Below are 54775 nucleotides of genomic sequence, written 5' to 3'. Positions count from 1 at the left end.
GTGCGACGGGCAGGTGGCCACGTCCGCGGGCGTGACGGCGGGCATCGACCTCTCGCTGGCGATGGTCGAGCAGGACCACGGGCCGGAGGTCGCCCGCCGGATCGCGCAGTACCTCGTCGTGTTCCTGCAACGGTCGGGCGGCCAGTCGCAGTTCAGCGTGCACACGCGGGCCAAGCCCGTGCGGGACGGCTCGCTGCGCGCGCTGCTGCACGACATCCACGCCGACCCGGCCCGTGAGTGGACGGTGCCGGCGATGGCGCGCAAGGCCATGATGAGCGTGCGGCACTTCGCCCGTGTCTTCTCCAGCACGGTGGGCGTCTCGCCCGCTCAGTACGTCGAACGAGCCCGTGTCGAGGCCGCCGCGGACCTGCTGGCGAGCACCGGCGACTCGCTCGACACCGTCGCCCGGCAGGCGGGGTTCGGCTCGGCCGAGACCCTGCGCCGGGCTTTCCTGCGCGTGCTCGGCGTACCGCCGGGCAGCTACCGCGCCCGTTTCCGGACTACTGGAGTCGCATAGATGGAAGTCACGTTCGTTCTCTACCCGAACATGACGTCGCTCGACCTGATCGGGCCGTTCGAGGTGCTCGCGTCCGTTCCGGTGGTGACGCCGAAGTTCGCCGCCGCGACGCTCGACCCGGTCAGGTCGGACAACGGCCTGGTCGTCCAGCCCACGCACACGTTCGCCGACGTCGAGTCGACCGGCATCGTCGTCGTGCCGGGGTCGGGGCGGTGGAAGAAGGTGCTGACGGAGTCCGGCGAGCTGGTCGAGTGGCTGCGGGCGGTGCACCCGACGACGAAGTGGACGACGTCGGTCTGCACCGGGTCGACGCTGCTCGCGGAGGCGGGGCTGGTGTCGAGGGCGACGACGCACTGGGCCGCGCGCGAGGACCTGGAGGTGCGCGGCGTCGAGGTGGCGCGGGAGCGCGTCGTGTTCGACGGCAAGGTCGTGACCGGCGCGGGCGTGTCGGCGGGCATCGACATGGCGCTGCGGCTGGTCGAGGCCGAGTTCGGGGAGGAGGTGGCGCAGGCCGTGCAGGTCGGCATCGAGTACGACCCGCAGCCGCCGCGCGCCTTCGACTCGATCCCGCCGGAGATCGCGCAGGGCCTGAAGACGGCGTTCGACACTTCCTCCCGCTGACCCCCGTCACCACACTCGGGTGGCGGAGCCGTGCCCGGGAACACTCCGCTGTCGTCCACGTCGAGCAGGGCCAGGTGGTCGCGGGGATCGGCCTGCGCGTCAGGTGAGTCCCGACTGGACGGCGAACACCACGAGCTGGGCGCGGTCGCGCGCGCCCAGCTTCACCATCGCCCGCGACACGTGCGTGCGGACGGTCGCGGGCGAGATCACCAGCCGTTCCGCGATCTCGTCGTTGGACGCGCCGGACGCGACGTGCCGCATGATCTCGCGTTCGCGTTCGGTCAGCTTGTCCAGGTGCGGCACGGGCCGTGCCGAGGCGCCGGACGCGAAGCGGTCGATCACCCGGCGGGTGACGGACGGGGAGAGCAGCGACCCGCCGTCGGCCACCACGTGCACGGCGCGCAGCAGGTCGGCCGGGTCGGAGTCCTTCACCAGGAACCCGGACGCGCCGGTGCGCAGGGCCTCGAACACGTACTCGTCGAGGTCGAACGTCGTGAGCACGACGATCCGCACGGCCGCGCACGCGGGGTCGGCGGACACCCGGCGCAGCACCTCCAGGCCGTCCATGAGCGGCATCCGGATGTCGAGGAACACCACGTCCGGCTTCACCGACTGGATCAGCGACAACGCCTCGCGGCCGTCGGCGGCCTCCCCGGCGAGCTGGACGCCGTCCTCGGTCTCGATCAGCGTCCGCAGCCCCATGCGGACCAGCGGCTGGTCGTCGGCCACCACCACGCGAATCATGACGGCAACGGTATCCGGGCGATCACCGCGAAGCCGTGGGACGCGTCCACCTCCAGCGTGCCGCCCAGCGCCTCCGCCCGCGAGCGCATGCCGGTGATGCCGTGGCCCTCGGTGAACGCGCCGGGCGTGCCGGTGTCGGTCACGTGCACGACCAGCTCGCCGCGCACGGTGTAGACGCGCACGGACGCGGTGACGCCGGGGGAGGAGTGCCGCAGGACGTTGGTCAGCGACTCCTGCACGATCCGGTAGACGGCCAGCTGGTGGTTCTCCGGCAGTCCGGCGTCCTCGACCTCCGTCGAGACCTCCAGACCGGCCTCGCGCATCCGCGCCGCGAGCGCGGGCAGGTCGGCCAGGCCGATCGCGGGGGTGAGCGGAGCGGAGCCGCGCAGGGTGTCCAGCTCGGACCGCAGGCCCTCCAGCGACTCCTTCGCCGTGTCGCGGATGGCCTCCAGCGAGACGCGGGCCTTGGCCGGGTCCCTGTCGAGCACGTACAACGCCACCCCGGCCTGCATCGCGATCACCGACAGGCCGTGGCCCACGACGTCGTGCACCTCCTGGGCGAGCCGCAGCCGTTCGGAGATCACGGCCTTCTCGCGGCTGTCCACAACGGACTTGCGGCGCACCTTCATCAGCACGCCCGCCACGCCGGGCAGCAGGATCCAGCCCGCGGACCAGGTGAACCACGAGACGATCCCGCCGTCCCACGACACCAGGACGGCGAGCGAGTAGACCAGCGCGGCCACGGCGGCCAGCTCGACGGCGGCGTACGTGGCCACCGCGTACACGGCGGCGGCACCACTCAGCAGGACCGGCCCGTACGGGTAGCCCAGCCCGAGGTACAGGGCGATGGCCGCGGTCGTGACCGCGACCGTCCACACCGGACGCACCGAGCGCAGCAGCAACCCGGCCGCCGCCAGCGTCACGAGCAGGTAGGCGGGGGCGTCGAGGGGGTCTGCGCCCTGCAACCGCGCGGCGACCGTCGTCCCGCCGAGGCCGGCGAACAACAGGGCTGTGGTCAGGGCGAAGTCCTGCCAGGGGATCCGCATGGTGCCGACCATACGACCGGGGACGTACGCAGATGTGCGTATCTTCATGACGCTCCGGTGCGGACGCCTCCGCGTCCTCGCACGGCCACAGTTGAGCCATGATCGTGACGACGGAGAAGCTGACGAAGCGCTACGGCGACCGCGCCGTGGTGGACGGGGTCAGTCTGTCCGTGCGGCGGGGCGAGGTCTACGGGTTCCTCGGTCCCAACGGCGCGGGCAAGACGACCACGATCCGCATGCTGCTGGGGCTCGTGAAGCCGACCAGCGGCACGGCCCGCGTGCTGGGGGAGGCGCCGGGCACCCCGAAGGCGTTGCTCCGGGTCGGGTCGCTCATCGAGGGCCCCGGTTTCTACCCCTACCTGTCCGGGCGGGACAACCTGCGCGTGCACGCCGCCCGCCGGGGCGTGAGGGCCGAGCAGGTCGAGACCGCGCTGGAGCAGGTCGACCTGCTGGGCGCGGCGGGCGAGAAGTTCCGCCGGTACTCCCTCGGCATGAAGCAACGGCTCGGCGTGGCGGCGGCGCTGCTCGGACGGCCGGAGCTGCTGGTCCTGGACGAGCCGACGAACGGCCTCGACCCGGCGGGCATGGCCGACATGCGCGAGCTGGTCAGGGCGCTCGCCGCGCAGGGCCAGACGGTGCTGCTGTCGAGCCACCTGCTCGGCGAGGTCGAGGAGATCTGCGACCGGGTCGGCGTGATCGCGAACGGGAAGCTCGTCGCGGAGAGCACCGTCGACCAGCTGCGCGGCGACACCGTGCTGCTGGTCAGGGCGGACCCGATCGAGAAGGCGCACGTGCTCGTGGAGGGCAGCGAGCTGCACGGCGACGTGCTGCACGTGCGGGAGGCGGACACGGGCGCGCTGGTGCGGACGCTCGTGCACGCCGATGTGGACGTGCTGGAGGTCCGGCCGCTGCGCCGGACGCTGGAAGAGGTCTTCTTCGAGATGACGGGAGCGGCGTGATGGGCAGCGTGAAGGCGGAGCTGCTGAGGCTCTGGAAGTGGCCGGCGACGTGGGTGCTGATCGGCGTCTGGCTGGTCATGACGCTGTCGTTCGGCTACGTGTTCAACTACATCGCCCTCGACGGCGGCGGGAACGCGCGCGGCATGTCCCAGCAGCAGCTGGTGAGCGCGATGCAGCCGGAGAACGTCGGCGCGGCCGTCGTGCGCGGCCTGCCGATGTTCGGCGGCGCCATCATCCTCGTGCTCGCGGCGCTGGCGGTGGGCAGCGGCTACGGCTGGGGCACCTGGAAGACCACGCTGACCGCCGGACCGAGCCGGGTCTCGGCGATGGCGGGCACGCTCGGGGCGCTGGCGGTCGTCGTGGTCGTCCTGGTGGCGCTGACGTTCGCGGCCGACCTGGCCGCGGCGGTCACCGTGGCGTCGCTGGAGGGCTGGGACTGGAGCCTGCCCGGCTGGGCCGCCGTCGAGGCGCTCGGCGCGTCACTGCTGATCGCCGCGATGTGGACGGCGTTCGGCGTGTTCCTCGGCGTCGTCACGAAGGGGCCCGCGCTGGCCGTCGGTCTCGGCCTGATGTGGGCCGTCGTCACCGAGAACCTGCTGCGCGGCGTGGGGTCGCTGCTCGGGCCGGTCGAGTCGCTGACCGAGGTCCTGCCAGGAGGGACGGCGGGCAACCTCGCCGGTGCGGTCGGCGGCTCCGGGGCGCCCGGCGTGCTCACGAACCTCAGCGGCACCACCGCCGCCCTGCTCCTCCTCGGCTACGTCGTGGTGTTCACGGGCGCGGCGACGCTGCTGAAGGTGCGCCGCGACCTCGTATAGGGCCACTCCGGCCCACACCACGCCGAGCACGGCCGCGACCGACACGGGGTAGTCGCGGTCGTGCAGACCGGGGTTGACCGGTCCGCTGAACTCCCGCCACAGCAACGGGAACGCGATCAGCAGCACGATCCCGGACGTCGTGAGCCCCACGCCGACCGACGGCCGCCGCACGACGAACCCGGCGGCGCCGACCAGTGGCGCGACCACGAAGTCGTGCAGCACGACCCCGCCGCCGAGCCACAGCAGCAGTTCGAGGGTGACCTGGGGGAGCAGCAGCCACGCACCCCACGCGCCCAGCGCCACGCCCAGAGCACCCAGTGCGTACCTCACAGCACCTCCCCTCACAGGATCTCCAGCGACGTGACCCACTTCGTCTGCAACACGCCGGGCCGGTTCGGGGCGATCAGGCGGCACGGGTAGCCGTGGTCCGGGCTGAGCTCCTCGCCGTCGAGCCGCAACGCGAGCAGCGTCAACGGGTCCCGCGCGAACACCTCCGGCAGCGTGGACGCCCGGTACAGCCCGTCCTTCTCCAGCGACTCGACCCGGACGTCGCCACCGCTGACGAGGTCGGCGACCCGCACGCCGGTCCAGGTGGCGTTCTGGCTCCACCCCTCGACGCACGCGATGGGCAGCTCGACGGTCGTCTGCGGCATCGCCCGCAGCTCCGCCAGCGAGTAGGTCTTCCCGCCCGCCTTCAGCCGCCAGTCCGGTGGCACGACGACGTTCGCGGCTTTCGCGGTCCGGTTCACCGGCAGGGCGCCGTCCGACCGCCAGGCCAGCACCGAGACCTTGCGCAGCCACGGCACCGTGACACCGGCCGTCGTCACGACCGCGACCCCGGCGGTGAGGGCGGTCGTGCGCAGGAAAGCCCTGCGGGACAGGATGGTCCGCTCGTCGGACGCGGGTTCGAGACTTCTCCTGATCACAGGGATCTTCACGGCGATGTGCACGAGCAGCGCACCGGTCACGATCCACGCCACGGCGTAGTGCGCGGTGGGGAAGTAGAACGGCCACGGGTAGTTCTGGGCCGCGTTGAACAGGCCGGTCACCAGCTCGAAGAACGCCGCCGCGACGAGCACGAGGATCGAGCCGCGCTCCAGCGCGTGCGGCACGTTCCTGACCGGCGGCCGTTCGAACAGCTTCGGGTAGACGGACCACAGCTTGGCCAGCAGCAACGGGATCGACGCGACACCGGACAGCACGTGCACGCCCTGGGTGACGCGGTAGAGACCGGCCGGACGGGCCGGCCACGGCCAGTCGTGCTGCACGCCGTGGCTGATCAGGCCGGTGAGGAAGCACAACCCGAACGCGATGCCCAGCCAGGTCCCGATCCGGCTGGTCACCCCGGCGTGGTGCGCGGGTGCCCGGAACCTCACAGCCTCTCCCAGCACGCGAACCAGCGACCGCCGAGCTCTTCGTGCCACAGCGGGAAGAAGCCGTCGGCGGCGAGCGACCCGGCGTCCGTCCACGCCCACGGGAACCAGCCGCTGTGGCGGCCGTCGCTGCGCACGCGGGCTTCCCCGACGGTCAGTCCCGAGCCGGGCTGCTCGACCTCGGCGACGACCGTGCCGCCGGGCCGGAGCAGGGCCCGCACGCGCTGCAGCAGCGTCTCGGGGTCGCCGCCGATGCCGATGTTGCCGTCGGCGAGCAGGACGTGCTGCCAGCGCCCTTCGCCCGGCAGCGGCTCGAACACGTCCCGGCACAGCGCGAGGCCGCCCCGCGCGGTGGTGCGGCGGACGGCCTCGGGGGACACGTCGACGCCGAGCGCCTGCACACCCCTGGTCAGCAGCGCGGTGACGAGCCGGCCGGGTCCGCACCCGACGTCGACGGTGGGGCCCGTGCAGGCGTCGAGCAGGACCGCGTCACCTCCGGCGGCGTCGGCCTGCCAGCGGGCGACGGAGAGCTCGCGCGGGCTGGTGCCGGGCAGGTCGAGCCAGCTGGGGCGACCCTTCAGGGCCTGGTCGAACATCATCGGGGGACCGCCGCGATCTCGGTCAGCGCGGCGGCGAACCGGCCGTGCGGGACCAGGGCCGCGACCGCGCGGGCGTCGGCCATCGTGTCCACATCGGACAGCACCGGCAGGGTCCGCACCCGCAGTCCCGCCAACGCCTCCAGCGTCCGTGCGCCGGTGTCCGCGCGTGACATCGGCACGTCCCGCAACACCGCGGCCCGCAGCGGGTCCTGGAGCCCGAGCGCCCACCAGCCGCCGTCCTCCGCGAACCCCAGCGCCGCCTCGCCGAACGTCGCCGCCGACGCCAGCAGCTCGGGTGTCACCTGCGGCGTGTCCATCCCGATCTGCAGCACCGGCATCCCGTACGCCGCCACGTCGGCGTGCGCGTTCACCAGCCGTTCGGCGAAGGTCTCACCCCGCTGCGGGATCAGCACGCACTCGGACAGCGCGTCCCGCACGTCCTCCCGCAGCACCACCCCGGCCAGCGCCACGACGGGCACGGCGTCCGGCGTGTTCACGACGGCGGTCAGCGTGTCCAGCAACGCCGCCGCCGCGACGTCGGCGGCCTCCTCGGGCGTCAGCGGCGGGCACAGCCGCGTCTTCACCTGGCCGGGGACCGGTGACTTGGCCATGACCAGCAGGCAGAACCTCATCGCAGCACTCCCGCCATGTCCCGCGCCGCCCGCAGCGTGCCGCGCACCGAACCGGAGACCTTCGACCGCGTGCCGGCGGCCCGCGGCCGGTACGCCACGTCGACCTCCCGCACCCGCCAGCCCGCCGCCGCGGCCCGCACCAGCAGTTCCAACGGGTAGCCGAACGCGCGGTCGCGCACGTCCAGCTCCAGCAACGCTTCCCGGCGGCACACCCGCAGCGGCGCGATGTCGTGCACGTCGAGGCCGCGGCGCCGCAGCAGCGACGAGATCACGGCGTTGCCTGCTCGCGCGTGCCACGGCCACACGCCCGCGCGCACCGGCTTCCGCCTCCCCACGACGAGATCGGCGCCGTCGAGCAGCGCGGCCATCCCGGGCAGCTCGCCCAGGTCCAGCGACCCGTCGGCGTCGGCGAACCCGACGACGTCCGACGTGGCGGCGAGCAGGCCGGCGTGCACGGCGGAGCCGTAGCCGCGGGCCGGTTCGCGCACGACCAGCGCGCCGCAGGAGGCGGCCACCTCGGGTGAGCCGTCGGTGGAGCCGTTGTCGACGACGATCGCGCGGTGGCCGGGAGGCAGGGAAGCGAGGACCGCGGGCAGTGCGGCGGCCTCGTCCAAGCAGGGCAACACGACATCCATGCGTCCACCCTGGACCACCGGAAAGCCTTGTGGTGCTTACGGAATTGTGACGCGCGAAAGAGTTCTTACGGTTGTCTTGCGAGCCCTGCGGCCGCGGCTCCGACCCCCTAGGTTGGGCGCGGTGCGTCTAGTCATCGCCGGTTCGCTCCTCGCCGAGGCAGTCGTCGTCGGGTTCCTCGTCAACGCCTCCGACCCGCACGTCCTCTACGCCGCGGCGGCACCGCTGTTCGGGAACTGGCAGCCGCACGTCGGCCCCGGCACGCCCGCCGCGGTCCTGATCGCGTTCCTGGTGGTGGCGAAGGGACCGGAGCTCGCACGGCACCGGTTCGCATTGCCGATCGCCTACGCCGCGGCGACGGCGTTCACCCTGTCGCTCGCGCTGGTCGACGGCTGGGACCGGTTCGTCACCAGGCTCACGACCGACGACGAGTACCTGCACGAGGTTCCCGGCGTCACCGACGTCCCGGCGATGCTGCGCGGGTTCGCCGCCCGCATCCCGGACTTCCAGCCGGACTCGTGGACCACCCACGTCTCGGGGCACCCGCCGGGCGCGCTGCTCACGTTCGTCGGGCTCGACCGGATCGGGCTGGGCGGGGGAGCGGCGGCGTCGCTGTTCTGCGTCCTGGCCGGGTCGCTCGTCGTCGTGGCGATCCCGAAAGCCATCGGCGACAACGCGGTGCTGCCGTTCCTCGTGCTGTTCCCCGGCGCGGTGTGGGTCGGGGCGTCGGCGGACGGCATGTTCATGGGCATCGCGGCGGTGGGCATCTACCTGCTCACCCGGTGGCCGTTGCTCGGCGGGATCGTGCTGGGCTGGTGCCTGTTCCTGTCCTACGGCCTGGTGCTGCTCGCCCCGCTCGCGTTGGTGGCGGTGTGGCGCAAGGAGGATCTGGTCCGCCGGATCGGGCTCGCCGCCGTGGGCGTCCTCGCGGTCGTCGTGGCGTTCGCGGTGGCCGGGTTCTGGTGGTTCGAGGGGTACGAGCTCGTGCAGGTCCGCTACTACCAGGGCATCGCCGACACCCGCCCGTACTGGTACTGGGTGTGGGCGAACCTCGCGGCGCTGGTGCTGGTCATCGGCCCGGCCGGGATCAAGGGGCTGGGCAGGGACAAGTGGGTGCTCGCGGCGGCCGTCGCGATCCTGGCCGCGGACCTGTCCGGGCTCAGCAAGGCCGAGACCGAACGGATCTGGCTGCCGTTCGCGGTCTGGCTGCTGGTGGGCACCGCGAAGCTCGACCGGAGGTGGCTCACCGCCCAGGCGCTGACCGCCCTGGCGGTGAACCACCTGGTCCTCACGAACTGGTGACGGACTCCCGCTGAGCGGCGTTGGCGAAGGACCGCACGCCCTCCTCGAAACCGACCCGCGCCTCGAAACCCAGCACGTCCAACGCTTTCGCGGGCGAAGCGACGACGTGCCGCGCGTCGCCGGGACGAGCGCCGCCGACGATCTCCGGCGCCGGGCCGTCGCACGCCTCCGCCAGCGCGAACGCGAGGTCGCCGATCGTGTGCGGGGAGCCGGAGCAGACGTTCACCGCCTCGAAACCGGGCCGCGGCGACTCCAGCGCGAGCACGTTGGCCCGCGCCACGTCGGTGACGTGCACGAAGTCGCGCCGCTGGCGGCCGTCCTCCATCACGCGCGGCGCCACGCCGTTCTGCAGTGCGGACCGGAAGATCGACGCCACGCCCGCGTACGGGGTGTCGCGCGGCATCCGCGGCCCGTAGACGTTGTGGTACCGCAACGCCCACACGCTCCCGCCGGTCTGCCGCGCCCAGGCCACGGCGAGGTGTTCCTGCGCCAGCTTCGTGGCGGCGTAGGTGCTGCGCGGCTCCAGCGGCGCGTCCTCGGGCACCAGCTCCGACACCACGAAGTCGCCGCAGAAGCACCTCGGCTCGTACACGCCGCGGGCCAGGTCCGCGGCGGACCGCTCGGCGCGGACGATCCCGTGCGACAGGCAGCGGTACCGCCCCTCGCCGTAGACGACCATCGACGACGCCAGCACCAGCCGGGACACGCCCTCCCGGTGCATCTCGGCCAGCAGCACCGCCGTGCCGAGGTCGTTGTGCCGCGCGTAGGAGGGCGCGTCGAACGGGTCGACGCCGTGCCCGACCATCGCCGCCTGGTGACAGACGGCGTCCACTGTGGACAGGAGGGGCCGCAGCACGTCCGGGTCGGTGACGTCGCCGGTCACCAGTTCGTGGTCCAGCACGGGGACGGAGCCGTGAGCCTCGGGCAGCAACGCGTCCAGCAGCACGCAGTCGTGGCCCTGTGCGGTCAGCTCGTCCGCGACGTGCGACCCGATGAACCCGGCTCCGCCGGTGATCAGTACTCGCATGGACCGACCGTAGGACCGCCCGCCGCGCCCGGCGTGCTCCCGGCGTTAGCCGTCAGAACTCCGTAAGACCATCTCGACCACGAACCGCGCCCCCACCGGTGACCTGCCCTCCACCCAGACGCGCCCGCCGAGCCGGTGCACGTGCTCGCGGACCAGCGCGAGCCCCAGCCCGCTGCCCGTGTCGTCGCCGCGGCTGCCCGCCATCACACCGCGCGCGAACCGTTCGAAGACCTCCTCCCGCAGGTCCTCCGGCACGCCCGGCCCCGCGTCCTCGACGCTCAGCCGGACCCGGTCCCCGCACGTCCGCACCCGGACCAGCACCGCGCCGCCCGCGTGCCGCTCGGCGTTGTCCAGCAGGTTCGTCAGCACCCGGTCGAGGCGGCGCCGGTCGCCGAGGACCACGGCGGGCTCCAGGTCCAGCGGCACCGGCTCGCGAGCCGCGACGACGTCGCGCACCAACGCGTCCAGCGCGATCTCCTCCGGCGGCGGGTCGTCGGTCTGGTCGGCCCGCGAGATCTCCAGCAGGTCGACGACCATCCGCGCGAACCTGTCGACCTCCGACGTCAGCAGCTCCAGCGCCGTGCCCGCCGTGCCGCGCAGGTGCTCGCCGCGCCGCCGCAGCACCGCGCCCGCGTTCACCATCGTCGTCAGCGGCGACCGCAGCTCGTGCGAGACGTCCGACGCGAACCGCGCGTCCCGCAACGCCCGCTGCTCCAGCGCCTGCGCCGTCGAGTTGAACTTGGCCGCCAGCGCCGCCAGGTCGGGGTCGTCCTGGTCGGGCAGCCGGGCGCGCAGGTCGCCACCGGCGATCCTCCCGGCGGCGCTGCCCAGCTCCGCCAGCGGTCTCAGCGCCCGTTTCGACGCCCACCCGCCGAGCGCCACGCCGAGCAGCGCTGCCCCGGCCGTCGCCGCGGCCAGCGCCAGGCCGAGGAACGTGAACGTCCGGTGCAGGTGCCGCAGCCCGAACAGCTCGACGTAGACGTCCTCGCCCGGCAACGGCAGCGCCACCACGAGCATCGGCGCCCCGTCCACGGTGATGCGCGCGGTGCCCGGCGGCCGGTCCAGCAGCGCCGCGGGGAGCAGGGCGGGGTCGACCGGACGGCCCGCCGAACGCGTCCCGCGCGGCCCGAGCACCAGGATCGCCGAGTCCGGCCCCGTCAGCAGGTCGCTGAGGGCGGTGGACGTCGTGGCCAGGCGCGCGTCGAGTTCGGCCTGCCTGGTCGCGCTCGCCTCCCGCTGCCGCAGCAGGTAGCCGGTGGCGAGGTTCCAGGTGGAGAGCGCGAGGACGCCCGTGACGACCAGCAGGCCCAGGGTGAACGAGAGGGTGACGCGGCGGCGCAGCGTGAGCCTCACGAGGGGATCCGGTAGCCGGAACCGCGCACGGTGAGCACCAGCTGCGGGTGGTCGGGGTTCGCCTCCACCTTTCGGCGGAGCCTTCTTATGTGCACGTCCAGCAACCGGGTGTCACCGAAGTAGTCGTAACCCCAGACCTTGTGCAGCAGCTGTTCTCTGGTGACGATTCGCCCGCCCGCACCAGCGAGTTCCAGCAACAGCCGGAATTCGGTCCTGGTGAGGTGAACGCGTTCGCCCGCACGGTGCACGAGCCCTTCCTGCGGACGGATTTCCAGATCCCCGACCCGAACCGCGTCCCGGCCGGGACCGCGCCGTCTCAACAACGCGCGGACACGGGCCGCGAGAACGTCTCCCATCAACGGTTTCGTGACGTAGTCGTCCGCTCCCGCCTCCAGCCCCGCGATCATGTCACGGGCGTCCGCCCGCGCCGTGACCACGATGATGGGCAGGTCACCACGGGCCCGGAGGGTCCGCACGACGTCCAGGCCGTCGAGGCCGGGAAGGGTCAGGTCGACCAGCACCACGTCGAAGGGCTCGGCGTCGAGCCGGCGCAACGCCACTTCGCCCGAACCCGCCTCGTCGACCGCGAAACCCTCGTCGGACAAGGCGAGGCTCAACGCCTGCCGGATTCGCTCGTCGTCTTCGACCAGCAGGACCCGTACGCACACGGAAACTCCACTGTGTGAAAGCCGCGGCGACGGCTCTCACACAGTGGAGCTAAAGTCGATCAAAAGCAAGAACGCTTAGGGTTAAAATGCGGTCAGCGTGATTTTTGCCGAACGCGGGTTCGGTTCGTGGACAAGTGACTCGAAGCCGCCGACGTCGTCGAAGGCGAAGCCGTAGGCCCGGCCGTCGGCCATGTTGGCGTGCACGATCCGCGAGAAGTGGTTCGCCGTCGCGCGGGTGTAGAACTCGCTCGCGTCGTAGGTCGGCTGGGTGTGCAGGAAGCCCAGCGTCGAGCGGTGCAGCGCCGCGCACAGCGAGCGTGCGATGGCACCCACTTCGTCGTTCGGCGCGAAGAGCTTGCCGTCGCAGTTGAGCACGTCACGGGTGGACGGCTGCTGGAACTCCCCGACCTGCTCGCCTGCGGCGTTGGTGAACCGCATGACGCCGCCGCTGACGCGTCCGGTGTACTTGCGGTCCGGTTCCGACTGGTAAGGCACGACGGTCAGCGGCGTGTTCTCATACGTCGACCAGACGCTGCTGACGTAGTCCTGGAAGTACGTGCCGGAGAACAGGCCCTCGTCGAGCCCCTTGCTCGGGTTGAGCGCGCGCAGCCGGGTGCCGTCGGACCGGGTGTAGATGAGCTTCGCCCAGTCGCCACCGGCCTGCTCGAGCTGGTCGAAGACCTGGTTCCGCCCGTTCGCCACGAGCTCACCCGCCTTCTTCGTGGCGCCGCTCTGCGACGTGACCTCCACGGAGTGCGGCACGGCGAACATGTCCACCTGCGAGCTGTTGAGCCACAGGCCGCCGTTGTCGAAGGTGAGCTCGCTCCAGTCGAACAGGACGTCGCGGTTCGGGTCGCCGCCCGCCCACGGTGCCGGCTGCACGAGCCCGCCGGGGACGAGGCCGAACTTCAGCTTGTCCCGGAAGGCCAGGTAGATGCGGCCTCCGCCCAGGTTGAGCGGGATCTGGACGGTCTTGCTGGTCCCGTTGGCCGGGCCGGGGATCGAGAAGTCGGGAGCGGGGGAGGGCGGGTTGGTGCCGCCGGTCCACGGGGTGAACTGGCCGCTCTCGTTCACGTAGCCGAGGCGTCCGTTGTAGACGCCGGTGATGTAGAGGTGGACCGCTTCGGAGCGGCCCGAGTTGTTGGTGATGGTGAGCGGGAGCTGGCTCGGTGGAGCCGCTTGCACGGGCGCGGACATCGTTGTCAGCCCTAGTAGGGCCGATGTCGCGAGCAGCAGGAGCTTGCGCATCGGTCTATCTCCTCACTGAGACAGGGTTGCGTGAGAGCGCTCTCATACTCGGCGGATCGCGGTCCATCTGTCAAGAATGGTCCCTATGCGAGCGTTGATTGTGGATCTTGCACGACCCGGTTCCCTGGCGTTGTCCGAACTGCCCGACCCGGTGCCGGGACCAGGCGATCTGCTGGTCGAGGGACTGGCCGTCGGCATCTGCGGGACGGACCGCGAAATCGTCCGCGGCGAGTTCGGCGTGGGGGAGCGGCTGGTGATCGGTCACGAGTCGCTCGGCCGCGTGATCAGCGGACCGGGCTTCGATCCGGGAACATTGGTGGCGGGGGTGGTCAGAAGACCGGACCCCGTGCCGTGCGTGGCCTGTGCGCGCGGCGAGTTCGACATGTGCCGCAACGGCCGCTACACCGAGCGCGGCATCACCGGCGTCGACGGCTACGCGTCCACGCTGTGGACGGTGCCCGCCTCCTACGCGGTGGCCGTCGGCTCCGAGACCGGGGTGCTCGTCGAACCGGCGTCGGTGGTGGTCAAGGCGTGGGAACGGCTCGACCGGCTCGCGCTGTTCCCGTTCGAGAGCGTGCTGGTGACCGGTGCGGGCCCGATCGGGCTGCTGGCGGCGCTGGTCGGCGTGCAGCGCGGGCTCGACGTGCACGTCTTCGACCTGGCGAAGGACGGCGTCAAACCGGCGCTGGTCGAGTCGCTCGGCGCGACCTACCACCGCGAGCTGCCGGACCACCCCGTCGTGATCGAGGCGACCGGCGCGCCGCGGCTCGTCGCCCGGCTGCTCGGCCGTGACCTGGTGTGTTTGACCGGTGTGCCGTCCACCGAGGTCGTGCCCGTCGACCTGGGACAGTCCAACCGGGACCTGGTGCTGCGCAACGGGATCGTGTTCGGCACCGTCAACGCGAACGTGCGGCACTACCGGGAGGCCGCCGCCGTGCTCGACCGGGCCGACGACGAGTGGCTGTCGGCGATGATCACCCGCCGGGTGCCGCTGGAGTCGTACCCCGAGGCGTTCGAGCAGCGGCCGGACGACGTGAAGGTGGTGCTGGAGCTGTGAGCGCGGACGGCAGGGCGATCGCGGCGTCGTAGCCGTGGTGCGGCAGCGGGGCAGCGACGAGCGGGCCGGCCACCCGGCCCGCCGAGTACCCCGCTGTCAGCACCGCCGCCGCCTGCGGAAACCCCAGTTCGGCGCCCGTCCGCAGCGTGGTCGACGCGATGCCGAACAGGACACCGTCCGGCACCCGTTCCGGCCGCCAGCGCCGCGGCGGCCTGCCGGGCGCTCACGACCGGCAGGGATCACGCGGACCGGTGCCTGATCCGTCCACTTCGGACAGCGGCGTGTCGGAGAACTCTTTCATGAGAGCCTCAGCCTCCTAGGATGCGGACGTGGAACTGCGCCAGCTCCGGTACTTCGTCGCCGTCGCCGAGGAACTGCACTTCGGCAGGGCCGCGGCACGGCTGCTCATCGCGGGACCGTCGTTGTCACAGCAGATCAAGGCGCTCGAACGCGACCTCGGCGTGCCGCTGTTCACCCGCGACCGCCGCACCGTCGCGCTGACTCCCGCCGGAACGGCGCTGCTGCCGCAGGTGCGGGCACTGCTGGAGCGGGCCGACGAGCTGCACCGGCACGCGCGCCAGCTCTCCGGGTCGCGGCCGGTCAGGATCGGGTACGTCAACTGGCTGCCGCCCGGCCTGACCGAGCGCACGGCCGGGATCGCCCGGCTGTACGTCGACGCGTGGGTGGTCCCATCGCACCAGCAGGCGGCACGAGTGGCGGACGGCAGCCTCGACCTGGCCGTGTGCTGGGTCCGCCGGTCCGACGCCGCCCGGCTCGGCCTGGAGGCGCGGCTGCTCGGCGCCGACCGGCTCTACGCGGTCGCCGTCGGCACCGACACGAGTCCCGTGCGCGCCAAGGACATCGCGGTGCTCGTGGACGACGACGTCACGTCGTGGCAGTCGTGGAACGACTACGCCGAGGAGTTCGCCCGCGACACCGGCGCCGCCGTCCGGCGCATCCACAACGGCGCCATCACCGGGCCCGCGTTCTTCGACCACGTCCGCGACTGCACGACGCCGGTGCTGAACTCGCCGAAGGGGCAGACCACGCCGTTGCCGCCGGACCTCGTCCAGCGGCCCGTCGTCGGCCCCGAGGCGCTGTGGACGTGGTCGCTCGTGCGCCGGGCGGACGAGGTCCGCGCCGACGTGATCGCCGCCGCCGAGGCCATCACCCGGGACGTGGGCGACCTCGGGCTGGGCCGGGACGGCGTCTGGCTGCCCGCCGACGACCCGCACCGGGCGCTGGGAGGCTGAGCCTCCTACGAGAGAGGGAACAGGTCGCAATTCCGCGAGATGAATTCGCGGACGCGCGCCGTTGTGGCTGTCAGTTCCACTTCCCTCCTTCGAAAGCGAGCAGGAAAATGAACAAGGTCGCAATCGTCACGGGTGCATCGCAGGGAATCGGCGCGGCGCTCGTTCCGGCTTATCGCAAGCTCGGCTATTCGGTGGTCGCCGTCTCACGTTCCATCGGGCCGTCCGACGACCCCAAGGTGCTCACGATCCGCGCCGACCTCTCGAAGACCGGCGAGGGCGCGCGGGTCGTGCGGGAGGCGCTGGCGCGCTTCGGCCGGGTCGACTCGCTCGTGAACAACGCGGGCGTCTTCGTCGCCAAGCCGTTCACCGAGTACACCGACGAGGACTTCGCCACCGTCACCGGGACGAACCTCACCGGCTTCTTCGACGTCACGCGCAGCGCCGTCGCCGCGATGGAGAGCACCGGCGGGCACGTCGTCACCGTGTCCACGAGCCTCGTCGACCACGCGCTGTCGGCGGTGCCGGCCGCCCTCGCGTCGCTGACCAAGGGCGGTCTGAACGCCGTCACGAAGTCGCTGGCCGTCGAGTACGCGGCCCGCGGCATCCGGTTCAACACGGTGGCGCTCGGCATCATCAGCACGCCGATGCACGCCCCAGAGACCCACGAGGCGCTCGCCGCACTGCACCCCGCCGGGCGCATCGGCGAGATCTCCGAGGTGGTCGACGCGATCACGTTCCTGGAGCACGCCGGCTTCGTGACGGGCGAGATCCTGCACGTCGACGGCGGCCAGAGCGCGGGGCACTGACATGACGCTCGACGAGGTCATGGACCGGTGGAAGGACGCGGTCGACGCGCACGACCCGGAACGCGTGGCGGCCGGATTCACCGAGGACGCCATTTTTCAGGGCCTCAAGCCGTACGGCGTGGGAAGGGCCGGGATCGCGGCCTACTACGATTCCCAGCCGCTCGGTTTGAAAGCCGCCTACCGGATTCTGGAAACGCGCAGGCTGGCTGACGATCTGGTGCTCGGCTATTTGAGCGTCGATTTCACGTTCGCCGACAGACCGGCGATCGGGGTGCACCTGAGCGTGTTGGTGAAGGACGACCTGATCGCGCACTACCAGGTCTCCCGTCTGCCGGGCTGACCAGGAAAGGTCCCACCTACGAGCCGGTGCTCGGTCTGCCCGACGCCTTCTACCTGCCGCAGTACGTGCTGCTCTTCGTCGGCGTCATCCTGATCCTGCTTCGCCCGTTCGAACGCTTCTTCGCCGGAACCGGACCGGCTGGTCTTCGCCTCGGACGGAGGCGAAGACCAGCCGTCGGGTCTAGCGCCTGCGGGGCTCCCGGCCGAACGGCAGCCGCGGCCGTTCGAGCTCGGGGCACTTCGGGATCGGCACGGTCACCGGCTCCCCGGCCTTGATCGTGATCGGCTCCCCGTGGTGCTTCGTCGTCAGCTCGGTGCCGTCCACGATCCGGTACGTGGCCTCACCGCCGCGCACCTCGACCGCGATCCTGGTGCCCTGGAACGCCATCCGGAACGAGAGCCCGGTCAGCGCGTCCGGCAGCCGCGGCGCGAACGTCAGCTCGCCGCCGTGGTCGCGCATCCCGCCGAACCCGGCCACCAGCGCCGTCCACGCGCCCGCCAGCGAGGCCATGTGCAGGCCGTTGGTGACGTTCTCGTGCAGGTCGTGGAGATCGGTGAACGCCGCCTCGACGAGGTAGTCGAACGCGAGGTCCAGGTGCCCGACCTCCGCCGCCAGCACCGCCTGCGTGCCCGCCGACAACGACGAGTCGCGCACGGTGCGGGCCTCGTAGTAGGCGAAGTTGCGGGCCTTCTCCTCCGCGGTGAACGCGTCACCGCGCACGTGCATCGCGAGGACGAGGTCCGCCTGCTTCACCACCTGGCGGCGGTACAGGTCGAAGTACGGGTAGTTCAGCAACAGCGGGTACTTCTCCGCCGGCGTGTTCTCGAAGTCCCACTCCGCGTGCCTCGTGAAGTTGTCCGCCTGCGGGTGCACCTGGAGCAGCTCGTCGTAGGGCATCGCCATCACGTCGGCCGCCTTGCGCCACGCCGCGATCTCCTCCGCGGACGCGTTCGCCTTGTCCGGGTGGCGTTCCGCGGCGTCGGCGGCCGAGCGCAGGTTCTGCTGGGCGACCAGGTTCGTGTAGACGTTGTTGTCGACGATCGCCGAGTACTCGTCCGGGCCCGTCACCCCGTCGATGCGGAACCCGTCGTGCGGGTCGTGGTGACCGAGAGACATCCACAGCCGCGCCGTCTCCACCAGGATCTCGGTGGCCTCGTCGCGGTCGAACGCCTCGTCGTTCGTGGCGTGCAGGTACTGCTGGACGGCGTAGGCGACGTCACCGGAGACGTGGAACGCCGCCGTGCCCGCGGGCCAGTACGCGCTGCACTCCGCGCCGTTGATCGACCGCCACGGGAACGCGGCGCCCTTGAGTCCCAGCACCTCCGCGCGTTCGCGTGCCTTGTCCAAAGTGGAGTGACGCCAGCGCAGCGCGTCCCGTGCGGCGTCCGGCACCGTGTAGGTGAGGACGGGCAGCACGAACATCTCGGTGTCCCAGAACGCGTGGCCGTCGTAGCCGGGACCGGTGAGGCCCTTGCCGGGGATCGCCCTGGTCTCCCCGCGGGCACCGGCCTGCAGGATGTGGAACAGCGCGAACCGCAGCGCCTGCTGAAGCTCGTCGTCGCCCTCGACCTCGATGTCGGCGACCTCCCAGAAGTCGTCCAGGAACGCCCGCTGCTCCCGCAGCAAGCCCTCCCAGCCGGTCTGGCGCGCGCCCGAGAGCGCGGCCTCCACCTGGGCCCGCAACGCGGGCGTCGACCGCTGGCCGGACCAGCCGTAGGCCAGGTACTTGGTGAGCTTGAGGCAGGTGCCGCCCTTGACGTCGACGGCCGCGGTGTACCGGGCCAGGTCGTCCTCCGCGCGGATCTCCGTGCGCGGTGTGGTGCCCTCCGCGAGCTCGACGGCCTCGATCTCGTGCTCCATCGCGGCGGCCATCCGCAGACCCGACACCTTGGTGTGGTGGCACAGCACCGCGCGCGACTTCTCCGCCATCGTGAAGTCGTTGACCAGCGGCGCGTCCAGGGCCGCGGCGACGCGCGGGTCGCTGCTGCGGCTCTGGATCGGCTCGTTCGCCAGCAGGTCGGACTGCAGGACCAGCTGCAGGTCCTCCTCCGGCTCCACCTCGTAGCGGATCGCGGCGACCGCTCGTTGCGTGAACGACACGAGCCGCTCGCTGCGCACCGTCACCCGGCGGCCCGTCGGCGACTCCCACACCGTGCGGCGGCGCAGCGTGCCGGACCGGAAGTCGAGGACGCGCTCGTGCTCGATCGCGGTGCCGTAGCGCATGTCCAGCGGCTCGTCCTCGACCAGCAGCCGGATGATCTTGCCGTCGGTGACGTTGACGACCGTCTGGCCCGCCTCCGGGTAGCCGTAGCCCGCCTCCCCGTACGGCAGCTGGTGCTGCTCGTAGAAGCCGTTGAGGTAGGTGCCCGGCAGGCCGCGGGGCTCACCCTCGTCGAGCGTGCCGCGCATGCCGATGTGGCCGTTCGACAGCGCGAACGTCGACTCGGTCTGGTGCAGGTTGCCCACCGACAGGCCCTGCCAGCGCAGCTGCCACGGTTCGACCGCGTAGCTCATGACAGCAGCTCGTCGAGCTCGTCGACGACCACGTCGGCGCCGTTGGCCTTCAGGACGTCCCGCTGGTCGCCGCGGTCGACACCGACGACGTAGCCGAACCCGCCGTCACGCCCCGCCCGCACCCCGGCCAGCGCGTCCTCGAAGACGGCCGCGTGCTCCGGTGCGGTCTTGAGCCGTCTCGCGCCCTCGACGAACGAGTCGGGGGCCGGTTTGCCCCTCAGGTTCGACGCGGTGATGACGTTGCCGTCCACCAGCGCGTCGACGTAGTCGAGCAGGTTCCCCGCACGCAGCACGCGCATGGCGTTGGCCGACGACGTGACGACACCGATGGGCAGGCCGGCCTTCCGCGCGGCCTGCAGGTAGCGCACCGACCCCTCGTAGGGGGAGATGCCCTGCTCGTCGATGATCTCGTTCACCAGGTCGTTCTTCTGGTCGCCGATGCGGCGCACCTCGTCCTCCGTCGGGGCGAGGCCGCGTGAGGTGAGGAAGCTGCGGACCCCGTCGTAGCGCGGCTTCCCGTCCACGTAGGCGAGGTAGTCCTGCTCGCCGAACGGCTGCCCCATGGCTTCGAAAGTCTGCCGCCAAGCCTGGCGGTGCAGCACGGCGGTGCTGGTGAGCACGCCGTCGAGGTCGAACAGCAACGCCGTGATCTTCTCCGGGATGCCGAGGCTCATGGGACGATCATGCACCCGTCTCGGCGTCGTCGCCGCGCTCTTCGGCCAGCCGGTCGTCCAGTGGACGCGGATGGGCCTGCTCGTACTCCGTCATCCCGTACTTCGTGGACTCCGACCAGTCCTCCGGAGGGTCCATCGCTCCTTCGAGCGGGTCCTTCTTGAGGTTGTCCTCGTCGAGGCCCTCGAAGCCGTCGGTGTCCTGGGGGACGTACGCGCCACGTTCTTCACTCATGGCCGTTGCTGTACCCACTCCGTCGTCGTCCGATGCTTCGGCCGCTACCCGATGCTCTGCCCCACCAGCGAGCCGATCGCGTAGGTGACGCCCATCGCGATCAGGCCACCGGCGATGTTGCGCACGACCGCGCGCCGCTTGCGGGCCCCGCTCAGCCGCGCGCTGACGAACCCGGTGAGGGCGAGCGCGAGGATCGCGGCGGTGACGGTCACCGGCACGCGCAGGCTCGTCGTCGTGAAGGCGATGGCGGCGAGGGGGAGCAGCGCCCCGACCGTGAACGCGATGAAGCTCGCCACGGCCGCACCCCACGGGTTCGTCAGCTCGTCCGGGTCGATGTGCAGCTCGGCGTCGGCGTGCGCGGCGAGCGCGTCGTGCTCGGTGAGCTGCCGCGCGACCTCCTCGGCCGTGCCGGAGTCGAGGCCCTTGCCCTCGTAGATCTCCTTGAGCTCCTCCAGCTCCTCCTCGGGCATGTCCCGCAGCTCCTGGCGCTCCTTGGCGAGCAGGGCCCGTTCCGCGTCGCGCTGGCTGCTCACCGACACGTACTCACCGCTCGCCATCGACATCGCGCCGGCGAAGAGCCCCGCCAGCCCCGCGACCAGGATCTGGGCCCGGTCCGTCGTGGCCCCGGCGACGCCCACCACGAGGCTCGCGGTCGACACGATGCCGTCGTTCGCCCCGAGCACGCCCGCTCGGAGCCAGTTCATCCGGTCACCGGTGACCTCGTCGTGCGTCATGGCCCGGAGACTAGCGGCGCCAGGGCTGCTCCACTGTGCTGAACGGGTGAGTTTTGCCTGGTCAACAGGCACAGGTTCATTTTTTGTCAGACCCCCGTGGCAGCATGTCGAACAGGTGTTCGTGTGCGTGCTAGAAGGAGGTCAGTCCCGATGCAGTTCGAACCCAGTCGCTGGCCGGGCCGCGTGGTCCCTTCCACCGACGCCGACGTGGACATCGCCGTCGAGTCCCTGTGCGTCAGGGCCTCCTGGCCGGACGCCGACCGCCGCTGGGTGCGGCGCCTGCTCGAGCCGTGGTTCACGGCGGGCTGGAGCGTCGACGCCCTCCTCACCGCCGTCGACACCAAGCCCGACGGCACCCGCCAGGGCCGCCCCCGCTCCAGGGCCCAGGTGGCCCACGAGTTCCTGCGAGCCCGCCTGCGCACCTGGACGGCCGACGGCGCCGGCCTCGCCAGCCCGCCGCTGAAGGGCATGACCCTCGGCGAGTGGTACCGCGTGAACCGCCGCAACGCCGCCCTGCACGCCCCGCGCAGAAGCGCGGCCCTCACCTCCGAGGGCGAACGGGCCCGAGCGGCCTCCCGCGCCCTCGCCCACCGCCGCGACCCGGTCGAACGCAGCCGCGAGAAGGGCAGGCGCCGCCAGGAGGTGCTCGACAGCCTGCTCGTGCCGGGCCAGGAGGCCCCGTCGTTCGCCGACTCGTGGCGCCTGGTGGCGGAGATCGTGCCGGTGCCGCGGGTGTGCTCGGCGTGCGGCCACGTGCGCAACGAGGTGGCCCGACCGGCCCACCGGGTGGCTTAGCCCGAACCGGGCTGACTGGGCTGACCGGGCTCTGGCCGGGCGAGTTGGCCGGGCTGGGTTGGCGAGGTGGGCCGGGCAGGTTGAGCTGGACCGGCGCGCTGAGCTGGACCGGCGCGTTGAGCTGGGCTGGCGCGCTGAGCTGGTTGGCAGGGCTGAGCTGAGTTGGCCGGGCTGAGCTGGGCTGGCCGGGCTGAACCAGGTCGGCGGGGCGAGTGGGACGGGCCGGTCAGGCAGCCCCAGTACCCGGTGCCCGTCGCCAGTGCCCGTCCCCGGCGCCCAAATTATCCAGCACTGGTCCACTCACCCCAGTTCCGAGCCGCGTCCACTCCACCTGCTCCCACCAGCGAAAACATCCCCAACTCCTTCCGTCGCCGAGGTCGTTCGACCCTCAATCAGGCGAGAAGTGGTTGAACCCGCCCCGTCCCGGGAACACCGAACGAGTTTTGTTTCCTGATGTGAGGGGCCGACATGCTCGAAGTGACGCCGATGGCTGCCGAGGTCATCAACGAGCTGACGTCGCAGACCGAGGCACCGAGCGACGACGTGGGCCTGCGTTTCGCGCTCGCCGCCGACCAGAACAGCCAGGCCGCCCTGGAGCTCTCGCTCAGCGAGGCGGCTGACGGGGACCAGGTGGTGGCCGCCCCCTCCGGGGCCAAGGTCATCCTGGAGCCCGCCGCGGCCCAGTACCTCGACGACAAGGTGCTCGACGTGCGTCAGGACGACGAGGGCAACCCGGCGTTCGCCATCGCGCGCCAGGAGCCGGGCCAGCCGGGCCTCTGAGCAGCGGGTCGCGAGGAGCAGCGGGCCCGCGAGAACGGGCCTGAGCAGCGGGACCCGGAAGCGCGGGTCCGGCGCAAGACGTGCCGGACGGGCCGGTCCCCAGCGTCGCGGACCGGCCCGTCGCGGTTCACGGAATGGTGAGGACCTGGTCCGGGTGGATGAGGTCCGGGTTGGAGATGCCGTTGGCGGCGGCGATCTCGCCGTACCGGTTGCCGTCGCCGTAGAAGCGTTCGGCGATCGCCCAGAGGGAGTCGCCGCTCTGCACGCGGTAGGTCTGCGCGGCCGGAGGGGCCTCCTGCGCGGGCTCCGGGGCGGGCTCGGGAGCCGCCGGTGCCTCGGGCACGGCCTGCGGGGAGTCGGTGTTGGTGCCGGTCGCCCACTTGGCGCCGCCGTCGCCGCCGACCACGACGAGGTTGCGGTCGTCCTGAAGGACCAGGCGCGCACCCTGGTTGCCCTCGGTGCCGCTCGCCCAGACCGGGGTGTTGTCGTCGGCGTAGAGCACGAAGTTGCCGTCGTCCTGCATCGCGGCGCGGACGGCGCCCTTGCCGTCGGTGCCGGTGGCCCACACGACCCCGGAGTTCTCCTCGAGGACCAGGTTGCCGTCTTCCTGCAGCGTCAGCCGGTAGCCGTTGGCGGTGGTGAGCTGCTGGCCGCGGGTCAGCTCCTGCCCGGCTTGCAAGGTGTCCAATGAACGCTCCACTTCGAAACCGCGGCACCGGGTGGTGCCCGGAGCGGAACGTAGTGAAGGCGGACCCGGCTCGCCCGGCCACGAGGACAGGTGCACACGGGCGAGTGAAACCAGAACGCCCCCTGCCCGGAAGGCAGGGGGCGTCACGACCGGAACGAGGTCAGCCCTCGATGCGGCGGATGACGGAGATCGGGCCGATCGAGTCGATGTCGGCGATCTTCACCGGCACACCCTCGGTCGACGCGTGCACGGCGCGGATGCCGTCCACGGCCATCGCCACGTGGGACTGGCTCGAGTAGTAGACGATGATGTCGCCCGCCTTGACCTCACCGCGGCTCACCGAGCGGCCGGCGGCGGCCTGCGCGTAGCTGGTGCGGCCGATGGACACGCCCGCGGAGCGGTACGCGGCCTGGATCAGCGACGAGCAGTCCCACGAGTTCGGGCCGTTGGAGCCGTAGACGTAGGGCTTGCCGATCTGGTTGAGGGCGAACTGCAGCGCCGCGCCCGCGGTGCCCGCGGGCACCGAGATGTTCGACGTGTCGCCGACCTGGGCCATCTGGCTGCGCACCGCCGCGCTCAGCGACCGGTACTGGGCCTGCGCCTCGCTGAGCTGCTTGTCGAGGTCGGCCTTCTTCTGGTCGATCTCGGCGAGCAGCTTCTTCGACGCCTCGGTGGCGTCGTTCGCCGTCTTCGTCGCGGTGTCGGCCTGCTCGACGGCGTCGGTGAGCCTCTTCAGCGCGTCGGCGTTGTCGGCCGCGAGGATGTTGATGGCCGACATGCGGTTGAGGAAGTCCTGCTGCGAGTCGCTCACCAGCAGCGCGGAGATCTGGTTGAAGCGCGCGCCGGAGTAGGTGGCCTCGGTGAGGAGGTCGACCTGACCGCGCAGCGACTCCTCGGCCTTCTGGGCCTCGGACAGGTCGTTCTTGGCCTTGTCCAGCTCGGCCTGCTTGGCGGCGAGGTCGTCCTGCGCCTTCAGGTGGTCCTGGTTGAGCTTGGACGCCTGCTCGGACAGCTCGTTGTACTTCTTGAGCGCGTCGTCGGCCGAGGGCTGTGCGTTGGCAGCGGACGTGGGCAGCGTGGCTGCGACGACAGCCGCCGTCGCCACGAACGCTCCACGCGCGGTACGGCGTGAGGTGTGCGACACCACGTCGCGGGTCCTCCTTTTTCCTGGCGGCCGCCGCGCGAGAGCTACTGCGCGTGAGGCGGCAACCGTGGCGTGTGCCCCGAGTGGGTTAACTGCTGGGCCGAAGGTCTCGGACAGGTTACGGAACGAGCTGATGTTCGTCCAGCACCGGCGTCCCAGCAGTTGTCAGCCCGCACGTTCTCACAGTCACCCATGTGGGTTTATCGCGGGGTGGAGACACCGGTCACCCCACGACGCGGCGGATCACCGAGATGGGCCCGATCGAGTCGATGTCGGCGATCTTCACGGGCACGCCCTCGGTCGACGCGTGCACGGCGCGGACGCTGTCCACGGCCATCGCCACGTGCGACTGGCCCGAGTAGTAGATGATCAGGTCGCCGGGCGCGACCTCGCCGCGTCCCACCCCGCGCCCGACCTTCGCCTGGTCGTAGGTGACGCGCGGGATCGACACGCCGGCCGCCCGGTACGCGGCCTGCATCAGCGACGAGCAGTCCCACGAGTCGGGGCCGTTGGAGCCGAAGACGTAGGGCTTGCCGCGCTCGCCCAGCGCGAAGTTGAGCGCCACGCCCGCCGCGCCGGCCGCCGCGGGCACCGACACCGGCGACTTGTCACCGGGTGCCGCGAGCGTCTGCTTCTGCGGGGCGGACAACGTCTGGTACTTCGTCCTGGCGGCGGTGACCTGCTGGTCCATGGCCGCCTTGCGGGCGGCCACGTCCGCGGCGTGCTTCTCGGCCGCGCTCGCGGCCGCGGTCGCGTCGGACCGCGCCTTCCGCGCGGCGGTCAGCGTGGCGTCCAGGCGCGCCACCGCCTCGTTCTGGTCGGCGGCGATGATCGTCATCGCCTGCATCCGCTCCAGGAAGTCCTGCTGGGACGACGCGGTGAGCAGTGCCGACACGTTGTTGAACCGCGCGCCCTCGAACGTCGCCTCGGTCAGCGTGTCGACCTGGCCGCGGAACCGCTCGGACTCGGCCAGCGCCTGCCGCTCCGCCTCGGTCGCGGCGCCCGCGGCCGAGTTCGCGGCGGCGAGGTCGCCCTGGGCCTTGAGGTGGTCCTGGGAGAGCTGCTCCGCGTGGTGCGTGAGCTCGGTGTACTCCTTCAGCGCGTCGGTGGCGGGCTGGGCGTGTGCCGAGGGCATCGACACCACCGTCGCGGCGATCACGGCGGCGAAGGCGGTGGTGCGGGCAGCGCGATGGCCGGGCACGCGGCCTCCTCACGGTCGGGGATGCGTCTGGGGAGGCGTACGGCCGAACGGGCGCCTGGGTTCAGCGCCGGAGCCGCCCGGTCCCCCCGGAAAGGGGCGACCAGGCGCGTTGTCGCTGGCCCGAGCCTTGGAGTCGGCGGCTGGTCTGCTGCGCGCCGTCACCGGCCCGTCTCACCGGGTGATGTGCCACCCGGCCTGTCCGGTTGCTCCGGATGGCTTGCTAGGTTAGGCAAGGCTAATCTCAGGAGGTGGACGGATTGCGCAGGACAGTCGCCGCGGTTCTGCTGCTCGGCTTGGTCGCCGGGTGTGGCGGTAACACGGACACGACCGCAGAGCAGGGAAGCGGTCAGTGGTCCTTCAAGGACGACCGCGGCAAGGAGGTCACCGCGCCGGAGCGGCCCCAGCGCGTCGTCGCGCAGGTGTCCGCCGCGGGCGCGCTGAAGGACTTCGGCATCGACGTCGTCGGCACGTTCGGCCCGCTCAAGCGCGCGGACGGCACCACCGACCCGGAGGCGGGCAGCATCGACCCGAGCAAGGTCACCGACGTCACGGGGCCCGGCTACGGCGAGATCGACTTCGAGAAGTTCGCCGCGCTCGACGCGGACCTCGTGGTCGCGGGCTACTACCCGGAGGTCACCGGGCTCTGGCACCTCACGGCCGAGTTCGAGGAGAAGGTGCTCAAGGTCGCCCCGACCGTCGGCATCGGACAGTCGAAGATCAAGCTGCCGGAGGGCATCAAGCGCTTCCAGGAGCTCGCGAAGTCGCTCGGCGCGGACACCGAGTCGGCGAAGGTGAAGGCCGACGAGGAGGCGTTCACCAAGGCCGCGGAGCGGCTGAAGGCCGTCGGCGCCAAGATGACGGCCGCGAACCAGAAGATCCAGGTCGTCGCCGGCGACCCGAAGCTCTTCTACGTCGCCGTGCCCGCCCGCAACCCCGACCTCGACTGGTACGCAAGCGAGCTCGGCCTGCCGCTGTTCACCCCGGAGAACCCCGACGCCGAGGGCGGCGGCTACTTCCAGTCGCTGTCGTGGGAGAACTCCGCCACCTACAAGGAGCACGTGCTCATGTGGGACACCCGCCAGCACGTGCTCGACCCGGAGAAGATGAAGGAGGGCCACCCGGTCTTCCAGAGCCTCCCCGCGGTGCAGGCGAACCGGTTCGTCGAGTGGAACGCGGTCGCCCCGCTGAGCTACTCCTCCTACGCGGCGATCATGAACAAATTGGCTGACCAGCTCGAAGAGGTGTTGGCACGATAGCCGTGTGCTGACGCTGCTGAAGAAGAACGGCCCGTTGCGCGTGCTCGTCACCGCACGGGCCGTTTCCGTTGTGGGGGACGCTCTCAGCCTCGTCACACTGATGGTGCACGTGCAGTCGATCCTCGGGAAGGCCGTCGCGGTGGCGGCGCTGCTGCTGGTGGGCGACTTCGCACCGGCGTTGCTCAGCCCGCTGACCGGGGTCGTCGGCGACCGCTTCGACCGCCGCACCGTCATGATCGTCTGCGAGGTCGCGCAGGCCGCGTTGCTCGCGGTCATCGCGTTCACCCTGCCGCCACTGCCGGTCCTGCTCCTGCTCGTCGGGCTGCGGGCGGTGGTCGGTCAGGTGTTCGTCCCCGCGTCGCGGGCCGCCGTGCCGAGCCTCGTGGCCGACAGGGACCTCGGGCAGGCGAACACCGCGCTCGGGCTGGGCTCCAACAGCGCCGACGTGTTCGGGCCCTTCCTCGCGGCGGTGCTGCTGACGTTCCTGGACACCAGGGGCGTGCTGCTCGTGGACGCGGTCTCGTTCCTGCTGTCCGCGCTGCTGTTGCTGCGGCTGCGGCTGCCGAGACTCCTCGTGTCAGCCGAGCCGGGGGAGGGCGTGTTCGCCGACGCACGGGCCGGGCTGGCCGAGATCTGGCACAACCGCGCGTTGCGGGTCATCTTCATCGGTTTCTGCGGTGTCGTGGCTTGCACGGCCATCGACGACGTCGCCGTGTTGCAGCTGACGATGGTGTCGTTCGGCGGGTCGGAGAGCACGGCCGGCGTGGTGCTCGGCGCGGTCGGGATCGGCCTGCTGGCCGGGTATGCGTTGCTGGCCAGGGGATCGGCGCAGTGGAGCATGGTGACGCTGCTCGTGACGGGGTTCGTGATCAGCAGCGCGGGCAACATGCTCACCGGCTTGGCATGGGGCGTGGCGGCGGCGTTCGCGCTGCAGGCCGTGCGCGGGCTGGGGATCGCGGCGATGGACGTCGCGCACAGCACGCTGATCCAGCGCCTCGTGCCCGCGGACCGGACCGGCCGGGTGTTCGGCAACTTCTACGGCGGGATCGGTGTGGCGGCGGCGGTGTCGTACATCGGCGGTGGCCTGCTGCTCGACGCCGTGGGACCGGAGCTGACGTTCCTGCTCAGCGGTGGTGCCGGGGTCCTGGTCGCCCTGTGGGCGTTTGCCGCGGCGCGGTCGAGGGGTGTTGAGTGGGCACCTGCCTCTTGAGGGGAGAAGAAGGCGATGTGGGGGAAACGCATTGCTGCACTTGTGGTTCTGGTGCTCCTGACCGGCCTGACCACCTCCGCCGCGCACGCAGGGACGGGCGTCGTGCCCGCGTCGACGTCGTGGACGTCCGCTGACCGCGGCTGGGTGCTCGGCCTCGACACCCTGTGCCAGACCGCGAACTGCCCGCAGCTCGTCCGCACGACCGACGGCGGCACCACTTGGACGCGGGTGAGGACCCCGGCGCTCACAGTGCCCGGGGCCGGTCGGTTGCGGGTGGTCTTCGCGAGCGACACCACGGGCATGGTGACCGATGGCGAGCAGCTGTTCGTCACCAACGACGGCGGCACGCGCTGGACGTCGTCCGGCGTCAAGGGAACCGTGGGAGCACTGGGGTTCGACAACGCCGCGTTCCTCGCGGTGATCCACGACGGCACGGCGTCGCGGCTCTACCAGCGCGAGCTGTGGTCCGGTTCGTGGCAACCGGTTCCCGGCGTCGAGGTGAAGGGCGCGGCGTCCGGGTCGATCGCCGCGGGCCACGTCTCGTTGTCCGTGCCGTTCCAGGAGAACCGGTACTGGACGCGGGGACTGGTGAGCTGGCGGGAGGAGGTGCCGCCGTGCACCGCCGAGTCGGCCACCCGCCTCGGCACGGCCGGTGGCGACCGCTATGCGTTGTGCAGCTTCGACCCCGGCTTCGGGAACATGACGAAGGAGCTGCGCAAGGCCACGCCCGGCGGACCGTTCGAGACCATCGGCGTGCCACCGCGCGAAGGCATCACCACCGGCTTCGCGGTGTCGGCGGGAACGGCGCTCGTGGCCGCGGCCGGACGCGACCTCTCGTTCATGCACCGGGGTTCGGCGGGCAAGTGGGACACCCCGCTGACGCTCGGCGGACCCGCGTTCGAGGACCTGGCGTTCGCCGACGAGCAGCACGCCACGCTGGTCCGCGGCGGCCCTGGTCAGGAGTTCGCGCAGGTCCTGCGGTCCGCGGACGGCGGCCTGACCTGGAAACCGGTCGGCGTCTAGATCGGTAGGCTGGCACCGTGGAGCCTTACGAACACGGCATGCTCGACGTCGGCGACGGCAACCAGGTCTACTGGGAGACCGTCGGAAACCCCGGCGGCAAGCCCGCCGTGTTCCTCCACGGTGGCCCGGGCGCACCGTCGAAGGGCGCCCGCAAGGCACTCGACGCCGAGAAGTTCCGCCTGGTGATCTTCCACCAGCGCGGCGCCGGCCTGAGCACCCCGCACGCGAGCGACCCGGTCGCGGACATGGGCGTCAACACGACCGGCCACCTGATCGCGGACATGGAGCAGCTCCGCGAGCACCTCGGCATCGAGAAGTGGCTGGTGTACGGGGGTTCCTGGGGCACCACCCTCGGCGTCGCCTACGCCCAGCGCCACCCGGAGCGCGTCTCCGAGATGATCCTCGTCGCGGTCACGCTGGCGTCCACCCGTGAGCTGGAATGGCTCTACCGCGGCGTTTCCCGGTTCTTCCCGGAGGCGTGGGCCCGGTTCAGCGCCCACGCCGGCGACGCACCGGACCTCGTGCGCGCCTACGCGGACCTGATGGAGAGCCCGGACCGCGCCGTGCGGGAACAGGCCGCGCTGGAGTGGGTGCGGTGGGAGGACACCGTGCTGTCGCTGGAAGACTTCGGCGGCAAGAACATCTTCGCCGACCGCGCCTCCGACGACGTGCTCGCACTGGTGCGGATCATCGCGCACTACTACGCGAACAACGGCTTCGTCGACGACCTGCTGGCACACGCGGACAAGCTCGCGGGCATCCCGGCAGCACTCATCCACGGCCGCCGCGACCTGAGCTGCCCCGCCGACACGGCCTATGCGCTCGCGCAGGCGTGGCCGGACGCCGAACTGACCCTTGTGGACGACAGCGGTCACAAGGGCAGCCCGGCGTTCAACGAGGCGATCCGGTCCGCCGTGAGGAGGTTCTCCCCGTGACGCGACGGAAACCGCCCGGCATGGGCTTCGAGTCGTGGATCGACAGGCAGATCCGCGAGGCCCAGGAACGCGGCGAGTTCGACGACCTGCCCAGCGCCGGCAAACCGCTGTCCGGCGCGGGCACGCCGCTCGAAGAGGACTGGTGGATCAAGCGGAAGGTCAGGGAGGAAGAGGGCAGTGCAGGGCTGCCCCCTTCCCTGGTGCTGCGCAAGGAGGCCGAGACCGCCAGGGCCAGGGCCCTGGCGGCCGCCACCGACGACGAGGCCCGCGCGATCATCGAGCGGGTGAACGCGAAGATCCTCGACGCACTGCGGAAGCCGTTGTCCGGTCCGCCGTTGAACCTCATGCCGTTCGACGTCGACGCACTGGTGCGTGAGCGGAAGGGGACCTCACGCGCCTAGCAGCTGGTCAGGTCAGCTCGCGTTGATGTCGACGCAGGAGTAGAAGGCGTTGGCCGTGTCACCGATGTTCCACACGGCGAGCACCTTGTGCCGTCCGGCCGATCCCACGTTGACCGTGTGCGACACGGTGGCCGGAGGCTGCTGGTTGTTGCCGCTGAACGTCGCGACCTTGCGCCCGTCCACGAAGTAGTCGTAGTCACGCGTGCGGTGGCGTGCGGTGAACGTCCAGTTGAACGTCACCGACCTGCCCGTGTTGTGGACCTTCCATCCCTTGTTGTCGTTGCTGAGCACCGAGAAGTGCGACAGGTTGGCGTGGCAGCTCTGCAGGCCCTTGGGTCCCTCGACCGACTGCGGCTCCCACTGGATCGCCCCGCAGTCCTTCACGACACCGCTGGCGCACTGCGCCTGACGGCTGGCGGGCGAGGACACGTAACCGTGCGCGAACGCCGTGCCGCTGGGGAGCGCCACGACGAGCAACGGGGCAGCGAGAACGCCGGCCATGGAGGCCGCGACCCTGCGTCCAATCTTCATGGGACTTCCTTTGCCTTGATGTGCTTGTGGTGCGTGGACATCGCGGCGGCGGTTGAAGGTCTAGACCATACCGCGCGTAATCGCCGATGCACAAGACGTGTCGGACGCGCACGGCTGGTCGTGTCGGTGTTCGCGGTTGCGCTGATCGGCTGAGATCCCGGTCCTGCTCGAGAAGACCGGCGACGCGAACCACGCCAGCCTGATCGCGACGATCTCCAGGAAGTGGCCATCGGCCACAGGCCCGCCGCGGAGGTGCCGGTGGGGACCGGTGGTCATGCCAGCGGCGGGGTGTTCTCGGCGAAGTACTCGTAGTTGTCGGCGTTCACGACGGCGCGGTCCGGGTTGGTCCTGGCCAGCTCCAGGCAGTCGTCCTGGCCGTACTCGATGTCCTGGCTACCGCCGTTGACCCTGAAGTGGGTCGCCTCGTGGACCAGGGTGCCGGCCTGGGAGTCGGTGCCGGTGGGCTCGCTCTGCCAGAACACGCGGCAGAGGTAGATGACGCCGAACCGGTCCGGGTAAACGTAGGCGTGCACGTCCGGGTAGGGGCAGGTGGTGCAGTCGTAGACCATGCTCATGAAGTCGTTGTGGGAGAGGTTCGTGAAGACCGTCTGGACGAACGCCTTCCGGTTTGCGCTGTACTGGCCGAACCAGGCGGTGTACCTCGGGGTGTTGCCCGACACCTTCTTGAGGTAGGTGTTGGCCTCGGTGACGTAGCCGTTGGCCGCTTCCGCCGCGGACACGACCGCCTTCTGCTGGTCGCTCGTGCAGCCGATGAAGTGCGGGTCTTGGACGGCTGTCGCTTGCGCGGTTCGACTCTCCGTGACCGCGGGTGCCGGGGTGACCTCGGGTCCCGGGGTGGCGCCGGCGGCAGGGGCCACGCCGGTGAGGACGGCGAGGGCGAGTGCTGTGGAGGTGAGGACATGGCCGAGCTTCATGATTTTCCTTTGCCGAGGTGAGGTTTTCGGTGCGCCGGGTGGCCACCGGCGGATCTGGCACTGGCGCACCCTGCTGAACCGCGGCGGGTGTGGGGCCGTAGGCCCTGGCAGGAGGTGAGGAGCGGATGCGCGTCCTCGTGCTGCTGCTGGGGTTCCTGTTGCTCTCCGGGTGTGCGGAGAAGGCGCCGCCGCCGGAGAAGTTCCAGTTCACCGCCAAGACGTTGGACGGGGCGGAGCTGCGCGGGGACAAGCTCGTCGGGCAGCCCGTGGTGTTGTGGTTCTGGACGCCGTGGTGCCCGTCCTGCAACGCCGAGGCGCCGCTGGTCGCGAAGATGGCCGCGCGGTATCCCAAGGTGCAGTTCGTCGGTGTGGCGGCGCAGGACGAGCTGGCTGCCATGAAGAAGTTCGTGTCCGACCACGGGATGGACGCGTTCCCGAGCCTGGCCGACCTCGACGGGGAGGTGTGGCGGCGCTTCGGGGTGACGGCGCAGCCCACGTTCGCGTTCGTGCGGCCGGACGCCTCTGTCGAGCTGCTCGTCGGTTCACCTGCCGAGGAACAGCTCGACGCGAGGATCTCTTCGTTGGTCAGCGGGTGAGGGCTTTTTCGATCGCGGTGGCCACGTGCTCCGCCTGGATGTCACGGCCCTTCTCGTTGGGGTGCGCGAACCAGGGGATCTGTTCGAGCCGGGAGGGCTCCAGCACCCCGCCGATGCCCCGGTTGGCGCCGTCGCAGGCCGTGTTGCTCCCGGTGACGCCGTAGAGGTCCACGAAGTCGTTCTCGGAGTCGGCGGCTGCCTTCTTCATGAGGTCGTTCAGCCGCTTCTGCACCTGGTCCAGGACCGGCAGGGCGTCCGCGGGGATGTCGGCGAACGGCCGTTCCGTCTGGCCGGGAGCCGGAGTTCGGCAGAGGGCCGTGTTCTCCGGCACGAGGCGGGGGTAGCCGACCAGGACGAGCTTGGCGGGCGAGAAGAACTCCACGCGGTCGAACAGGTTCTCCAGCTCGAACTCGATCTGGGAGAACCTGTCGTCCAGCCAGTCTTTCCCATAGCCATCGGTGAAGAAAGCCGCGCATTGGCCGGCCGGTGAGTCCGCGTCCACCGGTTCGCCGGGCGCGATCTGTTCCGATGCGTTCCGGAGCTGGTCCGAGCACTGCTTGAGGATGGCGGAGAAGCCCAGCGTGTTGCCGCCGATGCTGCCCACGGCCAGCTGGGTGTCGTGCTTGAGCGCGTCCTGCTGCGCCGGCACCTCTCCCATGTTGAAGGGCAGATGCTGTTCCCTCCAGAAGTGCTCGAGGAGTGCGCCTCCGCAGGAGACGTCCGACTGCACCTTCAGCGGGACGCCCTTGTTCGCCAAGCGCCGGGTGGCGACGGCGGGGTAGTTCTCCGTCGCCTGGAAGCACAACATCCTGGGCTCCCCCATGTCGTTCACGGGAGAGATGCCGAAGTTCGCGGTGTAGGAGTCGCCGAAGAAGACGGTGGGCGCCGGATCGGCGGGTGCCGCGGTGGCGGTTCCCGCCGGGACGGTGAGGGCCAGGCAACTGCCCAGTGCGACGGCCGCGGCGGCGAGTCGCCGTGGCCGGGGTGCTGTCTTCGTGCGCATGGCCTGTCGTGCCTTTCGTCGTGCTCTGGAATGAAGAGCGGCGAAGTCGGAACACTCTGTATCCACGCACATGCGCAGTGTGACGGCCTGGTGTGTGCTCCTATCGGACGAAGCAGGTCAACCCCTGTGCGTGACCCGCAGCGGAACGGCCTCCGCGCGGTGAAGAAGCGGGTCGTGAACCGCTCGCCGACGCATCGGCCGGGGGAACGGCCCGACACGAAGGTCTTCTCTTCGGCGGCACAGGTTTGAAGATCGGATCACCGGGAAAAGGACCCTGTGCAGTCAGGACCAACGCCTGGTTCGGCACTGCTGTCGGAACCGTAGTGTCGGACCGGCCGCGTGGCGGTGCCGCGTGGCCATGAGGAGGCTGTTGTCGATGGACTACATCCAGGTCTCGCTCGGGCTGGACGTCCCTGAGGAGGCTCGGGACTACGCGTCCGAGCGCATCGGCTCGCTGGACTTCTTCGCCCCCTGCCGGGTCGACTTCGCGTGGGTCAGCCTGACGTCGGACAGGACCGTGATCCACGCACACGCCCGGTTCGACCTCAAGTGGGACGAGGTGCAGGCGTACGCGGAGGCCGGGACCGCCACGGAGGCGATCGACCTCCTGCGCGAGCGGTTGCGGCGCCAGCTGGTCTCGCTGAGGCTCACCACCGTGAGCTGAGCCCCGTCACCGCCCGGACCCGGATCGGCCTTCCGAAGTGATCCGGGTCGTCGTGCTGTCCAGGCCGGGTGGACGAGACCATGTCGTGGTTGTCGAAAAGGGCGGGCCCCGTTCGTACAAGGGGTGAAAGGAGACCACCATGACGCAGCAGTACCTGCTCAGCATCTACCAGCCCGACGGTGACGCGCCCCCGCCCGAGGTGCTCGACCCGATCATGGCGAACCTCGCCGCCCTGAACGACGAGATGCGCGCGAAGGGGGCCTGGGTGTTCGCCGCCGGCCTGCACCCGCCGTCGACCGCGACCGTGCTGACGGCGAAGGACGACGAGGTGCTGATGACGGACGGGCCGTTCACCGAGGGCAGGGAGCACATCGGCGGCTTCACCGTCATCCGGGCCGCGGACCTCGACGAGGCGCTGGAGTGGGGCCGCCGGCTGGCCCTCGTGCTCACGCCCCTGTCGGTCGAGGTCAGGCCGATCGCGACCGGTTGAGCCCGGCCAAGTGATCGAGGAGGTCTTTCGCGCGGAGTACGGCCGCGCGGTGTCCGTCCTGACCCGCGTCCTCGGCGACCTCGACCTCGCCGAGGAGGCGGTGCAGGACGCCTTCGCCACGGCCATGCTCCGGTGGCCGGTCGACGGGGTGCCGCCCTCACCCGCCGGCTGGATCATCACGACGGCCCGCAACCGCGCCGTTGACCGGCTGCGCCGCGAGACCAAGGGGCACGAGAAGCACGCCCAGGCAGCGGTGCTGCGCGGGGAGTCCGAACCGGAGGAGGTGGGGGACGTGCCGGACGACCGGCTGCGGCTGATCTTCACCTGCTGCCACCCTGCACTGGCGGCGCAGGCCAGGGTGGCGTTGACGCTGAAGCTGCTCGGCGGGCTGTCCACGGCCGAGATCGCCAGGGCGTTCCTGGTGCCGGAGGCCACGATGGCGCAGCGGATCGTGCGGGCCAAGGGCAAGATCCGCGCGGCCCGCGTCCCGTACCGGGTGCCGCGCGACGCCGACCTGCCCGACCGGCTCAAGGCCGTGCTCGCCGTCGTCTACCTCATCTTCACCTCCGGCTGGCCTGACCGGCGGGCGCTGAGCGACGAGGCCGTGCGGCTCGGGCGGGTGCTGGCGGAGCTGATGCCCGACGAACCGGAGGTCTGGGGACTGCTCGCGCTGATGCTGCTCGTCGACTCGCGCCGGGAGGCCCGGCTGCGCGACGGGGAGATCGTCCTGCTCGCCGACCAGGACCGGGCGCTGTGGGACGCGGACCTGGTGGCGGAGGGCCAGGACCTCGTGCGCCGCTGCCTGCGCTGGAACCGGCCCGGCCCGTACCAGGTGCAGGCCGCGATCAACGCCGTGCACAGCGACCCGCCGACCGACTGGCACCAGGTCGTGGCGCTCTACGACCAGCTGATGGCGATGGCGCCGAGCCCGGTCGTGGCACTGCACCGGGCCGTCGCGGTGGCCGAGACCGAGGGGCCGGAACGGGCGCTCGCCCTCGTCGACGCGCTCGACCTCGACCGCTACCACCTGTTCCACGCGGTGCGGGCCGACCTGCTGCGGCGGCTGGGCGAGGACCCGAGGGCGGCGCTGGAGGCCGCGCTCGGCCGGACGGACCACCCGGCCGAGCGCGACCTCCTGCGCGCACGGCTACGCCTGGCGGCGGCGGACCAGCAGGACCGCGCCGACGGCGACCACCAGGGCGAGCGCGATCCACACCCAGATCCACCCGGACCCGCCTGACCCCTGGCCGGTCTCCGCCGCCCGGGCCGCGGTCGTCGTCACCGGCACCGACGAGGTGACCGCCGCCGGGGACGAGGTCGGCGCGGCGACGTTCATCGTGAACGAGAAGGTGCCCTCGACGACGTCGCCGTCCTCGGACTTCGCCTTCCACGCCAGCGTGTGCGCACCGGCCTTCATCGCCGTGGTGTCGAACTTCGCGGTGATCGTCCTGTCGACGGCGGCGGACTCGGTCATCGGCCACTTGGCGCCGTCCGGTCCCGTGATGGTGACCGCGGCGTCGTCCGGCAGGCTGATGACGTCGCTGAACGTCAGCTCGACCTGCGGAGGAGGGGCGTCGAGTGCCGCGCCGGACGCCGGGTTGCTGCTCCTGAGCTCGGCGTGGGCCTGCGCGGGGACGGCCGCGGCCGTCACGGCGAGCAGTGCCAGCACGACCGCGCTGAAGAAACGCCTCATGCGCGCAGAGTAACGGGATGTGAGCGTTTCGAAACAGTCCCGGCGAGACCGGAACGTCAAGCCGGGACGTTCGGCCGCGCCCCGCCGGCGGGCACCAGCGCCAGCCCGGTCGCGAGCAGCGCTGCCACCCCGGCGGCGCCCACCGCCACGAGCGGGTCCACCAGGCGCAGCAGTTCGCCCAGCGCGGGTGCGACCACGGCCGTCAGCCCGACGGTGCCGCAGACTAGACCGGCGACCAGGCCCTGGCGCCGCGTCCCCGCCGCGAACGTGGCGGTCGCGGCGAACCCGGTTCCGCCGAGGCCCGTGCCGACCGCCGCCACCAGGGACCCCGCCGCGGCCACGAGCAGCGACGGCGCGACCGCCAGCAGCACGTACCCGGCCAGCGCGACCGGCGCGCCGATCTTCATCAGCAGGCCGGGTGGCGGCTTCAGCAACGGCACGAGCACACCCTGCGTGCCGACGAGCCCGACGGTCGTGACCGCGGCCACCACTGCGGCCACGCCCGCCGTGCCGGCGGCGGGCCCCAGCCGTTCGCTCATCACCACGATGATCGTGACCTGCGCCAAGACGAACGCCAGGTGCAGCAGGAACCCGACGCCGAAGGCCGGCAGCGCCTCCGCCGGCCGGATCCGCGCCGGGAGGTCACCGGAAGGGCCGGGCTGGAGGACGACCAGCAGCACGGCCGCGACGACCACGACGACGACCGGTGCGACGTAGAGCGGCATGGCCAGCGACACGGCGGCCAGGGCGCCGCCCGCCAGCGGGCCGAGCGCCGAGCCCACGTCGGACGCCGCGCCGAACAGGCCGACCGCGCCGGTGCGCCGGTCCTCGGCGGAGGTGCCCGCGACGGCGAGCGCGGCGACCGGCAGCACGGCGAGGCCCGCGCCCACCAGGACGCCCCGGAACAGCAGCACGGCCGCCACCGCGGGGCCGTGGGACAACGTCCCGTCACTCGCGAACGTCACCGCGACGCCGAACCCGATGAGGCCGGTCGCACCGAGGGCGAGGCCGCTGACCAGCACCGTCCGCAGCCCGGCGAGGTCGGTCAGAAGTCCCCACGGCGGACATGCGAGGGTCAGTGCGACGGCGCTGACGGTCAGCGGCCAGGCCGAGCTGGGCGGTGGTCAGTCCGGCGTCGTCGACGAGGACCGGGAAGATCGGCGTCAGCAGCTGCCGGCTGGCGGCGACCGCCAGCAGCGCCAGGAGCAGGGCTGCGAGACTTCTGGGCACTCGTGTCCCCCGGGAATGGCGACGGAGCGGAGAGGGTATCCCGGGATTTTTGTGGTTCGAAGAGGTGGTTTGGTGGGTGATGTACTCGGGTAACCCGCCCCGGGACTGATCATCTGAGCGAGGAGCGGTTTGGCGCGCGACCAGGCAGCGGAGACGGGCGGAACGGCGGCCGACCTGCCACTGGGCAGGCATCGTCCGTCGCTCGCGGCTGTCCGCCGCTGGGTGCGGCTGGAGCTGGCCCGGGAGGACACCGACGCGGTGGCGGACGTGCTGCTGGTGGTGAACGAGCTGGTCAGCAACGCCTACCGGTACACGTCGGAACCGTCGTTCCTGCGTGTCGTCGTGGAGCGGAGCAAGATCCGGATCGAGATCGCCCACGACGCCCGCGCGCATCCGCCGTTGCGCAAGGTCTCCCGTCCGCAGCGGGGCTACGGCCTGGTCCTGGTGGCCAGGCTGTCCGAACGCTGGGGCGTGGACAGGGCGCACGGCGGGACCGTGGTCTGGGCCGTCCTCCCGAGGGTGACGTGAACGGAGTTCGGTGGGGTTTGAACGCCGGTTCGCCGGGTATGGGAACACCTGCCTTGAACAGACAGGGCGCTGGGAGAGGCTGATGGGTATCGCAGGACGGTCCGGGGAACGACTGGACCTCGTCCTACCGGAGGGGGTGCTGCCGCTCGCGGACGTGCGGGCGGAGGTGCGCGACCTCCTGCAAGGGATGCACGAGAACGTGGTGGTCGACGTGCTGGTCGTCGCCACGGAACTCGTGAGCAACGCGTATCACCACGCCGCTCCGCCGCGGCGTGCCCGTGTCCTGCGCCTCCCGGAACGGGAGGTCGTGCGGGTCGAGGTCGACGACGGGACGCCGGGGCGCTTCCCGCAGCTCGGCCGGATGGGGTTCCGCGGCCGTCGGCAGCGCGGGTTGCTGCTGGTGAACGGACTGGCACAGGTGTGGGGCCACAACCGGCTCCCCGACCTCAAGACCGTGTGGGCGGACGTGTCCACGGTCAGATGAGCGTCTTGAGAACGTAGGCCGCCGCCTCCGCGACGAGCGCCTCGTCGTACCCGGCGTCCGCCGCCGCCCTGCTGGACATGACCGCCACCAGGACCGGCTCGCGACCGGGCGGCCACACCACCGCGATGTCGTTGACCGTGCCGTACCCGCCGGTACCGGTCTTGCCGGCGACCCTGCTTCCTGCCGGCGCCCCCGCCCGCACGCGCTTGGCGCCGGTGACCGAGCGTTCCAGCAGATCGGTGAGGAAGGCCCGCTTCTCCGGCGGGAGCGCGTCGCCGAGCACGAGCCGCCGGTAGTCGGTGCCGAGTGACCGCGGGGTCGCGGTGTCCCGCGGGTCGCCGGGGACGGCCGAGGTGATGTCCGGCTCGATCCGGTCCATCCTCGTCACGGTGTCGCCGAGCCCGCGCAGGTACGCCGTGAGCTCCGCGGGCCCACCGGCCTCGCGCAGCAGCAGGTTGCCCGCCGTGCCGTCGCTGTGGCGGACCGCCGCGTCGCACAGGTCGCGCAGGGTCATGCCGGTCCGGACGTGCTGCCGGGTGATGGCCGAGCTCTTCATGAGGTCGGCCTCGGTGTAGGTGACGACGGTGTCCAGGTGCGTCATCGGGTGGTGGTGCAGGACCGCGGCGGCGGCCAGGCCCTTGAACGTCGAGCAGAACGCGAACCGTTCGTCGGCCCGGTGCTCGACCGTCCTGTCCCCGCCGGCCGCGAAGACGCCCAGCCGTGCGTCGAACTTCTTCTCCAGTTCGGTCAGCGCGTCGTGGTGCACGGGTGCGGCGGTGGTCGTCGTGGTGGCGGTCGTCGTGATGGTCGTGGTCGACGGTGACGTGGCCGGTGGGGGAGTCGCGCAGCCGGCGAGGGGCAGCAGGGCCAGGGACTTCAGCACGGCGCGTCGATCGGTCACAGGATCACCGTATTCGAGGTTGTGGCGCGGGTGGCGCGGTGCCAGGTTGGAGGTTGGCGTGCCGGTTGGTCCTCTGGGTGGGGAGATCACGGATGCGGCGGACAACGACGTTCGGGCTGCTCGCGGTGTGCGGACTGGTGGCGGGGTGCCTGGGGCAGCCCCAGCAGCGTGAGCAGGACAGAAACGCGGATGCCACGGAGTTCACCCTGACGATCGTCGCCAACGCGGTGGCGGGCGGGAAGAACTCGCGCGGGGCGAACTGGCTGCGGAACTGGGTGATCCCCCGGTTCACCGAGCTGCAGAAGGCGAAGGGCGTCACCGCGACGATCGAGTTCGAGCAGAACGGCGCGGGGGACGAGGACTACAAGACCAAAGTCGCGCTGGACCTCAAGACGGGCGGTGGCGGCGACGTCGTCGAGATCGACGGCATCTGGCTGGGCGAGCTCGCCCAGGCCGGTCAGATCCGGCCGCTCGCCGACGTCGTCGGGAACACCGACTGGGACGGCTGGGAGCAGATCCCGGACGCCGTGCAAGGGCTCGGCGAGTTCGAGGGCAAGCGGTACGGCGTGCCGATGGGCACCGACGGACGCGTGCTGTTCTACAACAAGAAGCTGTTCGCGCAGGCGGGGCTGCCCGCGAACTGGCAGCCCCGCGGTTGGCAGGACGTGCTCGACGCGGGCGCGAAGCTGAAGACGTTGCCGGGCGTGACACCGATCCAGCTCAACGCCGGCACCGCGATGGGCGAGGCCACGACGATGCAGGGCGTGCTGCCCGTGCTGGCGGGCACCGGGAAACCCGTCTACGACAACGGGAAGTGGCAGGGCGACTCGGCCGAGCTGAAGGACGTGCTCGGGCTCTACGAGAAGATCTACGGCGGCGGGCTCGGCGATCCCGTGCTGCAGCAGGAGGCCAAGGGCCGCGACCGGTCGTTCCAGCTGTTCAGCGAGAACAGGATCGGCGTCCTGCTGGAGGGCGACTACTTCTGGCGTTCGGTCGTCGAGCCGCGCAACGGCGTGGCGAAGATGCCCGACCGCGACACCGCCGTCGGCTGGGCGCTGGTCCCGGCGCGGCAGCCCGGTGCGGGCGTCGGCGGGCAGGACTTCGTGAGCATGTCCGGCGGCGGTGTCCGCGTGATCAACCCGAACACGCGGTATCCCAGGCAGGCGTGGGAGTTCTTGCGGTTCCTCAACTCCGCGGAAGCGGTGAAGGAGTCGCTCGCGGGCACCGCGCAGCTCACCCAGCGGCAGGACGTCAACGACGAGGTGCTCGAAGGCGACCCGATGCTGACGTTCGTCGCCGAGAAGGTCCTGCCGATCACGCGTTACCGGCCGGGTCTCGCCGACTACCCGAAGGTGTCGGCGGCGCTGCAACAGGCGACAGCGGACGTCGTGGCGGGCAAGAGCCCGGACGAGGCCGCCCGCGCGTACCGGGCGGCGCTGGTGAGGGCGGTCGGCGAGGACAACGTTGGATAGCGCGGGCCTCGGTGTCCGCCGCGCGGCGGCGTTCGTCGCTCCGGCGTTGCTGCTGATCGGTGTCTTCCTGGTCTTCCCCGCGCTGTGGACGCTGTACATCGGCATCACGAACTACCAGCTGACCGGGCCCGCGGCGGCGAACCCGAGGGTGGTCGGGCTGGACAACGTCCTGAACGCCGTGCGTGACCCGTTGTTCACGAACTCGGTGTGGCTGACGGCGTTGTTCGTGCTCGGCTCGGCGGTGATCGGGCAGAACGTGCTCGGCTTCGGCCTCGCCTGGCTGCTCCGGACCGTGCGTCCCTCGCTGCGGCGCACCGTCGAGGGGCTGGTGCTGCTGTCGTGGATCCTGCCGGGCACGGTCGTGGCGTACCTGTGGTTCGCGGTGCTGAGCCGCGACACCGGCACGCTCGGGATGCTGCTCGGCTCGCCGCAGACCGCGTGGCTGGTGCAGTACCCGATGACCAGCCTGATCGTGTTCAACGTCTGGCGCGGCACGGCGTTCTCGATGCTGCTCTACACCTCCGCGCTGGCCGCGGTGCCGCCCTCGCAGCTGGAGACCGCGCGGCTGGCCGGTGCGTCGGGATGGCAGACCGTGCGGGACGTGGTGTTCCCGCACATCCGCGGGCACGTGCTGACGAACACGCTGCTCATCAGCCTGTGGACGGCCAACGACTTCACGCCGTTCCTGCTCACCGCGGGCGGGCCGAACCACCAGTCCGAGGTGCTGCCGGTGCTCATCTACCGGCAGGCGCTGGAGAGCGGGCAGCTCGGCTACGCGTCCGCGATGTCGCTGCTGTTGCTGCTCGGCAACCTGGTGATCGCGCTGGTGTACCTGAGACTGCTGCGGAGGCGCGCGTGAGTCCTCTGTGGATGGTCCGCCGGATCGGCTTCTACGTGCTGGTCGCGGTGGTGATGGCCTTCTTCGCGGTGCCGATGCTGTGGCTCGCCTCCGCGCCGTTCGACTCGAGACCCGGCCTCGGGCTGCGGTGGCCGGACTGGACGCTGGACAACGTCACGGCCACGTTCGACCACCCGTACGCGCTGACGTCGTTGGTGAACTCGCTGGTGCTGTGCGTGATCGCGACCGTGGTCACGACGGTCCTGGCCGCGCTCGCCGCCTATGCCCTGTCGCGGGTGCGGATACCCGGCCGGGACCTGCTGCTGTACCTGCTGTTGCTGCTGTCGAGCGTCGTGACCGGCACGGCCGCGATGGTGCCGATCTTCGTGATGATGCTGCAGCTCGGCCTGATCAACTCGCAGTTCGGCACGGCGCTGGTGATCGCGGGCGGCATGCTCCCGGCGGCGATCTTCATCCTGAAGGACTTCATGGACGCCGTGCCGCGATCGTACGAGGAGTCCGCGCGCGTGTTCGGCGCCTCCCCGCGCCAGGTGCTGGCCCACGTCGTGCTGCCCGTCGCGCGGCCCGGCGTCGCGACGATCTTCGTCTGGGCGTTCGTCAACGCCTGGGGCAACTTCCTGCTGCCGTTCCTGCTGCTGCGCGACGTCGGCGCGCAGCCCGCCGCCGTGCTGCTGCGGACCCTGTACGACGAGGGCGGCAGCGCCAACCTGACGGTGATCCCGGTGTTCTCGCTGCTGTACTCGATCCCGGTGGTCGTGCTGTACCTGTTCGTCAACAGGCGGTACGGCTTCCGGTTCCACGGAGGGATCAAGAGCTGATGGCGGGCATCACCGCGCGCGGCCTGTCCACCGTCTACCCCGGTGGGGTCCGTGCCGTCGACGAGCTGGACCTGGAAGTCACCGACGGCGAGCTGTTCGCCCTGCTCGGCCCGTCCGGCTGCGGCAAGACGACGCTGCTGCGTACCATCGCGGGCCTCGAAAGCGCCTCGGAGGGCACCGTGTCGATCGGTTCCCGCGACGTCACCCGCCTGCCGCCCGGCGACCGCCGGGTCGCGATGGTGTTCCAGGACTACGCGTTGTTCCCGCACATGACGGTGGCGGAGAACATCGCCTACCCGCTGAAGGTGCGGGGAGCCGCCAGGTCGGTGCGCGACGAGACCGCCGCCCGCACGGCGGCGGGCCTCAGCCTGGACGGTCTGCTGGAGCGCCGCCCCGGCCAGCTCTCCGGCGGCCAGCAACAACGCGCGGCGCTCGCCAGGGCCGTCGCGGCGTCCGCCGAGGTGCTCCTGCTCGACGAGCCACTGTCCAACCTGGACGCCCGGCTCCGGCTGGAAGCCAGGACGTTCCTGAAGAAGCTGCAACGGGAACTGGCGCTGACGACGGTGTTCGTGACGCACGACCAGGCAGAAGCACTGGCGCTGGCCGACCGCATCGCGGTCATGGACGCGGGCCGCATCCGCCAGATCGGCACCCCGCGCGAGGTGTTCCAACGCCCCGCGGACACGTTCGTCGCGAACTTCATCGGCTCGACCCCCATGAACCTGGTCCCGCGCGACGCCGAGATCATCGGCGTCCGCCCCGAGTACCTGGCACCGGCTCCTTCCGGACTCTTCACCGGCACCGTGTCCATCGTGGAGAACCTCGGCGTCACGTCACTCGTGACGCTGGACTGCGGCGTCGGTTACGTGGTGCCGGAGGACGACGAGCCCGCAGTCGGCACGACGGTGACCGTGGACGCCCCACCCGCGCGCGTTCTGCGCTACGACAGGGAAACCGGCCTACTCGTGAGGTGAGCTGATGTTCCAGACCGACGGCTACGAGACGCACCAGGACCTCCTGACGCCCTCCCGGTTCGAGGCGCTGGCGGCACACTTCGAGACCAAGCTGGCCGCCCTGCCCGCCGGACGACGGCCCGAGCACATGGACGTGCCGCACCTGACCGACCCGGCCCTGTTCGAGTGGCTGCTCGACCCGGACGTGCTGGACCTCGTCGAGTCGCTGATCGGCCCGGACATCGCACTGTTCTCGTCGCACTTCATCTGCAAACCCGCCGGCGACGGCAAACCCGTGCCGTGGCACCAGGACGCCCACTTCTGGCGCGACAGCATCGATCCCGCGGGCGACGCCGTCACCGTCTGGCTCGCGATAGACCCGTCCACCACCGAGAACGGCTGCCTGCGCGTGATCCCCGGCAGCCATCTCGCCGCCGCCGAACACACCGGCACCGACGACGCGTTCTTCAACCAGGAGACGGAAGTCGACGAGTCGCGGGCCGTCGACGTGGAGCTGGAACGCGGGGCGTGCAGCGTCCACTCGGCGCTGCTGGTGCACGGCTCCCCGCCCAACCGCAGCACGCTCCGGCGGTGCGGTTACACCATGCGGTACATGCCTGCGACTGTCCGGTTCCTGGCCGGGGACCGGCACCGGATCTACCTGGCGCGGGGGCGGGACCGGGCGGGCAACGCCTACACGCCGGTGCCGTGAAAACTGTTCCACCTCGCGTAGAATCGCTGTAACGCAAGAGGATCAGGAACGAGTTCCTCTCGGAATGGTCGTTTCGTCCCCGGATCGGCGGGCTGCACGGAGGTCATCGGTTGGCCGCCGTTCCGTGAGCGGACGCTGTGCTGCGACGAGCGGAACCAGACCAATAGTCCTTGCCGATCACCATCACGGAACTCGCCGACTGCCACTGATGGCGGCGTCCGGGTTCCGCTAAGTTGCGGGTCCCACCGAGTCGACCGGAGAGCCCGCGTGAGTGTTGGTGCGCCGTCCGAGCGCGGTACGACGTCCAACCACGTCGACTCCGCCGGTGCCGCGGTCCAGGCAGGCGAGATCCGCGACGTGCATTTCCACGGTGTGCCGGACAGCGGGTCGCGTCCGGGGCTGGTGTCGACGATCGCGCCGATGGACCTCTTGCCGGGCAAGGTCTTCGGCCGTGAGCGAGTCGTGGACGACCTCGTCGAGACCGCCCGGCGCGCAGACGGTTCCCAGATAGTCCTGCACGGCACGGGCGGCAGCGGCAAGACCGCCGTGGCGCTCGCGCTCGCCGACCGGCTCGGCCGGGAGCTGCCGTGCACCAGGGTGTGGTGGGTGGACGGGTCGTCGGAGAACAACCTGTCCGCCGGGCTGCGCGAGGTGGTCTACGACGCGGACCCGCACCACCGGATCGACGAGGTCGTGCGCGCCTGGCGCGGCGAGGGGTCGGCACCGAACCTCTTGAAGCGGGCGCTCGCCGCCGTGCCCGGCGCGTGGGTGCTGATCATCGACGGTGCCGACGACCGGAGGCTGCTGGAGCAGTGGACGGCGGCCCTGCAGCACACCGCGGGCACCGTCGTGGTCACGACCAGGGACGGGAAGCCGGGCAGGTGGGGCCGCGCCCGGACGCACGAGGTGAGCTCGCTGCACGAGGAGGCGGCGGCGGAGATGCTGCAAGCGCTCGCCCCGTCCTGCGGAACCGCGGACCAGGCGCGGGAGCTGGCCCGCACGCTGGGGTACCTGCCGCTGGCGCTCCGCCTGGCCGGGAGCTACCTCAACTCGGTGCTCTCGTTGCCCACCAAGGCGGGGCTGGCCCTTCCGGACACGTTCGACCAGTACCGCGTCGTGTTCCACGAGCGCTTCCGGGAGCTCGACCGGATGCACGAGATCGGGAGCGTCCTCGCCGAGCGCCAGCTGTTGTCCCGCACCTGGGAGCTGTCGCTGGACCTGCTCGCGGACCTCGGAATGCCGTGGGCACGTCTGCTGCTGCGATGGCTCTCCTGTTTCGAGCAGGCGCCGATTCCGTGCGACATCGCCAACGCGGAGATCCTCACGCAGTCGTCGTTGTTCCACGGCATCACCGGCATGGACCTGATCCACGCCTTCGTGTGCCTGACGAACTTCGGTCTGGTGGAGCAGGTCTCCGTGCGCGACATGCGGTCGTCGTCGGTGACGACCAAGTGCTGGGCGCTCCACCCGGTGATCCGCGAGGCCAACCGGCACCAGCCCGACGTCCGGCGTGATCTGCACGGGTACCTGTCCCTCTGCTACGCGACGCTCGACGGTTACACGAGCTTCCTCTCCGCCGCCCTGCCGGAAGACCTGTCGACGTGGGCGGTGCTGAGCCCGCACTGCGAGTTCGTGGTGGAGTGGATCCACCGCGACCGGTCCCGCCTGTCGTCACCGGAGAACTGGGAGCTGCTGGGCACGAAGCTGTCGTGCGCGGCGGCGAGGTTCGCCGCGCTGTCCGGCCAGCACGAGCGCGCGGAGGCGATCTTCCGCCACGCCCTGGTCGTGCGGGTCCGGTACCTGGGCGAGAACCACCCCGAGGTCTTCGCCGTGCGCCGCGACATCGTGCTGCTGCGCTGGCGGCGGCGCCGTTCCGAACTGGCGCTCGCGGAGATCGTGCTGCTCACCGAGGACGCTCGGGCGGCGCTCAGCGAGCACGACCCGTTCACCATCGCGTGCCACCTGGACCTCGCCCTCGCCCAGGCGGAGCTGGCGGAGGCGGACGACGCGGACCGGGTCGTGGACGACTACCGGACCATCGTGCGGCTCAGCCGCGAGCTGCACGGCCGCACCGAGACCACCGCGCTGTCCGCCCAGATGAACCTGGTGACCGAGCTGGGCAGGCGGGAGGACGAGTCCTGTGTCACCGAGCTGCTCCGGCTCCTCGTGATGATCGCGGAGGTCGAGAAGGCACCCGACGTGGTGGCGCAGGTGCCTTTCCGGCTCGCGGGGCTGCGCACCGCCGTGATGAGCCTGCTGCAGAACGCCCGCGGCTGGTGCGACCCGCCGGACTGAGCACCCGCGGGCTCAGTCGAAGACCAGGACGCCCTGCGCGACCGGTTGCAGGGTGCCCACCTCGGCGTCGCTGACCTTGATCCGGCCGGGGCCGGTGACCGGCTTGCCGTCGGTGCCGACGAACCTCACCGTCGCGGGCGTCAGTCCGGGCAGCTCGGCGGTCATCTCGTCGATGGCGAACGACTTCGTGTCGTCGTCCTCGTCGAGCTTGACGCCCGCGAACGCCGTCTGGCCCGGTTGCAGGGTGATGGGCGGGCCCTCGCCGGGCACGAGCTTCCGCTCGACCGGAATGGCCACGGCCTCGCCGGCGGGGTTGGTGAAGGCGAGCTTCGGCCAGCCCTGGACCGTGATCGGCGCGGAGCCCTCGTTCGTCGCGGCGAGCAGGCCCAGGCCGGGCTTGTCCTGGAAGGTGAGCTCGACCTTGACGGCGGGCTCCTGCGGGCCGGTGGAGCTGGTGGCCGTCGTGGACGGGGGTGCGCTGTCGCTCCCGGCGTCCGAGGTGGTCGCTCCGCACGCCGTCAGTGCGGCCACGACAGCGGCGGCGAGGATGGTGACACGCATCGGCCAACCCCCTGGTGGGTCTAGTTGATCTTCACGGGAGTAGCCCCGCCAGGGGGTGGTGCAAACGCGGGCCGCCCGATCGGGTTACAGCACCGCCAGGTCCACCGCCTTCGCCATCGCCTCGAAGCCCTTGTCGCCGGGGTGGAGGTGGTCGCCCTCGTCGTAGTCGGGGCGGATCCGCTGCGGGTCGGACGGGTCGCGGATGACCTTGTCGAAGTCGACGACGGCGTCGAAGGCGGGAGCCGTGCGGATCCACGCGTTGACGGCCTGGCGCACCTCCTCCAGCTCCGCTGTGTAGCTGTACCAGCCCTTGAACGGGGTGATGGTCGCGCCGACCACCCGCAGGCCGCGGTCGTGCGAGCGCTGCGCGATCTGCCGCAGCGCGGCGATGATCTTGGCCGGGTCGGTCTGGTGCGGGGTCTGCTGGATGTCGTTGATGCCCTCGAACACGATCACCGTGCGGACGCCGGACTGGGTCAGCACGTCGCGGTTCAGGCGCGCCAGCGCGTTCGGGCCCGCCGTGCCGCCGTCGAGCAGGAGCCGGTTGCCGCTGATGCCCGCGTTGAGCACGCCCAGCCGGGTGTTCACGCGGTCGGCGAGCTGGTCGGGCCAGCGCAGGTTCGCGTTGCGCGTCGAGTTGGCGCCGTCGGTGATCGAGTCGCCGAGTGCCACGACGCTGCCGCGCAACGTGGACGTGCGAACGTCCACACCGGACACGTAGTGCCAGTTGGGGGTCTGCTCGCGGAAGGCGGCGGAGGACTCGTCGGTGGTGTGGTCGCCGTCGCGGGTGAAGTACGAGTCCTGCATCGCCAGCGCGTGGTGCGTGGCGGGACCGCCGGGTTCGGGCGTGAAGACGCTGACGAGCAGGTCGGAGTCGGCGGGGACGGTGAGCGCCACGCCATCGCTCACCACGTCGGCGCCGGGCGGGGCCGTGATCGACTGCGCGCCGCCGAACGTGAGCGTGCGCATCGTGCCGGGCAGTGCGCTGGGCGAGCCGGGACCGGCCGCGCGGGCCACGGTGACCCGTCCGAAGAACACCGGTGTGCGGCCGTAGGCGTTGGAGAGCCGGACGCGGATCTCCTTGCCTCCCGCGCTGACGTGCACGATGTTGCGGATCGAGAAGTTCGGGTAGCCGTTCTCGTTGCCGGGCAGGGCCGAGGAGGGAGCGGTGGCCCACGTGCCGACCCACCGCGGTGCCGCGGCCTGCGCGGGGGAGGCCGCCGCTACGAGCAACGCCACTGCCAGCAGAAAGCGCGTCATGCACTCGACCATGGCAGCGCGCGGACGCGGGCGCCATCCGCCGATCTTCGGATCTATGCTCTGACCTCGTGTGGGATGGAGCGGAGTACCAGCGCAGGTTCGACTCGCTCGCCGAGTCCGGGGTGGACGTGCACGGCGAAGCGGCGTTCGTGCGCGCCTACGAGCCGAAGACGGTGCTGGACGCCGGGTGCGGCACCGGACGCGTCGGGATCGAGCTGGCCCGGCACGGCGTCGACGTCGTCGGGGCGGACCTCGACGAGTCGATGCTCGCGCACGCCCGTGAGCGGGCACCGGGCATCACCTGGGTCAGGTCCGACCTGGCCGAGCTGGACCTGGGCCGGACGTTCGACGTCGTCGTGATGGCGGGCAACGTGCCGCTGTTCACCGCCCCCGGCACGCAGGACGCGCTCGTCGCCGGCGTCGCCCGGCACGTCGGCGGCCTGCTGGTCGCCGGGTTCAGCCTCGACCGCGGCTACTCGGTGGAGCAGTACGACGAGCACTGCGCCCGTGCCGGTCTGCGGCTCGCCGAGCGGTTCGCGACGTGGGACCGGCAGCCGTTCGAAGGCGGCGACTACGCCGTGTCCGTGCACGCGGTCTGAGACCCCGCTCAGTACGACCGGACCGCCGCCGTGACGAAGTCCCTCGTCAGCGGGTCGTCGTCGGACACCCAGGCGATGACGACGGGACTGGGCGGCAGGTCGTCGATCGGCACGACCACCACACCGGGACCGAGGTCGTGCCCGAGCGGCGCCAGGCCGACGGACCCGTTCCACAGCACCGACTGCACGCATTCCTGGACCGCCCGCACTATCGGCCCGGTGCGCGGCTCGCCGCCGTTCCAGTAGTTCCGCCACAGCTCGTCAGTGCCCTCGGGGAACTGGAACCAGTCGCGGTCCGCGAGGTCGGCGGTGGTGACCCGCTCGCGCCGGGCCAGCGGGTCGTCGGCCCTGAGCACGGCCCCGACCGGGTCCCGGCGCAGCACCCGCGTCCTCAGCCCGGTCTCGTCGAACGGCCCGCGCGTCAGCGCCACGTCCACCTGGCGGGCCCGCAGCCCGCAGGTCGGATCGGTGAGGCCGGCTTCCCTGACGATGATCGCGACATCGGGGTGCTCTCGCCGGAAGACGTCGGCGAGCTTCGCCGCACCGTGGTCGCCGAGCACGCCGACGGTGAGCGTCGTCCTGGCGACCTTGGCCCGGATGCGGTCGGCGTGACCGAGAAGAGCCCGCGCCTCGTGCAGCAGGATGCGTCCCGCGCCGGTGAGCGCGACCCCGGCGGGGGAGCGGTGCAACAGCGCGGTGCCGAGGTCGTCCTCCAGCAGCCTGATCGCCCGGCTCAGCGGCGGCTGGCTCATGTGCAGGCGCCGCGCCGCCCGTCCGAAGTGGAGCTCCTCGGCCACCGCGACGAAGTAGCGCAACGTTCGCAGCTCCATGACCAGCGACGATACTCACCCGGTAGCGGGGAGACCGAACCGGTCTTGGACGAGCACCACGCGGCGGCGGTGGAGTGGGGACATGAACATCCCAGACCCCGCCGTCCAGCCCTCCGGCGCCGTCGACGTCGCCCCCGGCGTCCTCGTGATCCCGAACCACCACACCGCGCTCGTGCCCAACATCGGCATCATCGGCGGCTCCGAGGCAGTCCTCGTGGTCGACACCGGACTCGGCCCCGACAACGCCCGCGAGGTGTTCGAGTTCGCCGAGGAAGTGGCCCGCGGCCGGCGAGTCCACCTCACGACCACGCACTTCCATCCGGAACACGCCTTCGGCGCCTCCGTCTTCGACGGGTCCTATGTGGTCGGACAGGCACAGGCAGACGACCTGCGCCGCAAGGGCTCCGGCTACCTGGAGATGTTCCGGGGCTTCGGCGGCGCGGTCGCCGACCGGCTCGCCAAGGCGGAGGTGCCCGTGCCGGACGTGGTGTTCGACGGCGTGCACACCCTCGACCTCGGCGGCCGCACGGTGGTCCTGCGCCCCACCGGCCGCGGCCACACGCTCGGCGACCAGGTGGTCGAGGTGCCGGACGGGGGCGTGCTGTTCACCGGCGACCTGGCCGAGACGGGCCAGTTCGCGATCTTCCCGTGGTTCCCGCCGCACGACACCGACGTGTCCGGCCTCGCCTGGATCGCCGTGCTGGACCGCCTGATCGCCTCCGCACCCCGCGTCGTCGTGCCGGGCCACGGCTCGATCGGCGAGGCCGGCGTGCTGGAGGGCGTGCGGGACTACCTGCTGGAGCTGCGCGACGAGACCTGGCGGCGCCGCGACTCCGCGATGGCGCTGGAGGAGATCGTGGCGGAGGTGCGCGCGGTGCTGGTCGAGCGGCACCCCGGCTGGGCGGGGCAGGAGTGGATCGAACCGGGTGTGGGCTGCCTTTGTTCGGAGGCTCCATAGCTTCAGTGTTGACCAAAATCAGTCGTCCGGAGGCGGTCCTCGCCTGGGTGGGCGAGCATTGTCCGATCTTTCCGCAATGGCTACTCCTATCCCAATGAAAACACGCCGAACGACACTGAACCGGACAATTCAAGTCGCCGACCGGTCGAAGTCGTTGCGGAATCAAATTGCGAATCCGGCCAATTGAGACCGGAAGGATTCGGCGATGATGAGAGTGCAGCCACACTCCCTTTCTCCTTTCACTCCGCCGGGTGAAAAGTGGAGTGATGAACCTGAAACGGTCCCTTCCTGCCGTCCTTCCGCTCGTCCTGACCGCGTCGTTCTTCGCGGCCAGCGGACCGGCCGAGTCGGCGACGCCGAAGCAGAGTCCGGTGAACGTCACGCCGCACGCGGTCCGGTTCGACCCTCACGTGGCCAAGCTCGACGTCACGTACGGGCGGTCGGCGCTGGAGCTGAAGTACATCCGCAAAGACGAGGCCAAAGCGGACGGATGTGTGGCTCGTGACCACGAAGAAACAGAAGAGGCCGAGGTGGAGCCGGGAGCGGGTCATGTCACCGTTGCCGGTACGCGGTACGACCTCGTGCAGTTCCACTTCCACACGCCGTCCGAGCATCAGTTCAACGGGCGTCACACTCCGCTGGAGATGCACCTCGTCCACCGCAGTGCCGAAGGCAAGTTGCTCGTTGTCGGAGTGCCGTTAACCGTCGGCGCGCATTCCGTTGTCGACGACGTCCTGGCGACGCTGGCGCCTGAGTGTGGTGCGCCTGTCGATGTCGAACCGATCAATCTCAACCGGTTGTTGCCGGCCGGTCATCGCACGGTGCACTACACGGGTTCGCTGACCACGGCGCCGTTCACCGAGGGGGTCGAGTGGTACCTCACGGGGGAGCAGCACGTCACGGCCGCGACGGTCGCGCGGTTCCAGGGGTTGTTCGGGGCGGGCAACGCCAGGGCGGTGCAGCCGCTCAACGGCCGGACGCTGGTGGAGGTGCCGCGCATCTGAGCGGGTGACGATCGGCCCGGGGGTCTTGATCCCCGGGCCCCGTGTGAGGAGCGGCACCGGGCGGAAGGCTTCTGAAGCGCGTCAGAAGGACCGTAAAATCCTTCCGGTAGCTAACTAAGTCTTCACCCTGCCGATGATGGGAAGCCCGTGACCAGCACCCGTGCCATGACCGCCCTCGCGCTGGGCGGGTTCGGCATCGGAACGACCGAGTTCGCGACGATGGGGCTCCTGCCGCAGATCGCCGAGACCTTCGGCATCCCCGACTACGAGGCCGGGCACGCGATCAGCCTCTACGCGGCCGGTGTGGTCGTCGGTGCGCCGTTGATCGCGGTGCTCGGGGCCAAGCTGCCACGCAAGGGCATGCTGATCAGCCTGATGATGGCGGTCGCGCTCGGCAACGGGCTGTCGGCCATCGCCCAGGACAAGACGCTGCTGCTCGTGGCGCGGTTCGTCGCCGGGTTGCCGCACGGTGCGTTCTTCGGCATCGCGGCGGTTGTCGCCACCATGCTCGTGGCACCCGAACGGCGCGGTACGGCCGTTGCGCGGGTGATGGTCGGTCTGACCCTGGCGAACCTCGTGGGTGTGCCGCTCGCCACGGCCGCGGGACAGCAGATCGGCTGGCGCACGGCTTACCTGGCCGTCGCGGTGATGGCCGTCGCCACGGCCGCGGCCATCGCGGCCTGGGTGCCGAAGGTCGCGAAGGTCGAGGGCGCGTCGATGCAGGCGGAGGTCCGCGCGTTCGGCAGGCCGACGGTCTGGTTCGCGATCTTCACCGGCATGATCGGCTTCGGCGGCATGTTCGCCGTCTACTCCTACGTCGCCCCGCTGACCACCGAGGTGGCCGGGCTGCCGGGGGGCGTCGTCCCGTGGGTCCTCGCGGTGTTCGGTCTCGGCATGACGCTCGGCGCGACCTTCGGCGGCCGGTTCGTCGACCGGTCGGTGACGGGGTCGGTGTTCGGCGGGCTCATCGCCGTCTGCGTGATCCTCGTGCTGTTCGGGTTCACCGCCACGATGCCGGTGTTCCTGTTCGTGCTGCTGGGCCTGCTCGGCTTCGTCGTGCAGATCCTGGCGGCGGCGCTCCAGGTCAGGCTGATGGACGCCTCGCCGGACGCGCCCGCGCTCGCGGCCTCGTCCAACCACTCGTCGCTCAACCTCGCGAACGGCGCGGGCGCGTGGCTCGGCGGGCTCGCCATCGCGGCGGGCTGGGGCTACACGTCCACGGCGTGGGTCGGTGTCGGCCTGTCGGTCGCCGGTCTCGTGATCGCGGTGGCGTCGGTGCTCTACGAACGCCGTGCCTTCACGCGGGAGACGGCGAACCACACGATCGCGATGACCAGCGCCGCCAGCACGACGGTCGAGACCCAGCCCAGGTAGCGGTCGACGAGCTCGTAGTTCTCGCCGAGCGCGTACCCGGCGAGGATCAGCGCGGAGTTCCACAGCAGGCTGCCGGCCGCGGTGTAGAGCGTGAACTTCACGATCGGCATGCCCGACACCCCGGCGGGGATGGAGATCAGGCTCCGCACCACCGGCACCATGCGCCCGATGAACACGGCCTTGGTGCCGTGCTTGTCGAACCACTCGTCGGACTTGTCCACATCGGACACCGTGACGAACGGGATGCGGTCGGCGACCTTGCGCAGCCGTTCCAGGCCGAGCCACGCGCCCAGGCCGTAGAGCAGCAGCGCGCCGACGACCGACCCGGCCGTGGTCCACAGGATCGCGGCGACGAGCGAGATCTTGCCCTGTCCCGCGGTGAACCCGGCCAGCGGCAGGATCACCTCGCTCGGCACCGGAGGGAACACGTTCTCCAGCGCCACGGCCAGGCCGGCGCCGGGCGAGCCCAGCGCCTCCATCAGTCCGGTGATCCAGTCCATGGTCGTCGAAATACCCGTTTTGCGCCCCTGTCCAACCTCGGTGGTCCGACCGGTGGCCGGACCTCGGGCGCTCATGCCGCCGTCCGCGGGCAGGACGACGCCCGCTTCGGCCATCCGCCGCCGTGATGTCCGCGCCGACGCCGAGCACGACGCCTCGGACGCCTGACAGCGCGGGGCCGGGGCCCGGCGGCTACCGTTGTCAGCCTTCTGCACGGAGGTGTGCGGTGCGAGGAGCGATCGCGGCGGGTCACCCGCTCACCGCCCTGGCGGGCGCGGAGCTGCTGCGTGCCGGTGGGAACGCGGTGGACGCGGCCGTCGCGGCGATGCTGACCTCGTGCGTCACCGAGCCGCTGCTGACCGGTCTCGGCGCCGCCGGGTACATGCTGATCGCCCCCGCCGGGGAGGCGCCCGTGCTGCTGGACTTCTCCGCGGAGGCCCCCGGCCGCGGGAAGTCCGGCGACAGGGCTCCGCTCGAACCCGTCACCGTCCACTTCGGAGACGCCGACCAGGAGTTCCACGTCGGTCCGTCGTCCGTCGCCGCGTTCGGGCTGCCCGCGGGAGCCGCGGAGGCCGCCGCCTACGGCCGTGCGCCGCTCGAAGAGCTGGTGGGCCCGGCCGTCGCGCACGCCAGGAAAGGCCACCCGGTCACCGGGTACCAGGCGTACGTGACCTCGCTGCTGCGGCCGATCGCGCACCGGCTGGGCCTCGATGCCGTGACGGAGGGCGACGTCCTCGTGCAGCCCGAGGTCGCCGAGGCGCTCGACCGGCTCGGCCGCGACGGCGCGGACCCGTTCTACACCGGCGACATAGCGGCCGAGATCGTCGAACGGATCGGTGCGCACGGCGGCGACCTCACGCAGACCGACCTCCACGCGTACGAGGTGGAGGAACGCGCACCGCTGCACGCCCGGCACCGCGGACGTGACGTCCACACGAACCCACCGC

59 protein-coding genes and 1 pseudogene (2 of these 60 running past the window's edge) are annotated in these 54775 nt (G+C 71.1%); 33 read left to right on the top strand and 27 right to left on the bottom strand.

Going from position 1 to position 54775, the window contains the following annotated elements:
- A protein-coding gene (locus tag BLT23_RS09610; RefSeq protein ID WP_245743851.1) for a GlxA family transcriptional regulator crosses the window boundary here: on the top strand, positions 1 to 517 show its 3' portion. 446 nt of this gene lie to the left of the window's left edge; the window shows 517 of its 963 coding nt (coding positions 447–963); its start codon lies off the left edge, out of view; its stop codon occupies positions 515 to 517.
- Positions 518 to 1138, top strand: coding sequence for a DJ-1/PfpI family protein (locus BLT23_RS09605; protein ID WP_090047706.1), 621 nt, complete (start codon positions 518 to 520; stop codon positions 1136 to 1138).
- 99 nt (positions 1139 to 1237) lie between these two features.
- Here the strand turns inward: BLT23_RS09605 and BLT23_RS09600 are convergent, their stop codons facing one another.
- The gene (locus BLT23_RS09600; protein WP_090047703.1) at positions 1238 to 1882 is read right to left on the bottom strand and encodes a response regulator; all 645 of its coding nucleotides are present in this window, start codon (positions 1880 to 1882) and stop codon (positions 1238 to 1240) included.
- Positions 1879 to 2928, bottom strand: coding sequence for a sensor histidine kinase (locus BLT23_RS09595; RefSeq protein WP_176946665.1), 1050 nt, complete (start codon positions 2926 to 2928; stop codon positions 1879 to 1881). The genes BLT23_RS09600 and BLT23_RS09595 overlap by 4 nt, the downstream gene beginning before the upstream one ends.
- Positions 2929 to 3026: 98 nt before the next feature.
- On the opposite strand from BLT23_RS09595, the gene BLT23_RS09590 reads away from it, so the two are divergent.
- Both BLT23_RS09590 and BLT23_RS09585 read left to right on the top strand, forming a co-directional pair.
- Positions 3027 to 3887 (top strand): ABC transporter ATP-binding protein, encoded by an 861-nt coding sequence (locus BLT23_RS09590; protein WP_090047697.1) that lies wholly within the window; start codon positions 3027 to 3029, stop codon positions 3885 to 3887.
- Entirely contained in the window at positions 3887 to 4702 is an 816-nt protein-coding gene (locus BLT23_RS09585; protein WP_090047695.1) for an ABC transporter permease subunit, read from the top strand. Before BLT23_RS09590 ends, BLT23_RS09585 begins: the two co-directional genes overlap by 1 nt.
- Before the next feature lie 341 nt (positions 4703 to 5043).
- On the opposite strand, the gene BLT23_RS09580 is transcribed toward BLT23_RS09585, so the two are convergent.
- The 4 genes from BLT23_RS09580 to BLT23_RS09565 are packed head-to-tail and all read right to left on the bottom strand — an operon-like array spanning position 5044 to position 7941.
- The gene (locus BLT23_RS09580) at positions 5044 to 6078 is read right to left on the bottom strand and encodes a molybdopterin-dependent oxidoreductase (protein WP_245743850.1); all 1035 of its coding nucleotides are present in this window, start codon (positions 6076 to 6078) and stop codon (positions 5044 to 5046) included.
- The gene (locus BLT23_RS09575; protein ID WP_425434366.1) at positions 6075 to 6671 is read right to left on the bottom strand and encodes a methyltransferase domain-containing protein; all 597 of its coding nucleotides are present in this window, start codon (positions 6669 to 6671) and stop codon (positions 6075 to 6077) included. The genes BLT23_RS09580 and BLT23_RS09575 overlap by 4 nt, the downstream gene beginning before the upstream one ends.
- Positions 6671 to 7306 (bottom strand): TIGR04282 family arsenosugar biosynthesis glycosyltransferase, encoded by a 636-nt coding sequence (locus BLT23_RS09570; protein WP_090047689.1) that lies wholly within the window; start codon positions 7304 to 7306, stop codon positions 6671 to 6673. Before BLT23_RS09570 ends, BLT23_RS09575 begins: the two co-directional genes overlap by 1 nt.
- Positions 7303 to 7941: a glycosyltransferase family 2 protein gene (locus BLT23_RS09565; protein ID WP_090047687.1), complete on the bottom strand. Its 639-nt coding sequence runs from the start codon at positions 7939 to 7941 to the stop codon at positions 7303 to 7305. Before BLT23_RS09565 ends, BLT23_RS09570 begins: the two co-directional genes overlap by 4 nt.
- A 121-nt stretch (positions 7942 to 8062) precedes the next feature.
- Between BLT23_RS09565 and BLT23_RS09560 the strand changes: the two genes are divergently transcribed.
- On the top strand, positions 8063 to 9241 hold the full coding sequence (locus BLT23_RS09560; protein WP_245743849.1) for a hypothetical protein: 1179 nt from the start codon (positions 8063 to 8065) through the stop codon (positions 9239 to 9241).
- Here the strand turns inward: BLT23_RS09560 and BLT23_RS09555 are convergent.
- The 4 genes from BLT23_RS09555 to BLT23_RS09540 all read right to left on the bottom strand — a co-directional run bounded on the left by BLT23_RS09555 (position 9228) and on the right by BLT23_RS09540 (position 13537).
- Entirely contained in the window at positions 9228 to 10268 is a 1041-nt protein-coding gene (locus tag BLT23_RS09555) for an NAD-dependent epimerase/dehydratase family protein (protein WP_090047682.1), read from the bottom strand. The two genes, BLT23_RS09560 and BLT23_RS09555, sit on opposite strands and share 14 nt — an antisense overlap.
- A gap of 45 nt (positions 10269 to 10313) precedes the next feature.
- The gene (locus BLT23_RS09550) at positions 10314 to 11621 is read right to left on the bottom strand and encodes a HAMP domain-containing sensor histidine kinase (protein ID WP_090047679.1); all 1308 of its coding nucleotides are present in this window, start codon (positions 11619 to 11621) and stop codon (positions 10314 to 10316) included.
- Positions 11618 to 12289, bottom strand: coding sequence for a response regulator transcription factor (locus BLT23_RS09545; RefSeq protein ID WP_090047676.1), 672 nt, complete (start codon positions 12287 to 12289; stop codon positions 11618 to 11620). Before BLT23_RS09545 ends, BLT23_RS09550 begins: the two co-directional genes overlap by 4 nt.
- An 81-nt stretch (positions 12290 to 12370) precedes the next feature.
- The gene (locus BLT23_RS09540) at positions 12371 to 13537 is read right to left on the bottom strand and encodes a beta-1,3-glucanase family protein (RefSeq protein ID WP_090047674.1); all 1167 of its coding nucleotides are present in this window, start codon (positions 13535 to 13537) and stop codon (positions 12371 to 12373) included.
- 85 nt (positions 13538 to 13622) lie between these two features.
- Here BLT23_RS09540 and BLT23_RS09535 point away from each other — a divergent pair, with 85 nt between their 5' ends.
- The 4 genes from BLT23_RS09535 (at position 13623) to BLT23_RS09520 (ending at position 16993) form a co-directional block, all read left to right on the top strand.
- Positions 13623 to 14594: an alcohol dehydrogenase catalytic domain-containing protein gene (locus BLT23_RS09535; protein ID WP_090047672.1), complete on the top strand. Its 972-nt coding sequence runs from the start codon at positions 13623 to 13625 to the stop codon at positions 14592 to 14594.
- A gap of 329 nt (positions 14595 to 14923) precedes the next feature.
- The gene (locus tag BLT23_RS09530) at positions 14924 to 15847 is read left to right on the top strand and encodes a LysR family transcriptional regulator (RefSeq protein WP_090047670.1); all 924 of its coding nucleotides are present in this window, start codon (positions 14924 to 14926) and stop codon (positions 15845 to 15847) included.
- A gap of 107 nt (positions 15848 to 15954) precedes the next feature.
- Entirely contained in the window at positions 15955 to 16653 is a 699-nt protein-coding gene (locus BLT23_RS09525; RefSeq protein WP_090047668.1) for an SDR family NAD(P)-dependent oxidoreductase, read from the top strand.
- Position 16654: 1 nt separating this feature from the next.
- Positions 16655 to 16993, top strand: a complete 339-nt coding sequence (locus tag BLT23_RS09520) for a YybH family protein (RefSeq protein WP_090047666.1) — start codon at positions 16655 to 16657, stop codon at positions 16991 to 16993.
- A gap of 180 nt (positions 16994 to 17173) precedes the next feature.
- Here BLT23_RS09520 and BLT23_RS09515 read toward each other — a convergent pair whose 3' ends face one another.
- Genes BLT23_RS09515 through BLT23_RS09500 form a run of 4 tightly spaced genes read right to left on the bottom strand, consistent with a single transcriptional unit; the run spans position 17174 to position 21147 of the window.
- Complete coding sequence (locus tag BLT23_RS09515) at positions 17174 to 19507, bottom strand: glycoside hydrolase family 65 protein (protein WP_090047664.1); 2334 nt, start codon at positions 19505 to 19507, stop codon at positions 17174 to 17176.
- Positions 19504 to 20181 (bottom strand): HAD family hydrolase, encoded by a 678-nt coding sequence (locus BLT23_RS09510; protein ID WP_090047662.1) that lies wholly within the window; start codon positions 20179 to 20181, stop codon positions 19504 to 19506. The genes BLT23_RS09515 and BLT23_RS09510 overlap by 4 nt, the downstream gene beginning before the upstream one ends.
- Positions 20182 to 20188: 7 nt before the next feature.
- The gene (locus BLT23_RS09505) at positions 20189 to 20413 is read right to left on the bottom strand and encodes a hypothetical protein (protein ID WP_090047660.1); all 225 of its coding nucleotides are present in this window, start codon (positions 20411 to 20413) and stop codon (positions 20189 to 20191) included.
- 44 nt (positions 20414 to 20457) lie between these two features.
- Complete coding sequence (locus BLT23_RS09500; protein WP_090047658.1) at positions 20458 to 21147, bottom strand: VIT1/CCC1 transporter family protein; 690 nt, start codon at positions 21145 to 21147, stop codon at positions 20458 to 20460.
- Between the two features lie 150 nt (positions 21148 to 21297).
- On the opposite strand from BLT23_RS09500, the gene BLT23_RS09495 reads away from it, so the two are divergent.
- Positions 21298 to 21942 (top strand): hypothetical protein, encoded by a 645-nt coding sequence (locus BLT23_RS09495; RefSeq protein WP_176946664.1) that lies wholly within the window; start codon positions 21298 to 21300, stop codon positions 21940 to 21942.
- A 468-nt stretch (positions 21943 to 22410) separates the two neighbouring features.
- Positions 22411 to 22722, top strand: a complete 312-nt coding sequence (locus BLT23_RS09490) for a hypothetical protein (protein ID WP_090047656.1) — start codon at positions 22411 to 22413, stop codon at positions 22720 to 22722.
- Between the two features lie 127 nt (positions 22723 to 22849).
- On the opposite strand, the gene BLT23_RS09485 is transcribed toward BLT23_RS09490, so the two are convergent.
- The 3 genes from BLT23_RS09485 to BLT23_RS09475 all read right to left on the bottom strand — a co-directional run bounded on the left by BLT23_RS09485 (position 22850) and on the right by BLT23_RS09475 (position 25755).
- Positions 22850 to 23410: a LysM peptidoglycan-binding domain-containing protein gene (locus BLT23_RS09485; RefSeq protein WP_176946663.1), complete on the bottom strand. Its 561-nt coding sequence runs from the start codon at positions 23408 to 23410 to the stop codon at positions 22850 to 22852.
- Positions 23411 to 23570: 160 nt separating this feature from the next.
- A complete protein-coding gene (locus BLT23_RS09480) occupies positions 23571 to 24515 on the bottom strand; it encodes a C40 family peptidase (protein ID WP_245743848.1) in 945 nt (314 codons plus the stop codon).
- A gap of 262 nt (positions 24516 to 24777) precedes the next feature.
- Positions 24778 to 25755 (bottom strand): C40 family peptidase, encoded by a 978-nt coding sequence (locus BLT23_RS09475; protein WP_245743847.1) that lies wholly within the window; start codon positions 25753 to 25755, stop codon positions 24778 to 24780.
- A gap of 257 nt (positions 25756 to 26012) precedes the next feature.
- On the opposite strand from BLT23_RS09475, the gene BLT23_RS09470 reads away from it, so the two are divergent.
- Genes BLT23_RS09470 through BLT23_RS09450 form a run of 5 tightly spaced genes read left to right on the top strand, consistent with a single transcriptional unit; the run spans position 26013 to position 30580 of the window.
- Complete coding sequence (locus BLT23_RS09470; RefSeq protein WP_176946662.1) at positions 26013 to 27011, top strand: ABC transporter substrate-binding protein; 999 nt, start codon at positions 26013 to 26015, stop codon at positions 27009 to 27011.
- A gap of 4 nt (positions 27012 to 27015) precedes the next feature.
- A complete protein-coding gene (locus BLT23_RS09465) occupies positions 27016 to 28221 on the top strand; it encodes an MFS transporter (RefSeq protein WP_218133690.1) in 1206 nt (401 codons plus the stop codon).
- Between the two features lie 42 nt (positions 28222 to 28263).
- On the top strand, positions 28264 to 29244 hold the full coding sequence (locus tag BLT23_RS09460; protein ID WP_090047644.1) for a YCF48-related protein: 981 nt from the start codon (positions 28264 to 28266) through the stop codon (positions 29242 to 29244).
- Positions 29245 to 29261: 17 nt separating this feature from the next.
- Positions 29262 to 30179, top strand: a complete 918-nt coding sequence (pip, locus tag BLT23_RS09455; RefSeq protein ID WP_245743846.1) for a prolyl aminopeptidase — start codon at positions 29262 to 29264, stop codon at positions 30177 to 30179.
- A complete protein-coding gene (locus tag BLT23_RS09450) occupies positions 30176 to 30580 on the top strand; it encodes a DnaJ family domain-containing protein (protein ID WP_090047642.1) in 405 nt (134 codons plus the stop codon). The genes pip and BLT23_RS09450 overlap by 4 nt, the downstream gene beginning before the upstream one ends.
- Positions 30581 to 30592: 12 nt before the next feature.
- Here the strand turns inward: BLT23_RS09450 and BLT23_RS09445 are convergent, their stop codons facing one another.
- A complete protein-coding gene (locus BLT23_RS09445; protein WP_090047640.1) occupies positions 30593 to 31111 on the bottom strand; it encodes a lytic polysaccharide monooxygenase auxiliary activity family 9 protein in 519 nt (172 codons plus the stop codon).
- Between the two features lie 272 nt (positions 31112 to 31383).
- Complete coding sequence (locus tag BLT23_RS09440; protein ID WP_090047637.1) at positions 31384 to 32046, bottom strand: M35 family metallo-endopeptidase; 663 nt, start codon at positions 32044 to 32046, stop codon at positions 31384 to 31386.
- A 125-nt stretch (positions 32047 to 32171) separates the two neighbouring features.
- On the opposite strand from BLT23_RS09440, the gene BLT23_RS09435 reads away from it, so the two are divergent.
- Entirely contained in the window at positions 32172 to 32642 is a 471-nt protein-coding gene (locus tag BLT23_RS09435; RefSeq protein WP_218133689.1) for a redoxin domain-containing protein, read from the top strand.
- Here BLT23_RS09435 and BLT23_RS09430 read toward each other — a convergent pair.
- The gene (locus BLT23_RS09430) at positions 32632 to 33645 is read right to left on the bottom strand and encodes an SGNH/GDSL hydrolase family protein (protein WP_090047635.1); all 1014 of its coding nucleotides are present in this window, start codon (positions 33643 to 33645) and stop codon (positions 32632 to 32634) included. The genes BLT23_RS09435 and BLT23_RS09430 overlap by 11 nt on opposite strands.
- A 358-nt stretch (positions 33646 to 34003) precedes the next feature.
- Here BLT23_RS09430 and BLT23_RS09425 point away from each other — a divergent pair, with 358 nt between their 5' ends.
- The 3 genes from BLT23_RS09425 to BLT23_RS09415 all read left to right on the top strand — a co-directional run bounded on the left by BLT23_RS09425 (position 34004) and on the right by BLT23_RS09415 (position 36039).
- Entirely contained in the window at positions 34004 to 34309 is a 306-nt protein-coding gene (locus BLT23_RS09425; RefSeq protein ID WP_143035875.1) for an HPF/RaiA family ribosome-associated protein, read from the top strand.
- Between the two features lie 139 nt (positions 34310 to 34448).
- The gene (locus BLT23_RS09420; RefSeq protein WP_090047631.1) at positions 34449 to 34799 is read left to right on the top strand and encodes a YciI family protein; all 351 of its coding nucleotides are present in this window, start codon (positions 34449 to 34451) and stop codon (positions 34797 to 34799) included.
- Between the two features lie 10 nt (positions 34800 to 34809).
- Positions 34810 to 36039 (top strand): RNA polymerase sigma factor, encoded by a 1230-nt coding sequence (locus BLT23_RS09415; RefSeq protein WP_090047629.1) that lies wholly within the window; start codon positions 34810 to 34812, stop codon positions 36037 to 36039.
- Here the strand turns inward: BLT23_RS09415 and BLT23_RS09410 are convergent.
- Together BLT23_RS09410 and BLT23_RS09405 are read right to left on the bottom strand one after the other, a co-directional pair.
- On the bottom strand, positions 35947 to 36492 hold the full coding sequence (locus tag BLT23_RS09410) for a copper resistance CopC family protein (RefSeq protein WP_090047627.1): 546 nt from the start codon (positions 36490 to 36492) through the stop codon (positions 35947 to 35949). The two genes, BLT23_RS09415 and BLT23_RS09410, sit on opposite strands and share 93 nt — an antisense overlap.
- 56 nt (positions 36493 to 36548) lie before the next feature.
- Positions 36549 to 37595, bottom strand: a pseudogene (locus BLT23_RS09405) (MFS transporter); the annotation flags it as partial.
- 256 nt (positions 37596 to 37851) lie between these two features.
- On the opposite strand from BLT23_RS09405, the gene BLT23_RS09400 reads away from it, so the two are divergent.
- Both BLT23_RS09400 and BLT23_RS09395 read left to right on the top strand, forming a co-directional pair.
- Positions 37852 to 38250, top strand: a complete 399-nt coding sequence (locus BLT23_RS09400) for an ATP-binding protein (RefSeq protein ID WP_090047623.1) — start codon at positions 37852 to 37854, stop codon at positions 38248 to 38250.
- A gap of 82 nt (positions 38251 to 38332) precedes the next feature.
- Positions 38333 to 38734 (top strand): ATP-binding protein, encoded by a 402-nt coding sequence (locus BLT23_RS09395; RefSeq protein ID WP_143035874.1) that lies wholly within the window; start codon positions 38333 to 38335, stop codon positions 38732 to 38734.
- Here the strand turns inward: BLT23_RS09395 and bla are convergent.
- Positions 38727 to 39635, bottom strand: a complete 909-nt coding sequence (bla, locus tag BLT23_RS09390; protein ID WP_090047620.1) for a class A beta-lactamase — start codon at positions 39633 to 39635, stop codon at positions 38727 to 38729. The genes BLT23_RS09395 and bla overlap by 8 nt on opposite strands.
- 92 nt (positions 39636 to 39727) lie before the next feature.
- Here bla and BLT23_RS09385 point away from each other — a divergent pair, with 92 nt between their 5' ends.
- The 6 genes from BLT23_RS09385 (at position 39728) to BLT23_RS09360 (ending at position 46744) form a co-directional block, all read left to right on the top strand.
- A complete protein-coding gene (locus tag BLT23_RS09385; RefSeq protein WP_090047618.1) occupies positions 39728 to 41107 on the top strand; it encodes an extracellular solute-binding protein in 1380 nt (459 codons plus the stop codon).
- Complete coding sequence (locus BLT23_RS09380; RefSeq protein WP_090047616.1) at positions 41100 to 41966, top strand: carbohydrate ABC transporter permease; 867 nt, start codon at positions 41100 to 41102, stop codon at positions 41964 to 41966. The genes BLT23_RS09385 and BLT23_RS09380 overlap by 8 nt, the downstream gene beginning before the upstream one ends.
- Complete coding sequence (locus BLT23_RS09375; protein WP_090047615.1) at positions 41963 to 42784, top strand: carbohydrate ABC transporter permease; 822 nt, start codon at positions 41963 to 41965, stop codon at positions 42782 to 42784. The genes BLT23_RS09380 and BLT23_RS09375 overlap by 4 nt, the downstream gene beginning before the upstream one ends.
- A complete protein-coding gene (locus BLT23_RS09370; RefSeq protein WP_090047613.1) occupies positions 42784 to 43758 on the top strand; it encodes an ABC transporter ATP-binding protein in 975 nt (324 codons plus the stop codon). Before BLT23_RS09375 ends, BLT23_RS09370 begins: the two co-directional genes overlap by 1 nt.
- Before the next feature lie 4 nt (positions 43759 to 43762).
- Positions 43763 to 44449, top strand: coding sequence for a phytanoyl-CoA dioxygenase family protein (locus BLT23_RS09365; protein ID WP_090047611.1), 687 nt, complete (start codon positions 43763 to 43765; stop codon positions 44447 to 44449).
- Between the two features lie 267 nt (positions 44450 to 44716).
- Complete coding sequence (locus tag BLT23_RS09360; RefSeq protein ID WP_090047609.1) at positions 44717 to 46744, top strand: tetratricopeptide repeat protein; 2028 nt, start codon at positions 44717 to 44719, stop codon at positions 46742 to 46744.
- Between the two features lie 12 nt (positions 46745 to 46756).
- On the opposite strand, the gene BLT23_RS09355 is transcribed toward BLT23_RS09360, so the two are convergent.
- On the bottom strand, positions 46757 to 47305 hold the full coding sequence (locus BLT23_RS09355) for a DUF4232 domain-containing protein (RefSeq protein ID WP_090047607.1): 549 nt from the start codon (positions 47303 to 47305) through the stop codon (positions 46757 to 46759).
- A gap of 84 nt (positions 47306 to 47389) precedes the next feature.
- Positions 47390 to 48565, bottom strand: a complete 1176-nt coding sequence (locus tag BLT23_RS09350; protein WP_090047605.1) for an SGNH/GDSL hydrolase family protein — start codon at positions 48563 to 48565, stop codon at positions 47390 to 47392.
- A 68-nt stretch (positions 48566 to 48633) separates the two neighbouring features.
- On the opposite strand from BLT23_RS09350, the gene BLT23_RS09345 reads away from it, so the two are divergent.
- A complete protein-coding gene (locus tag BLT23_RS09345; RefSeq protein WP_245743845.1) occupies positions 48634 to 49164 on the top strand; it encodes a class I SAM-dependent DNA methyltransferase in 531 nt (176 codons plus the stop codon).
- 8 nt (positions 49165 to 49172) lie between these two features.
- On the opposite strand, the gene BLT23_RS09340 is transcribed toward BLT23_RS09345, so the two are convergent.
- Positions 49173 to 49994: a LysR family transcriptional regulator gene (locus BLT23_RS09340; protein WP_090047603.1), complete on the bottom strand. Its 822-nt coding sequence runs from the start codon at positions 49992 to 49994 to the stop codon at positions 49173 to 49175.
- A gap of 82 nt (positions 49995 to 50076) precedes the next feature.
- Here BLT23_RS09340 and BLT23_RS09335 point away from each other — a divergent pair, with 82 nt between their 5' ends.
- The 3 genes from BLT23_RS09335 (at position 50077) to BLT23_RS09325 (ending at position 53330) form a co-directional block, all read left to right on the top strand.
- On the top strand, positions 50077 to 50952 hold the full coding sequence (locus tag BLT23_RS09335; RefSeq protein WP_090047601.1) for an MBL fold metallo-hydrolase: 876 nt from the start codon (positions 50077 to 50079) through the stop codon (positions 50950 to 50952).
- A gap of 266 nt (positions 50953 to 51218) precedes the next feature.
- Positions 51219 to 51956 carry a carbonic anhydrase family protein gene (locus tag BLT23_RS09330; protein ID WP_090047599.1) on the top strand — a complete coding sequence of 246 codons (738 nt, stop codon included), beginning with the start codon at positions 51219 to 51221 and terminating at the stop codon, positions 51954 to 51956.
- 147 nt (positions 51957 to 52103) lie between these two features.
- Positions 52104 to 53330: an MFS transporter gene (locus BLT23_RS09325; protein ID WP_245743844.1), complete on the top strand. Its 1227-nt coding sequence runs from the start codon at positions 52104 to 52106 to the stop codon at positions 53328 to 53330.
- On the opposite strand, the gene BLT23_RS09320 is transcribed toward BLT23_RS09325, so the two are convergent.
- Positions 53237 to 53830 (bottom strand): DedA family protein, encoded by a 594-nt coding sequence (locus BLT23_RS09320; RefSeq protein WP_245743843.1) that lies wholly within the window; start codon positions 53828 to 53830, stop codon positions 53237 to 53239. The genes BLT23_RS09325 and BLT23_RS09320 overlap by 94 nt on opposite strands.
- Before the next feature lie 224 nt (positions 53831 to 54054).
- Here BLT23_RS09320 and BLT23_RS09315 point away from each other — a divergent pair, with 224 nt between their 5' ends.
- Positions 54055 to 54775, top strand: partial view of a gamma-glutamyltransferase gene (locus tag BLT23_RS09315; RefSeq protein WP_218133688.1) — the 5' portion only. The gene runs 632 nt beyond the window's last position; only the first 721 of its 1353 coding nucleotides appear in the window; its start codon is at positions 54055 to 54057; its stop codon lies off the right edge, out of view.

This window comes from Lentzea fradiae (assembly GCF_900100955.1).
Lineage (GTDB): Bacteria > Actinomycetota > Actinomycetes > Mycobacteriales > Pseudonocardiaceae > Lentzea > Lentzea fradiae.
Note: the sequence above shows the minus strand (reverse complement) of the source record. Positions and strands in the feature narration are given on the sequence as shown.

Excerpts from the sequence above, each read along its gene's own strand:
- BLT23_RS09340 (WP_090047603.1), bottom strand. The coding sequence starts at position 49,994 with ATGGAGCTGCGAACGTTGCGCTACTTCGTCGCGGTGGCCGAGGAGCTC.
- BLT23_RS09370 (WP_090047613.1), top strand. The coding sequence starts at position 42,784 with ATGGCGGGCATCACCGCGCGCGGCCTGTCCACCGTCTACCCCGGTGGG.
- BLT23_RS09420 (WP_090047631.1), top strand. The coding sequence starts at position 34,449 with ATGACGCAGCAGTACCTGCTCAGCATCTACCAGCCCGACGGTGACGCG.
- BLT23_RS09605 (WP_090047706.1), top strand. The coding sequence starts at position 518 with ATGGAAGTCACGTTCGTTCTCTACCCGAACATGACGTCGCTCGACCTG.
- BLT23_RS09445 (WP_090047640.1), bottom strand. The coding sequence starts at position 31,111 with ATGAAGATTGGACGCAGGGTCGCGGCCTCCATGGCCGGCGTTCTCGCT.
- BLT23_RS09430 (WP_090047635.1), bottom strand. The coding sequence starts at position 33,645 with ATGCGCACGAAGACAGCACCCCGGCCACGGCGACTCGCCGCCGCGGCC.
- BLT23_RS09595 (WP_176946665.1), bottom strand. The coding sequence starts at position 2,928 with ATGCGGATCCCCTGGCAGGACTTCGCCCTGACCACAGCCCTGTTGTTC.
- BLT23_RS09335 (WP_090047601.1), top strand. The coding sequence starts at position 50,077 with ATGAACATCCCAGACCCCGCCGTCCAGCCCTCCGGCGCCGTCGACGTC.
- BLT23_RS09515 (WP_090047664.1), bottom strand. The coding sequence starts at position 19,507 with ATGAGCTACGCGGTCGAACCGTGGCAGCTGCGCTGGCAGGGCCTGTCG.
- BLT23_RS09570 (WP_090047689.1), bottom strand. The coding sequence starts at position 7,306 with ATGAGGTTCTGCCTGCTGGTCATGGCCAAGTCACCGGTCCCCGGCCAG.
- BLT23_RS09355 (WP_090047607.1), bottom strand. The coding sequence starts at position 47,305 with ATGCGTGTCACCATCCTCGCCGCCGCTGTCGTGGCCGCACTGACGGCG.
- BLT23_RS09440 (WP_090047637.1), bottom strand. The coding sequence starts at position 32,046 with ATGAAGCTCGGCCATGTCCTCACCTCCACAGCACTCGCCCTCGCCGTC.
- BLT23_RS09525 (WP_090047668.1), top strand. The coding sequence starts at position 15,955 with ATGAACAAGGTCGCAATCGTCACGGGTGCATCGCAGGGAATCGGCGCG.
- BLT23_RS09495 (WP_176946664.1), top strand. The coding sequence starts at position 21,298 with ATGCAGTTCGAACCCAGTCGCTGGCCGGGCCGCGTGGTCCCTTCCACC.
- BLT23_RS09385 (WP_090047618.1), top strand. The coding sequence starts at position 39,728 with ATGCGGCGGACAACGACGTTCGGGCTGCTCGCGGTGTGCGGACTGGTG.
- BLT23_RS09505 (WP_090047660.1), bottom strand. The coding sequence starts at position 20,413 with ATGAGTGAAGAACGTGGCGCGTACGTCCCCCAGGACACCGACGGCTTC.
- BLT23_RS09330 (WP_090047599.1), top strand. The coding sequence starts at position 51,219 with ATGAACCTGAAACGGTCCCTTCCTGCCGTCCTTCCGCTCGTCCTGACC.
- BLT23_RS09520 (WP_090047666.1), top strand. The coding sequence starts at position 16,655 with ATGACGCTCGACGAGGTCATGGACCGGTGGAAGGACGCGGTCGACGCG.
- BLT23_RS09500 (WP_090047658.1), bottom strand. The coding sequence starts at position 21,147 with ATGACGCACGACGAGGTCACCGGTGACCGGATGAACTGGCTCCGAGCG.
- BLT23_RS09590 (WP_090047697.1), top strand. The coding sequence starts at position 3,027 with ATGATCGTGACGACGGAGAAGCTGACGAAGCGCTACGGCGACCGCGCC.
- BLT23_RS09425 (WP_143035875.1), top strand. The coding sequence starts at position 34,004 with ATGAGGAGGCTGTTGTCGATGGACTACATCCAGGTCTCGCTCGGGCTG.
- BLT23_RS09435 (WP_218133689.1), top strand. The coding sequence starts at position 32,172 with ATGCGCGTCCTCGTGCTGCTGCTGGGGTTCCTGTTGCTCTCCGGGTGT.
- BLT23_RS09510 (WP_090047662.1), bottom strand. The coding sequence starts at position 20,181 with ATGAGCCTCGGCATCCCGGAGAAGATCACGGCGTTGCTGTTCGACCTC.
- BLT23_RS09575 (WP_425434366.1), bottom strand. The coding sequence starts at position 6,671 with ATGTTCGACCAGGCCCTGAAGGGTCGCCCCAGCTGGCTCGACCTGCCC.
- BLT23_RS09565 (WP_090047687.1), bottom strand. The coding sequence starts at position 7,941 with ATGGATGTCGTGTTGCCCTGCTTGGACGAGGCCGCCGCACTGCCCGCG.
- BLT23_RS09320 (WP_245743843.1), bottom strand. The coding sequence starts at position 53,830 with ATGGACTGGATCACCGGACTGATGGAGGCGCTGGGCTCGCCCGGCGCC.
- BLT23_RS09395 (WP_143035874.1), top strand. The coding sequence starts at position 38,333 with ATGGGTATCGCAGGACGGTCCGGGGAACGACTGGACCTCGTCCTACCG.
- BLT23_RS09585 (WP_090047695.1), top strand. The coding sequence starts at position 3,887 with ATGGGCAGCGTGAAGGCGGAGCTGCTGAGGCTCTGGAAGTGGCCGGCG.
- BLT23_RS09350 (WP_090047605.1), bottom strand. The coding sequence starts at position 48,565 with ATGACGCGCTTTCTGCTGGCAGTGGCGTTGCTCGTAGCGGCGGCCTCC.
- BLT23_RS09410 (WP_090047627.1), bottom strand. The coding sequence starts at position 36,492 with ATGAGGCGTTTCTTCAGCGCGGTCGTGCTGGCACTGCTCGCCGTGACG.
- BLT23_RS09600 (WP_090047703.1), bottom strand. The coding sequence starts at position 1,882 with ATGATTCGCGTGGTGGTGGCCGACGACCAGCCGCTGGTCCGCATGGGG.
- BLT23_RS09540 (WP_090047674.1), bottom strand. The coding sequence starts at position 13,537 with ATGCGCAAGCTCCTGCTGCTCGCGACATCGGCCCTACTAGGGCTGACA.
- BLT23_RS09555 (WP_090047682.1), bottom strand. The coding sequence starts at position 10,268 with ATGCGAGTACTGATCACCGGCGGAGCCGGGTTCATCGGGTCGCACGTC.
- BLT23_RS09535 (WP_090047672.1), top strand. The coding sequence starts at position 13,623 with ATGCGAGCGTTGATTGTGGATCTTGCACGACCCGGTTCCCTGGCGTTG.
- BLT23_RS09490 (WP_090047656.1), top strand. The coding sequence starts at position 22,411 with ATGCTCGAAGTGACGCCGATGGCTGCCGAGGTCATCAACGAGCTGACG.
- BLT23_RS09365 (WP_090047611.1), top strand. The coding sequence starts at position 43,763 with ATGTTCCAGACCGACGGCTACGAGACGCACCAGGACCTCCTGACGCCC.